General features: G+C 58.2%; 53 protein-coding genes, 1 other RNA gene and 1 riboswitch (1 of these 55 running past the window's edge). Of the genes, 19 read left to right on the forward strand and 35 right to left on the reverse strand.

Going from position 1 to position 57,671, the window contains the following annotated elements:
- Positions 1-158 precede the first annotated feature (158 nt).
- The 5 genes from carA to grpE form a co-directional block, all read right to left on the reverse strand.
- Entirely contained in the window at positions 159-1,289 is a 1,131-nt protein-coding gene (gene carA, locus QZ534_RS14170; protein WP_296935194.1) for a glutamine-hydrolyzing carbamoyl-phosphate synthase small subunit, read from the reverse strand.
- 194 nt (positions 1,290-1,483) lie between these two features.
- Positions 1,484-2,284, reverse strand: a complete 801-nt coding sequence (gene dapB, locus QZ534_RS14175) for a 4-hydroxy-tetrahydrodipicolinate reductase (RefSeq protein WP_296935196.1) — start codon at positions 2,282-2,284, stop codon at positions 1,484-1,486.
- A 24-nt stretch (positions 2,285-2,308) separates the two neighbouring features.
- The gene (gene dnaJ, locus QZ534_RS14180; protein WP_296935197.1) at positions 2,309-3,436 is read right to left on the reverse strand and encodes a molecular chaperone DnaJ; all 1,128 of its coding nucleotides are present in this window, start codon (positions 3,434-3,436) and stop codon (positions 2,309-2,311) included.
- A 78-nt stretch (positions 3,437-3,514) separates the two neighbouring features.
- A complete protein-coding gene (gene dnaK, locus QZ534_RS14185; protein ID WP_296935198.1) occupies positions 3,515-5,440 on the reverse strand; it encodes a molecular chaperone DnaK in 1,926 nt (641 codons plus the stop codon).
- Between the two features lie 92 nt (positions 5,441-5,532).
- Positions 5,533-6,132 carry a nucleotide exchange factor GrpE gene (gene grpE, locus QZ534_RS14190; protein WP_296935199.1) on the reverse strand — a complete coding sequence of 200 codons (600 nt, stop codon included), beginning with the start codon at positions 6,130-6,132 and terminating at the stop codon, positions 5,533-5,535.
- 255 nt (positions 6,133-6,387) lie between these two features.
- Here grpE and recN point away from each other — a divergent pair, with 255 nt between their 5' ends.
- The gene (gene recN, locus QZ534_RS14195; RefSeq protein ID WP_296935200.1) at positions 6,388-8,067 is read left to right on the forward strand and encodes a DNA repair protein RecN; all 1,680 of its coding nucleotides are present in this window, start codon (positions 6,388-6,390) and stop codon (positions 8,065-8,067) included.
- A 94-nt stretch (positions 8,068-8,161) separates the two neighbouring features.
- Here recN and fur read toward each other — a convergent pair whose 3' ends face one another.
- Positions 8,162-8,572 (reverse strand): ferric iron uptake transcriptional regulator, encoded by a 411-nt coding sequence (gene fur, locus QZ534_RS14200; RefSeq protein ID WP_296935201.1) that lies wholly within the window; start codon positions 8,570-8,572, stop codon positions 8,162-8,164.
- A gap of 122 nt (positions 8,573-8,694) precedes the next feature.
- Between fur and QZ534_RS14205 the strand changes: the two genes are divergently transcribed.
- Positions 8,695-9,021, forward strand: coding sequence for an outer membrane protein assembly factor BamE (locus tag QZ534_RS14205; protein ID WP_053113044.1), 327 nt, complete (start codon positions 8,695-8,697; stop codon positions 9,019-9,021).
- Here QZ534_RS14205 and QZ534_RS14210 read toward each other — a convergent pair.
- The 3 genes from QZ534_RS14210 to QZ534_RS14220 form a co-directional block, all read right to left on the reverse strand.
- Entirely contained in the window at positions 9,015-9,302 is a 288-nt protein-coding gene (locus tag QZ534_RS14210) for an RnfH family protein (protein WP_296935251.1), read from the reverse strand. The genes QZ534_RS14205 and QZ534_RS14210 overlap by 7 nt on opposite strands.
- Positions 9,302-9,748: a type II toxin-antitoxin system RatA family toxin gene (locus tag QZ534_RS14215; RefSeq protein ID WP_296935203.1), complete on the reverse strand. Its 447-nt coding sequence runs from the start codon at positions 9,746-9,748 to the stop codon at positions 9,302-9,304. The genes QZ534_RS14210 and QZ534_RS14215 overlap by 1 nt, the downstream gene beginning before the upstream one ends.
- Positions 9,749-9,821: 73 nt before the next feature.
- A complete protein-coding gene (locus QZ534_RS14220) occupies positions 9,822-11,447 on the reverse strand; it encodes a sodium-dependent transporter (RefSeq protein WP_296935204.1) in 1,626 nt (541 codons plus the stop codon).
- A 200-nt stretch (positions 11,448-11,647) separates the two neighbouring features.
- Between QZ534_RS14220 and smpB the strand changes: the two genes are divergently transcribed.
- The 4 genes from smpB to QZ534_RS14240 all read left to right on the forward strand — a co-directional run bounded on the left by smpB (position 11,648) and on the right by QZ534_RS14240 (position 15,254).
- Positions 11,648-12,127, forward strand: coding sequence for an SsrA-binding protein SmpB (gene smpB, locus QZ534_RS14225; protein ID WP_064229984.1), 480 nt, complete (start codon positions 11,648-11,650; stop codon positions 12,125-12,127).
- 140 nt (positions 12,128-12,267) lie between these two features.
- On the forward strand, positions 12,268-13,686 hold the full coding sequence (locus tag QZ534_RS14230; RefSeq protein ID WP_296935205.1) for a wax ester/triacylglycerol synthase family O-acyltransferase: 1,419 nt from the start codon (positions 12,268-12,270) through the stop codon (positions 13,684-13,686).
- Between the two features lie 90 nt (positions 13,687-13,776).
- Positions 13,777-14,141: a transfer-messenger RNA gene (gene ssrA, locus QZ534_RS14235) on the forward strand.
- Between the two features lie 78 nt (positions 14,142-14,219).
- Positions 14,220-15,254, forward strand: a complete 1,035-nt coding sequence (locus QZ534_RS14240) for a hypothetical protein (protein WP_296935206.1) — start codon at positions 14,220-14,222, stop codon at positions 15,252-15,254.
- Here QZ534_RS14240 and QZ534_RS14245 read toward each other — a convergent pair.
- From QZ534_RS14245 to QZ534_RS14265, 5 genes are all read right to left on the reverse strand, one after another.
- A complete protein-coding gene (locus QZ534_RS14245) occupies positions 15,235-15,768 on the reverse strand; it encodes a tyrosine-type recombinase/integrase (RefSeq protein ID WP_296935207.1) in 534 nt (177 codons plus the stop codon). The two genes, QZ534_RS14240 and QZ534_RS14245, sit on opposite strands and share 20 nt — an antisense overlap.
- A 140-nt stretch (positions 15,769-15,908) precedes the next feature.
- Entirely contained in the window at positions 15,909-16,358 is a 450-nt protein-coding gene (locus tag QZ534_RS14250; protein WP_296935208.1) for a hypothetical protein, read from the reverse strand.
- Entirely contained in the window at positions 16,315-16,809 is a 495-nt protein-coding gene (locus QZ534_RS14255) for a hypothetical protein (RefSeq protein WP_296935209.1), read from the reverse strand. The genes QZ534_RS14250 and QZ534_RS14255 overlap by 44 nt, the downstream gene beginning before the upstream one ends.
- The gene (locus QZ534_RS14260) at positions 16,809-17,558 is read right to left on the reverse strand and encodes a TIGR04255 family protein (protein ID WP_296935210.1); all 750 of its coding nucleotides are present in this window, start codon (positions 17,556-17,558) and stop codon (positions 16,809-16,811) included. The genes QZ534_RS14255 and QZ534_RS14260 overlap by 1 nt, the downstream gene beginning before the upstream one ends.
- A gap of 408 nt (positions 17,559-17,966) precedes the next feature.
- A complete protein-coding gene (locus tag QZ534_RS14265; RefSeq protein ID WP_296935211.1) occupies positions 17,967-18,485 on the reverse strand; it encodes a hypothetical protein in 519 nt (172 codons plus the stop codon).
- Positions 18,486-18,590: 105 nt separating this feature from the next.
- On the opposite strand from QZ534_RS14265, the gene QZ534_RS14270 reads away from it, so the two are divergent.
- The 4 genes from QZ534_RS14270 to QZ534_RS14285 all read left to right on the forward strand — a co-directional run bounded on the left by QZ534_RS14270 (position 18,591) and on the right by QZ534_RS14285 (position 22,856).
- A complete protein-coding gene (locus QZ534_RS14270; protein ID WP_296935212.1) occupies positions 18,591-18,716 on the forward strand; it encodes a hypothetical protein in 126 nt (41 codons plus the stop codon).
- A gap of 1,189 nt (positions 18,717-19,905) precedes the next feature.
- A complete protein-coding gene (locus QZ534_RS14275; protein ID WP_296935213.1) occupies positions 19,906-20,880 on the forward strand; it encodes an MBL fold metallo-hydrolase in 975 nt (324 codons plus the stop codon).
- A 300-nt stretch (positions 20,881-21,180) separates the two neighbouring features.
- Entirely contained in the window at positions 21,181-21,777 is a 597-nt protein-coding gene (locus QZ534_RS14280) for an exopolysaccharide biosynthesis protein (RefSeq protein ID WP_296935214.1), read from the forward strand.
- Positions 21,778-21,968: 191 nt separating this feature from the next.
- The gene (locus QZ534_RS14285; RefSeq protein ID WP_296935215.1) at positions 21,969-22,856 is read left to right on the forward strand and encodes a chemotaxis protein; all 888 of its coding nucleotides are present in this window, start codon (positions 21,969-21,971) and stop codon (positions 22,854-22,856) included.
- Here QZ534_RS14285 and QZ534_RS14290 read toward each other — a convergent pair.
- From QZ534_RS14290 to mqo, 5 genes are all read right to left on the reverse strand, one after another.
- Entirely contained in the window at positions 22,853-23,716 is an 864-nt protein-coding gene (locus QZ534_RS14290; RefSeq protein ID WP_296935216.1) for a hypothetical protein, read from the reverse strand. The two genes, QZ534_RS14285 and QZ534_RS14290, sit on opposite strands and share 4 nt — an antisense overlap.
- A gap of 47 nt (positions 23,717-23,763) precedes the next feature.
- Complete coding sequence (locus tag QZ534_RS14295; RefSeq protein WP_296935217.1) at positions 23,764-25,434, reverse strand: acetolactate synthase large subunit; 1,671 nt, start codon at positions 25,432-25,434, stop codon at positions 23,764-23,766.
- Positions 25,435-25,482: 48 nt separating this feature from the next.
- Positions 25,483-27,507: a hypothetical protein gene (locus QZ534_RS14300; RefSeq protein WP_296935218.1), complete on the reverse strand. Its 2,025-nt coding sequence runs from the start codon at positions 27,505-27,507 to the stop codon at positions 25,483-25,485.
- 55 nt (positions 27,508-27,562) lie between these two features.
- Positions 27,563-28,795 (reverse strand): carboxylate--amine ligase, encoded by a 1,233-nt coding sequence (locus QZ534_RS14305; RefSeq protein WP_296935219.1) that lies wholly within the window; start codon positions 28,793-28,795, stop codon positions 27,563-27,565.
- 156 nt (positions 28,796-28,951) lie between these two features.
- Positions 28,952-30,433 carry a malate dehydrogenase (quinone) gene (gene mqo, locus QZ534_RS14310; protein ID WP_296935220.1) on the reverse strand — a complete coding sequence of 494 codons (1,482 nt, stop codon included), beginning with the start codon at positions 30,431-30,433 and terminating at the stop codon, positions 28,952-28,954.
- Between the two features lie 323 nt (positions 30,434-30,756).
- On the opposite strand from mqo, the gene nhaD reads away from it, so the two are divergent.
- A complete protein-coding gene (gene nhaD / locus QZ534_RS14315; RefSeq protein WP_296935221.1) occupies positions 30,757-32,007 on the forward strand; it encodes a sodium:proton antiporter NhaD in 1,251 nt (416 codons plus the stop codon).
- A 9-nt stretch (positions 32,008-32,016) separates the two neighbouring features.
- The gene (locus QZ534_RS14320; RefSeq protein ID WP_296935222.1) at positions 32,017-33,000 is read left to right on the forward strand and encodes a calcium/sodium antiporter; all 984 of its coding nucleotides are present in this window, start codon (positions 32,017-32,019) and stop codon (positions 32,998-33,000) included.
- 26 nt (positions 33,001-33,026) lie between these two features.
- Here QZ534_RS14320 and QZ534_RS14325 read toward each other — a convergent pair whose 3' ends face one another.
- Positions 33,027-33,791 (reverse strand): 1-acyl-sn-glycerol-3-phosphate acyltransferase, encoded by a 765-nt coding sequence (locus QZ534_RS14325; RefSeq protein WP_296935223.1) that lies wholly within the window; start codon positions 33,789-33,791, stop codon positions 33,027-33,029.
- Between the two features lie 210 nt (positions 33,792-34,001).
- On the opposite strand from QZ534_RS14325, the gene QZ534_RS14330 reads away from it, so the two are divergent.
- Positions 34,002-35,228 (forward strand): sulfite oxidase, encoded by a 1,227-nt coding sequence (locus QZ534_RS14330; RefSeq protein WP_296935224.1) that lies wholly within the window; start codon positions 34,002-34,004, stop codon positions 35,226-35,228.
- 58 nt (positions 35,229-35,286) lie between these two features.
- Positions 35,287-35,607: a cytochrome c gene (locus QZ534_RS14335; protein WP_296935225.1), complete on the forward strand. Its 321-nt coding sequence runs from the start codon at positions 35,287-35,289 to the stop codon at positions 35,605-35,607.
- A 29-nt stretch (positions 35,608-35,636) separates the two neighbouring features.
- On the opposite strand, the gene msrB is transcribed toward QZ534_RS14335, so the two are convergent.
- From msrB to chrA, 3 genes are all read right to left on the reverse strand, one after another.
- Positions 35,637-36,062 (reverse strand): peptide-methionine (R)-S-oxide reductase MsrB, encoded by a 426-nt coding sequence (msrB, locus tag QZ534_RS14340; protein ID WP_296935226.1) that lies wholly within the window; start codon positions 36,060-36,062, stop codon positions 35,637-35,639.
- A gap of 11 nt (positions 36,063-36,073) precedes the next feature.
- The gene (msrA, locus tag QZ534_RS14345; protein WP_296935227.1) at positions 36,074-36,727 is read right to left on the reverse strand and encodes a peptide-methionine (S)-S-oxide reductase MsrA; all 654 of its coding nucleotides are present in this window, start codon (positions 36,725-36,727) and stop codon (positions 36,074-36,076) included.
- A gap of 112 nt (positions 36,728-36,839) precedes the next feature.
- Positions 36,840-38,021 (reverse strand): chromate efflux transporter, encoded by a 1,182-nt coding sequence (chrA, locus tag QZ534_RS14350; RefSeq protein WP_296935228.1) that lies wholly within the window; start codon positions 38,019-38,021, stop codon positions 36,840-36,842.
- A 165-nt stretch (positions 38,022-38,186) separates the two neighbouring features.
- Between chrA and QZ534_RS14355 the strand changes: the two genes are divergently transcribed.
- Entirely contained in the window at positions 38,187-39,161 is a 975-nt protein-coding gene (locus QZ534_RS14355) for a metallophosphoesterase (protein ID WP_296935229.1), read from the forward strand.
- On the opposite strand, the gene QZ534_RS14360 is transcribed toward QZ534_RS14355, so the two are convergent.
- The 12 genes from QZ534_RS14360 to QZ534_RS14415 form a co-directional block, all read right to left on the reverse strand.
- A complete protein-coding gene (locus QZ534_RS14360; protein WP_296935231.1) occupies positions 39,158-39,640 on the reverse strand; it encodes a CDP-archaeol synthase in 483 nt (160 codons plus the stop codon). The two genes, QZ534_RS14355 and QZ534_RS14360, sit on opposite strands and share 4 nt — an antisense overlap.
- Before the next feature lie 27 nt (positions 39,641-39,667).
- Complete coding sequence (locus QZ534_RS14365; protein WP_296935232.1) at positions 39,668-41,044, reverse strand: lyase family protein; 1,377 nt, start codon at positions 41,042-41,044, stop codon at positions 39,668-39,670.
- Between the two features lie 67 nt (positions 41,045-41,111).
- A complete protein-coding gene (locus QZ534_RS14370) occupies positions 41,112-41,396 on the reverse strand; it encodes a hypothetical protein (RefSeq protein WP_296935233.1) in 285 nt (94 codons plus the stop codon).
- Between the two features lie 83 nt (positions 41,397-41,479).
- A complete protein-coding gene (locus QZ534_RS14375; RefSeq protein WP_296935235.1) occupies positions 41,480-43,246 on the reverse strand; it encodes a NahK/ErcS family hybrid sensor histidine kinase/response regulator in 1,767 nt (588 codons plus the stop codon).
- Complete coding sequence (ercA, locus tag QZ534_RS14380) at positions 43,230-44,393, reverse strand: alcohol dehydrogenase-like regulatory protein ErcA (RefSeq protein WP_296935236.1); 1,164 nt, start codon at positions 44,391-44,393, stop codon at positions 43,230-43,232. Before ercA ends, QZ534_RS14375 begins: the two co-directional genes overlap by 17 nt.
- A gap of 44 nt (positions 44,394-44,437) precedes the next feature.
- Positions 44,438-46,249 (reverse strand): prolyl oligopeptidase family serine peptidase, encoded by a 1,812-nt coding sequence (locus QZ534_RS14385; RefSeq protein ID WP_296935237.1) that lies wholly within the window; start codon positions 46,247-46,249, stop codon positions 44,438-44,440.
- 97 nt (positions 46,250-46,346) lie between these two features.
- Positions 46,347-47,504: a pyrroloquinoline quinone biosynthesis protein PqqE gene (gene pqqE, locus QZ534_RS14390; protein WP_296935238.1), complete on the reverse strand. Its 1,158-nt coding sequence runs from the start codon at positions 47,502-47,504 to the stop codon at positions 46,347-46,349.
- A complete protein-coding gene (pqqD, locus tag QZ534_RS14395) occupies positions 47,501-47,779 on the reverse strand; it encodes a pyrroloquinoline quinone biosynthesis peptide chaperone PqqD (protein ID WP_296935239.1) in 279 nt (92 codons plus the stop codon). The genes pqqE and pqqD overlap by 4 nt, the downstream gene beginning before the upstream one ends.
- A complete protein-coding gene (gene pqqC / locus QZ534_RS14400) occupies positions 47,776-48,531 on the reverse strand; it encodes a pyrroloquinoline-quinone synthase PqqC (protein WP_296935240.1) in 756 nt (251 codons plus the stop codon). Before pqqC ends, pqqD begins: the two co-directional genes overlap by 4 nt.
- The gene (pqqB, locus tag QZ534_RS14405) at positions 48,528-49,457 is read right to left on the reverse strand and encodes a pyrroloquinoline quinone biosynthesis protein PqqB (protein WP_296935241.1); all 930 of its coding nucleotides are present in this window, start codon (positions 49,455-49,457) and stop codon (positions 48,528-48,530) included. Before pqqB ends, pqqC begins: the two co-directional genes overlap by 4 nt.
- A 53-nt stretch (positions 49,458-49,510) precedes the next feature.
- Positions 49,511-49,582, reverse strand: coding sequence for a pyrroloquinoline quinone precursor peptide PqqA (gene pqqA, locus QZ534_RS14410; protein ID WP_007153157.1), 72 nt, complete (start codon positions 49,580-49,582; stop codon positions 49,511-49,513).
- A 335-nt stretch (positions 49,583-49,917) separates the two neighbouring features.
- On the reverse strand, positions 49,918-51,438 hold the full coding sequence (locus QZ534_RS14415) for an aldehyde dehydrogenase family protein (RefSeq protein ID WP_296935242.1): 1,521 nt from the start codon (positions 51,436-51,438) through the stop codon (positions 49,918-49,920).
- 375 nt (positions 51,439-51,813) lie between these two features.
- Positions 51,814-51,920, forward strand: a riboswitch (guanidine-I (ykkC/yxkD leader).
- Between the two features lie 58 nt (positions 51,921-51,978).
- Here QZ534_RS14415 and QZ534_RS14420 point away from each other — a divergent pair.
- The 4 genes from QZ534_RS14420 to QZ534_RS14435 all read left to right on the forward strand — a co-directional run.
- On the forward strand, positions 51,979-52,704 hold the full coding sequence (locus tag QZ534_RS14420) for an urea amidolyase associated protein UAAP1 (RefSeq protein WP_273093961.1): 726 nt from the start codon (positions 51,979-51,981) through the stop codon (positions 52,702-52,704).
- Positions 52,705-52,716: 12 nt separating this feature from the next.
- Positions 52,717-53,355, forward strand: coding sequence for an urea amidolyase associated protein UAAP2 (locus QZ534_RS14425; RefSeq protein ID WP_296935246.1), 639 nt, complete (start codon positions 52,717-52,719; stop codon positions 53,353-53,355).
- Entirely contained in the window at positions 53,346-56,981 is a 3,636-nt protein-coding gene (gene uca, locus QZ534_RS14430) for an urea carboxylase (RefSeq protein WP_296935248.1), read from the forward strand. Before QZ534_RS14425 ends, uca begins: the two co-directional genes overlap by 10 nt.
- Positions 56,982-57,120: 139 nt before the next feature.
- Positions 57,121-57,671: the 5' portion of a putative urea ABC transporter substrate-binding protein gene (locus QZ534_RS14435; RefSeq protein ID WP_296935254.1), read on the forward strand. It continues 457 nt past the right edge of the window; only the first 551 of its 1,008 coding nucleotides appear in the window; the start codon lies at positions 57,121-57,123; its stop codon lies beyond the right edge, outside the window.

Below are 57,671 nucleotides of genomic sequence, written 5' to 3' on the forward strand. Positions count from 1 at the left end.
AAACTCGCACGCCTGCCCGATCACGATGGGGCCGGCGCCCAGGATCAGGATGCTTTGGATGTCGGTACGTTTTGGCATGTCTTGGTAAACCTGTCAGCAACTTTTGAATTCTGGCAGCGCAGCATGCGGCGCCCGTGAGTTTTCCGTGGCGATCGGCTTCAGGCCGATCGCGTCTCCATCAGGCGGATAAACTCGTCAAACAGCGGGGCCACGTCATGGGGACCGGGGCTGGCTTCCGGGTGGCCCTGGAAGCTGTAGGCCGGCTTGTCGGTCCGGCGAATGCCCTGCAGGGTCCCGTCAAAAAGGGACTTGTGAGTCGCCTCGACATTGGCCGGCAGTGTTGCCTCATCAACGGCAAACCCGTGGTTCTGGCTGGTGATCATCACGGTACCCTTGGCGATATCCTGCACCGGATGGTTGGCGCCGTGGTGGCCGTGCCCCATCTTCATGGTTTTGGCGCCGCTGGCCAGGGCCAGCAACTGGTGACCGAGACAGATACCAAACACCGGGATCTCGGTTTCCAGCACTTCCTTGATCGCGGTGATGGCGTAATCACAGGGCTCGGGGTCCCCGGGGCCGTTGGACAGGAAAACGCCGTCCGGATTCATCGCCAGCACTTCGGAGGCCGGGGTCTGGGCCGGCACTACGGTGATGTCGCAGCCGCGGGAGGCGAGCATGCGCAGGATGTTCAGCTTTACACCGTAATCCCAGGCAACCACCTTGAATTTGCTCTCGCCCTGCTCGCCGTAGCCGTTATCCAGGCTCCACTCGGTCTGATTCCAGGACCAGACTTTCTCGCAGGTCACTTCCTTCGCCAGATCCATGCCCTTGAGGCCAGGGAAAGCTTTGGCCAGTTCCAGTGCCCGCTCGGCGGTGGCGTTCTCGCCCGCCACGACGGCACCGTTCTGGGAGCCTTTGTCCCGGAGGATGCGGGTCAGGCGGCGGGTATCAATGTCGGCGATCCCAACAATGTTGTTGCTTCGCAGGTAATCGTCCAGGCTTCCCTTGCTGCGCCAGTTACTGGCCAGCAGAGGCAGATCGCGAATAATCAGGCCGGCGGCCTGGATGCGGTCTGACTCGATGTCTTCTTCGTTCACACCGGTGTTACCGATATGCGGGTAAGTCAGGGTAACAATCTGGCGGGAGTAGGACGGGTCGGTCAGGATTTCCTGGTAGCCGGTCATGGCGGTGTTGAACACCACTTCACCGCTGGTTTCTCCGTCGGCGCCGATGGCGCTTCCGTAGAACAGGCTTCCGTCTGCGAGTGCAAGGATTGCTGGTGTGCTCAAGGCTTGTATCCTCATCGAGTGGCGTATCGGTTCGTCACGAACAGGAACGCAAGCGCAAATTCAGGTTGCAAAAAAGCGAGACGGAGTCTTAACTCGGTCCCGCTTTTTCAGAAACTTTGTGCAAAGGTACGCTTGGTGCAGTCAAACCGCCTTATTGTAAAAAATATGGCGCTTTGTGTCCACGAGAAATGGCCTCACTTAAGGTCCAGCACATCCTGCATATCATAAAGCCCCGCCGACTTGTCCTTGAGCCACAATGCCGCCCGCATAGCACCCTTGGCAAAGGTCATCCGGCTGCTGGCCTTGTGGGTCACTTCGATGCGTTCACCCTCGGTGGCGAACAGCACGGTGTGGTCACCCACCACGTCACCGGCCCGAATGGTCTCGAAACCGATTTCCTTCCGAGTACGCTCCCCGGTAAAACCTTCGCGACCGTAGACGGCGCATTCTTTCAGGTCGCGCCCGAGAGCATCGGCGACAACCTCGCCCATGCGAAGGGCCGTTCCGGAGGGCGCGTCTTTCTTGTGGCGGTGATGTGCCTCGATGATTTCCACGTCGTAGTCGTCACCCAGGGTTGCGGCGGCGGTGCGCAGCAGGTTGAGGACGACGTTAACGCCCACGCTCATGTTAGGCGCGAACACCACCGGAATGGCCTCGGCCGACAGTGCCAGCTGCTGCTTTTCAGCGTCGGACATGCCGGTGGTGCCGATCACGAGCATTTTACTGTTGGCCTTGCAGAATTCGGCATTCTCAAGGGTCAGGTCCGGGAAGGTGAAATCGACAAGAACGTCGAAATCGTCCTTCACATCGGCCAGGCTGCCCGCCATTTTGACGCCGGTTTTGCCGATACCGGTCATCTCGCCGGCATCAGCGCCGATCAGGCTGCTGCCCGGCTCGACGACTGCGGCGCCCAGCTCAAGGCCTTCGGTGCCGTCAACGGCTTCGATCAGGACTTTTCCCATGCGCCCGGCGGCGCCGATGATTGCTACCCTCATGCTCGCGTTCCTTTTTCAGGCCGATCAGAATTTCATTTCGTCGAAGAAGCTTTTGACACCCTCAAACCAGGAGCTCTTCTTCGGGCCATGCTCGGTGCCGTTGCTGCCATCCAGGGTTTTCTGAAACTCTTCCAGCAGCTCTTTCTGGCGCTTGGTCAGGTTCACCGGTGTTTCCACGATCACGCGACACAGGAGATCACCAGCCGGGCCACCACGAACGGGGCTGACGCCCTTGTTGCGGAGCCGGAACAGCTTGCCGGTCTGGGTTTCGGCCGGAATCTTCAGCTTCACCCGGCCATCCAGTGTCGGCACTTCGAGCTCCCCGCCCAGGGAAGCATCAACGATACTGATGGGTACTTCGCAATACAGGTTGCGACCATCGCGGGTGAAGATGGAATGCTCGCGAACGGCGATCTGTACGTACAGGTCTCCGGGAGGACCGCCATCGATGCCCATTTCGCCTTCGCCGGAGAGCCGGATGCGGTCGCCGGTGTCGACGCCGGGTGGAACCTTGACCGACAGCGTTTTCTCTTCCTGAACCCGACCCTGGCCATGACAGGCCTTACAGGGGTTCTTGATGATCTGGCCCGAGCCGCGACAGGTCGGACACGCCTGCTGTACGGTAAAGAAACCCTGCTGCATGCGCACCTGCCCCATACCCTTACAGGTACCGCAGGTTTCAGGGCGGGAGCCTTTCTCGGCACCGCTGCCTTCGCACACTTCACATTCACGATGTCCTGGAATCTTGATCTGGACCGTTTTGCCTTTTACGGCCTCCTCCAGATCCAGCTCCAGGGTGTAGCGCAGATCGGCGCCACGGGTGTTGCGGCCACGACCGCCACCACCGAAGATATCACCGAATACGTCGCCGAAGATATCGGAGAAGCTGGCACCGCCGCCTCCGAACCCGCCACCGCCGGCCTGGCCGTCAACACCGGCGTGGCCGAACTGGTCATAGGCAGCCCGCTTGGACGGCTCTGCCAGTACTTCGTAGGCTTCGCTGGCCTCCTTGAACTTGTTCTCGGCTTCGGTGTCGTCCGGGTTACGGTCGGGGTGATACTTCATGGCGAGCTTTCGGTAGGCTCGCTTGATTTCCTTCTCGTCCGCATCCCGGGAAATCCCGAGAATCTCGTAATAATCGCGCTTGGCCATGCTTTTAAAACCCTGTTTTTAAACGCGGAAAACGCGGGGAGCTCCCCGCGTTTTCCAACTGCCTGATGTACGTCAGATTTATCGCTTGTCGTCGTCTTTGACTTCTTCGAACTCGGCGTCGACGGCGTCGTCAGACTGCTGGCCCTGGGCTTCTTCCTGCCCACCGGCCTGCTGCGCCTGATCAGCCTGATCTGCATACATCTTCTGGGCCAGCTCGGAAGAGACTTCCGTCAGCTTCTGAGTCTTGGCTTCGATGTCTTCCTTGTCAGAACCTTCAAGAGCTTCTTCCAGCTCTTTAATGGAAGCCTCGATAGACTCTTTCTCGCTGTCGCTGACCTTGTCTCCAGCATCCTTCAGGGTCTTGCGAACGGCGTGAACCATTGCATCACCCTGGTTGCGCACCTGGACCAGCTCTTCGAACTTGCGATCTTCCTCAGCATTCGCTTCGGCATCGCGAACCATCTTCTCGATCTCGTCATCGTTCAGACCGGAAGAGGCCTTGATCACGATGGACTGCTCTTTGCCAGTCGCCTTGTCCTTCGCGGACACGTTCAGAATACCGTTGGCGTCGATATCGAAGGTAACTTCGATCTGCGGCACACCACGCGGCGCCGGCGGAATATCGGCCAGGTCGAAACGGCCCAGAGACTTGTTCTGGTTCGCCTGCTTGCGTTCACCCTGAACCACGTGAATGGTCACGGCAGTCTGGTTGTCGTCCGCAGTGGAGAAGGTCTGCGACTTCTTGGTCGGGATCGTGGTGTTCTTCTCGATCAGCGGCGTTGCCACGCCACCCATGGTTTCGATACCCAGGGTCAGCGGGGTTACGTCCAGCAGCAGTACGTCTTTCACGTCGCCAGACAGCACGGCCGCCTGGATCGCAGCACCCATGGCCACGGCTTCGTCCGGGTTAACGTCCTTGCGGGCTTCTTTGCCGAAGAACTCTTTAACCTTTTCCTGAACCAGCGGCATACGGGTCTGGCCACCAACCAGGATAACCTCGTCGATTTCGCCAGCCTTCATGCCTGCGTCTTCCAGAGCCACTTTACAGGGCTCAAGGCTGCGCTGGACCAGATCTTCCACCAGGGACTCCAGCTTGGCGCGGGTCAGCTTCACGTTCATGTGCTTGGGACCGGACGCATCTGCAGTGATGTACGGCAGGTTAACGTCGGTCTGCTGGCTGCTGGAAAGCTCGATCTTCGCCTTCTCGCCAGCTTCTTTCAGACGCTGCATCGCCAGGGAGTCGCCGCGCAGGTCGATACCGCTGTCTTTCTTGAACTGGTCTGCCAGGTACTCGATGATCTTCAGGTCGAAGTCTTCACCACCAAGGAAGGTGTCACCGTTGGTGGCCAGAACCTCGAACTGGTGCTCACCGTCCACATCCGCAATTTCGATGATGGACAGGTCAAAGGTACCACCACCCAGGTCATATACAGCCACGGTGCGGTCGCCGCTCTTCTTGTCCAGGCCATAAGCCAGGGCAGCCGCGGTCGGCTCGTTGATGATCCGCTTCACCTCCAGACCGGCGATCTTGCCTGCATCTTTGGTCGCCTGGCGCTGGCTATCATTGAAGTAGGCCGGCACGGTGATAACCGCTTCGGTGACTTTCTCGCCCAGGTAGTCTTCTGCAGTCTTCTTCATCTTCTTGAGAACTTCTGCAGACACCTGCGGCGGCGCCATTTTGTCGCCCTTCACTTCTACCCAGGCATCACCGTTATCCGCCTTGGTAATCTTGTAGGGCACCATCTTGATGTCCTTCTGAACGACATCGTCTTCGAAACGACGACCGATCAGACGCTTGATCGCGTACAGGGTGTTGTTCGGGTTGGTTACCGCCTGGCGCTTGGCTGACTGGCCAACCAGGGTCTCGCCATCGTCGGTGTAGGCGATGATGGACGGGGTGGTGCGATCACCCTCGGCGTTCTCGATAACCTTTACCTTGTCGCCATCCATGATGGCCACACAGGAGTTGGTCGTTCCCAGATCGATACCGATAATCTTGCTCATTGAGTCACTCCGATTCTTCTGAATGCTTTCCCGGAGGGCATTTGCCTCCGCTGTCGCTATTTACTGGCTATATTGGCGCTTTAATCGGCTTTTCAAGCCTGCTCATCAATTTTTGGTGCATCTTCCGCTTTGGCGACCATCACCATGGCCGGACGTACCACACGGCCATTCAGCAGATAGCCTTTCTGCACCACGGCAACCACACTGTTGGGCTCTGCATCCGGCGCAGGCACCATGGACATGGCTTCGTGCTGCTGGGGATCGAACGGTTCGCCCACGGGGTTGATCTGCTCAACGTTGAACTTCTTCAGGCTGGACATGAACAGGCTCAGGGTCATCTCCACGCCTTCGCGGATGGAGGCAACCAGCTCGCCTGATTCCTCGTGCCCTTCGGTGCTTTCAACCGCCTTTTCAAGACTGTCTGCAACCGGCAGCAGCTCTTTCACAAACTTTTCCAGGGCAAACTTGTGGGCCTTCTCCACATCAATCTCGGCACGGCGCCGAACGTTCTGCATCTCCGCCTGGGAGCGCAGCATCTGCTCCTGAAACTCCTGAACCTGGGCCTTGAGCGCTTCCACTTCGGAGACTTCGCCCTCACCAGATTCTGTTTCAGCAGACTGGGCTTCTTCTTTGGCAGCCTCGAGGGCTTCGCTCAGATCCTCGTGCTCATTCCGGTTCTCGTCAGTGCTCATGGCTACTCCTGCTTGTTCCAAAGCGGCCCGCTGTCAGTGGCCGGTTAAACATGGGCTCCGGCCGCGGCGAGCCGGAAAATGTCGTTGCGAACGGATATGGGGCTCGCTCTTCAGGTTTCAACCACCAATGCCTGCATTCCTGAAGAAAATCCCCTACTCAGGTTTGCAAACACCAAAAACCCTGTATATATTCACAGTCACTGTATACATCCACAGTGTTTTGCCGGTCTCAGGAAGAACGCGGAGGTTATCTGCATGCTGACTCAACTTACGGTTTCCAATTACGCCATTGCGGAACGGGTGGAACTCCAGTTCAACAAGGGCATGACAGCACTCACGGGCGAGACCGGCGCCGGCAAATCCATTGTGCTGGACGCCCTGGGCCTGGCCATGGGCGGGCGCGCAGATGCCGGTGCGGTGCGTCATGGCGCCAAGCGCGCCGATATCACCGCCACATTCGATGTATCCAGCATTCCCGAGGCGGGAGACTGGCTGGCCCAGCATGAGCTTGATGACGAAAACGACTGCATTCTGCGCCGGGTAATCAGCAAAGATGGCCGCTCCCGCGCCTACATCAATGGCCAGCCCTGCCCGCTGAATCATCTGAAGGAACTCGGCGGGCTGTTGATGGACATTCACAGCCAGCATCAACATCAGTCCCTGTTACGCAAGGATACCCACCGCAAGCTGGTGGACGAGTTTGCCGGCGTTGAAGCTCTTGCCGCCGATACCCGCGAAGCCTGGAAAACCTGGAACCAGGTCCGCCAGCGGCTGACCGAGCGCCAGCAGAATGCCGATGAAGCGGAGGCCAAGCTGCAACTGCTGCGTTACCAGGTGGAAGAACTGGATCGCCTGGCTCTGGAAGACGGCGAGCAGGAGCAGCTGGAACAGGAGCAGGCCCAACTGAGCCAGGCCGACACGGTTCTGCACAACAGCCACCAGGCGGCCCTGCTTTGCACGGAAGATGAAACCAGCGCGGCTGACCTGGTTCGCCAGGCGCTGCAGCAACTGGAACAGCTTCCCGTAGATGTGCCTGCATTGGCCGACACCATCCAGATGCTGAATGAAGCCCAGATCCAGATCAGTGAGGCCGGCGACAACCTGCGCCACTTTGTCGAAGACTATGAGGCCGATCCGGCTCGCCTGACGGAAGTTGAAGAACGGCTGAGCGCCATTTACCAGATGGCCCGAAAGCACCGGATCACTCCGGAGGAATTACCGGAACTGCATCAGCGCCTCAGCGCCGAACTGTCGGAACTGGACGGCGGTGAAGGCAGCCTGGAACAACTGGAAGCAGAACTGGAAAGCCAGCGCGGACGTTTCGACGAACTGGCAGGCAAGCTGTCAGAGGCCCGCGCCAAAGCCGCTGCCGAGCTGGACCAACGGGTCGCAGCCGAGCTTGCCCAGCTGAGCATGCCCAACATGCAGTTCATTACCCATCTGAATCGCAGCAACGGCGAGGAACCGGCACCCCACGGCCTGGAAGAGATTGAATTCCTGGTCAGCGCCAACCCCGGGCAGCCGGCGCGGCCACTGGCCAAAGTGGCCTCCGGCGGCGAGCTGTCGCGGATCAGCCTTGCCATCCAGGTGGTGGTAGCGCAGACCTCCACTACGCCTACGCTGGTCTTCGATGAGGTGGATGTCGGCATTGGCGGCGGTACGGCCGAAGTGGTTGGCCGGCTACTCCGGACGCTTGGCAGCAACGGCCAGGTACTTTGCGTGACCCATCTGCCGCAAGTAGCGGCCCAGTGTCACCAGCACCTGTTTGTCAGCAAGTTTACCGAGCGCGATGCCACCTTCTCGAAAATCGAGACACTGGATGACCAGGGCAGAATCAGTGAAGTGGCGAGAATGCTGGGAGGCGTGGATATGACAGAGCACACGATTGCCCATGCCAGGGAGATGTTTTCAAAGGGGCAGGCAACCCATCACTGAGCCGCGAGCTACTTTCCACTACCCCTCTCGATCCTGAGAGCTGTTGGGGCGGGCAAAACCCGCCCCTTTTTTCGTCAGGCCGACCGGATCAGATTCAGGACTTGATGGGCTTTACGTAAAGAATCAGGCTGTGATCGACGATTTCATAGCCGTGCTCTTCGGCAATTTTTTTCTGGCGTTCTTCAATGATCTCGTCGACGAACTCGACAACCTCGCCAGTCTGGGTGCAGACCATATGGTCGTGGTGATCGTCGCCAGCCATCTCGAACACGGCGTGGCCGCCTTCGAAGTTGTGGCGGAGAACCAGACCCGCCGCCTCAAACTGGGTCAGAACCCGGTAGACTGTTGCCAGCCCCACGTCATCGCCTTGCTCCAGAAGCTTCTTGTACACATCTTCGGCACTGAGATGATGCTCCTCTGCTGTCTCCAGAATATTGAAGATCTTCACGCGTGGCAGCGTCACTTTCAGACCGACTTTTCGTAATTCGGCGTTTTCAGATGACATGTTACTATTCACTCTTTGGTGTGCCTCACGGCTTCCGGTATGATGGAGCCGCCATTGAACGGTCAACCCGTGTCACACCTGCCTCTGGCAGGCGATTTCAAGATAGAGGATTTCCCCCGGCGATGCAAAAGCTCACAGCTCTCATTCTCACTTTCGTTCTATCCGGTTGCGTATTCCCGGGCGTCTACAAAATCAACGTCCAGCAGGGAAACATCGTTACCGATGAGGAGCTGACGCAGCTGACCGAAGGCATGCCCCGCAGCCAGGTGCACGCCGTAATGGGAACGCCCCTCATGCTGAACCCGGTTGACCCCTCCCGCGAATACTATGTCTATACCTTCCAGAGAGAGGGCGGGGACATCCAGGAACAAAGAATCATCGTTTACTACGAAAACGACCAGTACGCCTATTACGAGGCCCAGCTGCTCGAGGAAACCCCGGCCTACTGAGCCTGGTCTTTCTTTTTCGCCCGGTTCAGTCGCGCCTGCTTCGGATCGATCTTGAGCGGGCGATACAGCTCCACCCGGTCGCCTTCGCGAAGCACGTGGGCAGCCGGGTCTTTAATAACCTTTCCGAACACACCCATATCGATGGTATCGGGATCAATCTCCGGAAAAATATCGGTGATTCCAGAGAGCTTGGCCGCCTCAAGAGCCGTGGTTCCCTCCGGCACGTTCACCGGCACAATTTCCTGGCGGTCAGGCCGGGCATAGGCCACTTCCACCTGCATCATGCTCCCTCCTTCCGGTAAAGCTCATCAGCACGGCGACAGAACGCATCCACCATGGTATTGGCCGCCTGGCTGAAAACGGGCCCGAACGTCATCCTTGAAAGCGATCCGGAGAACTCGAACTCCAGGGTCAGGATCACCTTGCATGCGTTCTCGTCCAGGGATTTGAAATGCCAGCGGCCGGTCAGGTTACGAAAAGGGCCGTCCACCAGGTTCATCTCGATCGCCTCTGGCATCAGCAACTGATTGCAGGTAGTCAGCTTGTGGCGCACTCCACCCTTGGCAATCTCCAGAGACGCAGTAACCTGCTCCGGCTGCCGCTCGTGAATCTCCGCGCCCGCGCACCATGGCAAAAACTCCGGATAACGGGCAATGTCATTGACCAGGTGAAACATGCGCTCGGCGGAGTGCATAACCAAAGCTGTTTTATCAATCTGATGGGGCATTGGAACCGGTTGTCCTGCTTGCAAACACGCTGTGATAAAGATTGCGGACTTCTGGGAAGGAAGACAGCCTTAATCACACGCTATGATAAAGGATATCGTCCTGTTTTGGGGCTTTTTCGCCTGACTTACCATCATCGCTCTCTTCGCCCGGCAATTTCTGCTCCGCTGCAGGCGCCGTCTTGTCGCCCTCAGCCGTATTCTGATCAGATTTCGCGCCTGTCGGGGCAAATGGGCGATCTTTCGGTGGCGCCGCACCGTCCTCAGAAATCATGGCGGCAGGCTGCTCGCACCAGGCCGCCGCATTACCGTTACTGCACAGGTTAACCAGGGAAAAGGCCGTGTATTGCACGCCGATCCAGGCTACTACCAATGGCAGCACCAAGCGCATCACCCAGAACCAGATGCCTGCGAACAGCCTCGGTGCAGCGCCCAGCATGGTACCGGAAAGATGCCGGGTCAGGCACCAACCAGTAAACAGGGCGATCAGGATTGCCACCATAGGAATCAGCAAGCCACCGGTGACCAGTTCAAGCCAACGGAACAGCGTAGCGCCGCCAACCCGCTGTTCGGCCCATGCGTTAAACGACAGCAGGGATGCGAGCCCCGCCAGCCAAACCGCCAGGCCGATAAGCAGCACCGACAGACTTCTCGGCGCGCCCGTCCACTCCCGGAACCAGCCAACAATCGGCTCAAGCAGGTTCAGCGACGTGGTCCATACGATCAGCACCACCAACAGGAATACGGCCGCAATGACGAACTGGCTTGCCGGCAACTGGGCCAGTGTTACCGGCATAGAGACAAACAGCAGGCTGAAGCCCCGCTCACCGTCAAAGCTGTTGCCGTCGGTTGCAATCGCGAAAATCATCAGGCCCGCGACGATGGCCACTAGGGTATCCATCAGCACCACTGCCAGAATGGAGCGTTTCAGGCGGGTATGGGGCGTGGTGTAGGAACCCAGTATCGCCCAGACACCCATCCCGAGGCCGAGCGTGAAAAAGGCATGGAACAGGGCCGCCTTCAGACTCTCCCAGGAAAGATTCTCCGGATGCATTGCCAGGATGTGATCGATGGCACCATCGATCCGCCCGTGCCAGGCGGCCAGGGCAAAGAGCACAAGCATCAGCACGAGGGCGCCGGGCACCACCACCCGCAGCGCCCGCTCCAACCCTTTCACGACACCCTGCGCCGAGACCCAGAGCACTAGCAGCAGAAAAAAGACATGCCACCCCATGAATATCCGGTATTCCCTCGGATCTGACACCAGGCCCGCCAGAATGCCGGTTGCCTCTGACTCACCGGCACCGGAAAACCGGCCAAGCGCCCCGAAGAACACGTAAGCCAGTGCAATGGCGCCGAATACTGCAGTGAACGAGAGCACCAGAAAGGCTGCCAGTATGCTGAGCCGGCCAACCGCCATCCACGCCCGGGACTGCTTGGCACTCCGGATCAGCCCATCCATAGCCAGGACAATTCCGTGACGGGCATACCGACCAATGGCCGCTTCGGTGACCATCAGCGGCAGGGTAACCAGCAACAGGCAGGCAAGATAAAGCAGGATGAACAGGCCACCACCATGCAGGCTGGCCAGATAAGGGAACTGCCAAAGGTTGGCAAGGCCCACGGTAGCGCCCACGGCGGCCCAGAAGAAGGTTGATTTTCGGGTAAAGGACCCGATATGTGTCTGATACGGCGTAGGCATTCGCGTCCCTGAGGCCTCTGAGCAGGTCGGGGAGAAGGTCTGGGCCAGTATTGTAGCTGAAGGATCCCCCGGCGCACGAACCAGAAGCCGCCACAACGCTGATTTCGTGACCGGTCTGGCACTGTTGGGCTACAATGCGCCTTTTTCCGGCTGCAGCAAGGCCGGCCCGTTCATTCGTCCGACCCCGGATTCATTGATTCATGAGCAAGAAAAAACCCGGAACGCCGAGCAACACCATTGCGCTGAACAAAAAGGCGAAACACGAGTATCACATCGAGGAACGCTTTGAAGCGGGCCTCGCCCTGCTGGGCTGGGAAGTGAAATCCCTCCGTGCCGGCAAGGCCCAGCTGGTGGACGCCTATGTGCTGCTCAAGGACGGCGAAGCCTGGTTGCTCGGTTCTCACATTACCCCGTTGATTGCGGCGTCCACCCACGTGATCGCAGACCCCACGCGCACCCGCAAGCTTCTGCTCCACGCCAAGGAGATTGCCAAGATTGTCGGCAAGGTGAACCAGGCCGGTTACACCTGCATTCCGCTGGCACTGTACTGGAAGAACAACAAGGTGAAGTGCGAAATTGCCCTGGTGAAAGGCAAGAAACTGTTCGACAAGCGCGCCACGGAGAAAGAGCGCGACTGGAACCGCCAGAAGCAGCGAATCCTGCGCGAAGCCAACGTTTGATTCCACTCCCCAAGAATTAACAAATACCTGACGCCGGTCATGGCCGGCGCGCACAGGTATGTCGCATACTCACTCTCTTTGTTCAGAATTCCAACAGGCCTATACTCGGGAATTCCGGTGCAGGGCAAAGGGAGCCGCTTATGTCACCCAAACAGATACCAATGTCTGCCGTGGATCGCGCGTGGCTGCGCATGGATTCGCCCCAGAACCCCATGATGATCTGTGGCGTGTGGACGCTGGAAAAGCCGCTTTCGATGAGCCGCCTCAGGCACACCCTCGAAGAACGGTTTCTCTGTTTCAACCGGTTCAAGCAACGGGTCATCGACACCGGAGACCGGGCCTACTGGCAGGACGACCCCCTGTTCGACCTGGACAACCACCTGCACCGCATCGCCCTGCCGGGCAAAGCCGACAAGGCCGAGCTCCAGAAGCTGGTCAGTGACATGAACAGCACGTCCCTGGATTTCCGGCAACCGCTCTGGCAAATGCACTACATCGACAATTACGGCGACGGCGGCGCGCTGCTGATCCGCATTCACCACTGCATTGCCGATGGCATTTCACTAGTGCGGGTGATGCTGTCACTCACCGACAAAACGCCGGAACCCAGGCTCGGCAAAGTGGCTCGCAAACGCCGCTCCAAACCCCGCCAGAGATCGGCAATCCAGAGCTTCCTGCACCGTGCCGTAGACAGTGCGCAAACGGCGACCAATCAGGCGAAACTGTTCATTCAATCCGTGCGTGATGAGCCCAACTACCCCCTGAAACTGGCCACTACCGCCAGCGGCGTCGCCTTCGACCTGCTCAAGCTTGGCCTGGCCCCGGTAGAGCCCAAAACCGGATTGAAGGAACCACTATCCGGGCGCAAGCAGGTGGCCTGGGCCGATCCTCTCGATCTTGCCGAAGTAAAAGCCTGCGCCAAGGCCCTCGGCGGCACCATTAACGATGCCCTGCTCTGCACAGTCACAGGGGCCTTGCAGCGGCATTTTGCAGCCCATAAGGAGACGATTCCCGAGTGCGGAATTCGCGTGGCGGTGCCGTTCAACCTTCGGCCTCTGGATCAGCCCATAGAAACCCTTGGCAACAAGTTCGGCCTGGTACTGGTTACCCTGCCGGTGGAAGTGATGGACCCGCTCATGTGCTTCCGGCAGGTGCAGGAGAACATGAACCGCCTCAAGCAGTCCTATCAGGCCCAGGTTACCTACAGCCTGCTTGATATCTTCGGCCGGGGCCCCGATGTTATTGAACGAAGGGCGCTGGACCTGCTCAGCAACAAGGCCTCTGCCGTGCTGACCAACGTACCCGGCCCGAAAGAGCCCCTGTACCTGGCGGGCAGCAAGCTGACCCAGCCCATGTTCTGGGTACCTCAGAGCGGCAGCATCGGAATCGGCATGAGCATCCTCAGTTACGCCGGCACCGTGCAATTCGGCATCACCGTGGACAAAGCCATTCACGCCGACCCGGATGCCGTGATGAATTACTTCCGGGAAAGCTTCGAGGCCCTGAGCCACGCGGCTCTGGCCGGCCGGCAGGATGCCATCGAACGCAAGGCCAGCTAGGGCTGTAGGTACATATACAGCCCTCCAGGGACAAAACTGCAACAAACAAACCTTGAAGTCCGGCAAACCGGACACATATACTGATCATAAGGGGACGACATGGCTTCGACGCCGGTGGCGAACCCTTGAGTGCATGTCGAGATGGCAGCCAATCTCGTTAATCCAAAGCTGCAACGCAATAGTCGCAAACGACGAAAACTACGCACTAGCAGCGTAAGCTGCTAGTCGTCCTGACCGGGTCGCCCGTAGCCCGGAAGCAACATCTCAGGACGTCATCGCTTACGGGATGCTCCGTTACCCAGAGTTCACTGGTTAACGGCTAAGATTTAAAGAACTCGGTTCTTGCACCCTGGCTCTCGGGTCGCTTGAACTTAAATCAATCGAGAGACGCTAAACATGTAGACCTCAAGGCTGAGTACTGGCGGACGCGGGTTCAATTCCCGCCGTCTCCACCAAACAACCAAGAGAAAGCCCCTGATTTCAGGGGCTTTTTTCGTTTCAGACCCTTCAGAATACAACGGAATGTCCACGATATGGCCACAACTAGAGAGGGAATACGCCGAATATGGGAAAAGATCGGCGAACCCATGGAAGCGACAAACCATTTGCACGACACCCGAATGTTTCGAACAGCGATCTACGGACCGGCAATCGCTGCTTTAATAGTGGGTCTGATCGGATACTTTTTCTCTCCTGTCGAGGCTGATTGGACGTTAAACGGCTTCAACAACTTTATTGCACTATTCAAGCTACCTATTGGGATGGCGAGTTTGGCGATACCTTTTGGAGCGTTAATTGCCTCTCACCACAGATCCATTCAGTCTGCGAGACAAATAGAATCACAACAGCAACAACACACCTTTTCAAACTACATCAAACACAAAGAATACTTCGGCAAATTTTTGGATGATGAGGGAATATTGGACGGTTCCTACTCTTTTGCAGCGAAAGAAAAAAAGGTGTACCAAGCTCTATTCCCCAACGCCAGAAAAGGTTATCTCGATTTCGAGTTCGAATGGATTGAAAAGCAATATTTAACAACGTTGATCGCCAACCTCAAAGCTGAAGTGGGCAAGGTTACTTGGGACAACCGCGAACACATCGGGTCGGTACTAAATGATGTCGCTGAACTGAAACAGGCCATTGCAGACGAATTCGAACTCGAGATTGTGGACCTGATTATCAATAAAGACATTGAGACTCTGTCCAGTCAGGTCCAAAACCTCGGCATCACCATGTCCCATTTGTACTCCGCTTCGACGTTCTTCAGCGAAAATGAAAGCACACAGGAAATATACGACTGGAGCATTAAGATCAAAGTGCTCCGTCACAGCCTAGATGTTGTAAAGAACTTTGATTACGCCCAACAACGGATCAAAGAAATTGCCCTTAACGCAATGTCCAGCAACATGGCGCCCTTGAACCAAGATCAGAGGTCAGATCTGCTAAGACTGCTAGGCAAGGAGTCAGGAGAAAAGCTGAAATCGATACGACAAAACCTATCTGAGCTCCCAACAGCAGACGAAATCGTCAAACAGCTCGAAGAATTTAAATATCTTCAAACCTAGGTCCATGCACACAAGCGCTTTCAAGGTGTGTGGGAGAAAGGTGCGCATACCTCATAGTAATAATGATGCTTGAGTGGCCGAGGATTCTCTGCAGAATGAGAATATCGCCTCCATTCATCACGAAGTGACTTGCGAAAGTGTGCCTCATTACATGGGCAGCTTGACCCGCAGGAAGCTGAATACCCGATTTAACGAGAGCACGACGAAATGCAGATAACGAAAAGCTGAAACCTCCCTGCTCTTTCAGATGCTTTCGTATTTCCTCAAACAGCTCTTCGCTGACTGGAACCGACCTCGACTTTCCGCTCTTGGTGTTCACGAACGTAAGCTTCCCTTCCTGGACGTGACGCAGTTGCAGAATCTCAGCCTCTCTCCACCTTGAACCGGTTGCCAAGCAAATTCTGGTCAGAAGGTGAACGTGTGGATTCTGACTAAAGTCCTCGATGGTTTTGAGAAGATGCCTTATCTGCTGGACCGTGAGCCAAGATAGCTCCCTTTCATCCAGGCGGATCATATCGACGTTCTTGATCGGGTTGTCGAATTCAATTTCGTTCAGCCGGTTCAGCTGAAACGGGGATGTTTACAGTTGCAGGTGGTTAGTACGTTTTCAGAAAATGCGCCAAAAGCTACCCATTAGGTACATGTTGCATAAACTCACTGTTCTAGAACCGACTTTGCAGCAAGTTCCTGGGCAATCCGCATACGCTCGTGTTTTTCCTCTGGCCAACTTTCGATATCAGCATGCCACTTGTGCTCAGTTTCTTCCGGGGTAACCTTTACTCCTGCCGCAATGACATCTGTTGCTACCACCAGAGCCGTGGCCTTAATTTTCCGACCTCCCCTAGCCTGAGACACTTTATTCATCACAACGCTGTAATAGCTTTCATCCATATAGTCTTTTCTGAAGACGGATGTACGCATATCCGTAGGATTTGGAAGGAAGGCAGCGGGCTTTATCGCCAAAGATGGTGACTTTCTAATGTGCTGCTTATCGAAAACAAATCTGGCGAGAACCTCACCATCAGAAATTGGGTGGGGAGCCCCACTCGTTTTCTTTTGACTAACTTTGGAAAATGCGCCGAACCATCCTTTCAACAAGCTCAAAATCGAGCGAATCCATACTCTCACAGCCATGAACTACAGATCCTTTGTCAAATCGTCCTGCGTAGTTAATCCTTCCATCACCAAAACTAATAGAGAAGACTGATTCGCTGTCACCATACCAGTCAAATGCAATTTCACCATCTGGATGAGGTGTGACCTCTGGCAAAGGTAACGTAATAACGTAATCAACGAATCTTTTTGCTAACGTCAAAGCATTGCGCGAAATAGGGGCAGCCCCATACCCATCCCAATCCGCTTTAAAGCAGCGACTAGTAGTCAAAGCAATATCTTCCAGCAACACTTCCTCGCGAGATTTGTTCGTAAAGCTCGCGCGGAAATGATTGATGGCGTCATTACCAACTGATCGAAGGTATGAATCGAGCTCACTGGCAGCGTGAGTAGAGGAACCTTCTGTCGCCCCCCTCAAAACACTTGCTGTAATCGCAGTCATCAGTTAAATCGCTCCTTCATTTGATCAGTTATGCTACCGACAAAAGCGTCGTTTTTTACGACACGAAGCTTTTCAATAAACTCCCAAGCTTCGTTTTCTGTAAACTGCTCGGCTGCCAACCTGAATACATCGATATCTAGAACGACTGGCAGCACATCTCCCTTGCGCTCTTGCGGCGCTTGAGTAACAACTGCCACGCTCTTCAACTCAGCTATATTCACATCGACTTTAGAAAAGAATCCGCTGAAATCATTTGGCAAACCTATTGGAGTTTTAGGATCATTCACCAAATAGTTAGAAACCTCAACTTTGCCACTGTCCTCGAATGGTAGCTCGAGAATGTTGATGTAGCGAACCGCGATGCGCCTAAACTTAAAATCTTGGATTAACCCGGCGTACACAGACCATAGCTGTTTTGCGCGATTTCTGAATGTCTCCCAGCCACAATATGGGCCCACTTTACTAAAAGTAAAGCCTGACTTCCTGAACTGTGCAACGAAACCATCCTCCTCACAGTCAAAACGGTACCCGATCAGAGCCTTTTTCGGGTCTCCATCCTGAATGAAACCGTTGCCATCTGACTTTAGGATAAATTCGTTTGAAAATAATGGCTTGCACTCTGAAAAGCCAAACTCTACAAGCTGATCTTTCGCATATAGCTTAGAGACATCAAATTCAGGAGTACTGATCTGGATGTCGATAATAGCCTCTTTTATAGGAGGGTTTCGAAATTCTGGATGTTCTCCCATTACTTCTTCCTTAGTCCACACCATGATGAGTGGTTGCGGAGTGTTCCAAATCAAAACCGCGGACAGCCATGAACGAGAAAATCGCCCGAAGCAACTTTAGACCATGATGAACAGCTGCTGGCTAGCACAAAATACGAACAAGCTATAAAAACGGACGCCGCAACCTCGCTACAAGAATGCATGTTAAGCATGCGACCAGAGTGCTGCACATCTTACATAAGCGCGGTACATCCGACCACCAAACTTCCGTAAGGAAAAAGACTCAGAAAAAAGCCTGACCTTTTTCGAAAGCTTTGCCGAGAAATTCTACGCCAAACAGTCACACCACTCTGCAGGTGTCGAGCTTCTCAGGAATCCTTTGCAAAGGTGAACTCAATAAGCCCAATTCTGATAGCTCAGCCGACCATCTCAGGGGCCTACTCGAACACACTTCTGATCAGGCAAATCATCAAAAGTTCGCATAACGAAAATGTCGTCGTTCAAGTCAATTATCTTACCAGCCGCACTCATGCCCTTTGGAAAAAAGTCATCAAGCCTGAACTGATCCTCAATGTCCGGATGGCCAACCACTCTTAGACGAGTCTCCTCAGCAACAGAAACTAGATCTCCGTCGATTATTTCCCAGGTGCCCACATCCGTAAGCGAAAGGACGAGTTCTTCTCCTAACTGCGAAAAACTAACAGTCAAAGAACCAATCGATGTATAGCGTCCATTCGCGACATAAGCGTCTGTAGACTCAATAAGGATCTCCGCTTCTGGAGAAGACAGATCAAGTACACAGTCCCATTTCCCAACCAACTGTTTTTCCAGATAATCGTCTTCAGATAGAGAAACTGGGGGGTGAGATGCGCAGGCGGCGAAAAAAAGCGGCGTGAACAGCAAGAACCTGGAAAACATCAACTGAGTCCTATCTTTATTAAAGTCCACCTGTCGTCCAGACAAGTTCGTTTACAAGACTAGCACGCGCTAATTATTCACTGGAAATTTTACTTTTTAGCGCTGAGGCTTTCTGTGCGCTGTACTGAGACAACTATGCAGACAACGGAGCAGATCAATTATCTGGAGCTAGTGCCAGACCTCTCCCTGACCAGTCACACCACTATGCAGGTGTCGCACTTGCCAGGCATCCTTGCCGGCGGTGAGCTCTGGTCGTCCTAATCGGATGACTCGGCCACTAGTCTGTCAGGCTCCGCGAATAAGAACAGAATAAAAGTCCCTGATCGTCGTGAGAGATAGCTTACAACCTTACTGACCTAAGAGGCACTTTCGGGAATACTCAAGGCTAACCTCCCTTCTCTCCCTTCTCCAACGGGCTACGTAGTAGCCACTGCCACCTCGCCTCAGCAGTGAATCGTAATGATCTATCTCCTCCCTCAACCCTTGGCAGTATTCCCCATGCTCGGCTTTCTCTTCAGCCTTGCGTTGTTCTTCAAGCTTGCGTTTCCTTCGTTCCTGTCGCTCCTGATAACTTGGATTCGAAGATACCGATGAAGATGAAGCAAGGTTTACTACGTTGCTGCTGTCTCGCCCTGAAAAGCGCTCATAGCGAGTGCATGCAGCATCCCGGAATTGCTTGCTCTGAGAGCTCCCATCTTTTCGATACTCAGCATTCCAGAAACGGCACATTTCCAGGCTAGACCGAATAGCAGATAAATTTCGCTTCCTCTCTTGGGAAGGCTGAAGGGACTTGTTCGAGGAAGATGCCTGGGAAGTTGAAGTCGTGGAACGTGGCGTAACCGTCATAGGCTTCATATCTGACAGTCTTTTCTGTGTATAACTGTCCTGAAAAACCTGATCTTGGACGTTGCTTACAGGAGATCCGAGCACAGGGATGAATAGGGAATGAAGCCCCATTTCATAGAGCATCATCTGTCCTTGATCGGACTGGAGGTAGTAGTACGCACCAGACAAGAGCGCGATGGTCAGCAAGTTAGCAACGAGTACAGCGAAAACCGTCCCTGTAAATCTCACAATCAGCTCCTTTGATCCTGTAAATACACATCAAGTTCATAAGCATACTAGCGATTTCAAGGAAAAGATGGGAGGAAGTTTCGGTAACGAAAGGTGTCAACAAAGTGTCCACGCTGGTGTGATTTGTTGTGGTGTTGAGTGGTCTCCCGTTTTTCCAAGCGCCTGTTTTAACGGTGATAGTGGATTACTGTGTTCCTGCGAAAGCCTGCGGCATCGGGCTCAATTCCCATCGTCTCCACCAAACAACCAAAAGGCCTCGTCCCACGACGAGGCCTTTTTTGTGCCCGGCCGGAGTGGTCTAAACTGGTTCCCTCAACGAAGATTACTCCCACACCCAAACATTCATTCTGTTTACATGACGGAAGAGGGATTACGTATGCCTACCATGCTGACTCGCATTACCGGCCTGACCGCCGGTGTTCTGTTTGCGGCCGCCACGCAGGCAGAGGCTCCGATGGTAAAAGAGCAGGCTCCGGGCTATTACCGCACCATGCTCGGCAACTTCGAAATCACCGCCCTGTCTGATGGCACCGTCAAGCTGCCGGTGGATAAACTGTTGCTGAACACCACCGAAGAACACGTGCATAACACCCTGGCGGACAACTTCCTCTCTGCCCCGCTCGACACGTCCGTTAACGGCTATCTGATCAACACCGGCAACCATCTGGTGCTGGTGGATACCGGTGCCGGCAGTCTGTTCGGGCCGACACTCGGAAAACTCGTTGAGCACCTGAAGGCGTCCGGTTACGAGCCGGCAGATGTCGATGAAATCTACATCACGCACATGCACCCGGACCATGTTGGCGGTTTGGTGTCAGACGGTGAGATTGTGTTCCCCAATGCCATTGTTCGCGCCAGCGTGGAAGACCAGAATTTCTGGCTGAACGAAGACAACCTGAAGGCCGCTGATGAAGGTTCGAAGGGCTTTTTCAAAGGCGCGATGGCCTCTTTGAACCCGTATGTCGAATCCGGCCAGTTCAAGCCTTTCAACAAAGACCAGGAGTTGGTGCCGGGTATTTCTGCAGTGTCCGCCAGCGGGCACACCCCGGGCCACAGCCTTTACAAGGTTGAAAGCGGGGACAACACGCTGATGCTTTGGGGCGACCTGATTCACGTGGCAGCGGTTCAGTTCTCGCAGCCGGACATTGCCATCCAGTTCGATGTGAACAGTGAACAGGCAGTGGAGTCTCGCGCACAGGCCTTTGCCGACGCTCAGGAAGCCGGGTACTGGGTAGGCTCCGCTCATCTCTCGTTTCCCGGCCTCGGGCACCTGAAAAGCGCTGACCAGGGCTTCGAATTTATTCCTGCCAACTATCAGGGTGGTGTCGGCGCTACTGAAACTGGCGAATGATGACCCAATCCTGAAGACAAAGACGCCGGAGCAACCCTCCGGCTTTTTTCATTCGCCTATGCCAGATTTGCTAATGCCTACAGGCCTGCCAGAGAACAAGCCTTTGGGTCATCTTCAGTTTCTGACAACCCAGCGCAGGCAGCCACGCAGACATACCGATTCGCGATTGATGCAAAGGTGCCATCATCCAGCATCGACTACAGCGCCGGTGCTAACTCTTCCGTCATCCTCTGGTCATGCAATCGCTGCTGAATCAGGGTAGTGTCTGAAACACATCGGAAAGGAGGCTCGACCAACATTATGAACCAGCCAGACGACCCAGCCAGCCTGACAGAGCTTCTGGAGCGCCTCCGAGTGAACACCGCAGGAAAGGCTCAGGTGTCGGTGGGCGATGTACTGGAAGCCGTCGGTGAGCGCTCATTCGGCCCCCTGGTTCTGGTTGCCGGCGTGATCACCCTGGCGCCGCTGATTGGTGACATTCCCGGGGTGCCCACCCTGCTGGGATTGATGGTGCTGCTGACACTGGGGCAACTGTTGTTCAGGCGCCACTCGATCTGGATTCCGTCCAAGCTGGCGCGCCGGAACATTGAGAGAGAAAAGCTTGCCAAGGGCCTGGACTGGATGGCCAGGCCCGCCCGCTTTATGGATCGATGGACGAAACAGCGGCTACTCTGGCTGGTTCGAGGGCCGGGCCAGTACGTTATCGCCATCATTTGCATGGCCGTGGCCGCTGCCATGCCACTGATGGAGATCATTCCATTCAGCGCCAACGGTGCCGGCATTGCCCTGATGGCCTTTGGCCTGGCCATTGTAGCTCGGGATGGTCTGCTGGCACTGGTGGCGATCCTGGCCACCGTGGGCACTTCCTGGTTTGTACTGAACAACCTTCCCTGGTAATTCACCGCTGCTAAACAATTTTGTCACCATTTGAAACAATCCTTCTGAATCCCGATTCACGGTAAAGCTGCTACTATTGCTACATACCCTTGGCTTGCCGGCTGAACAGCGCCAGGCAAACAGCCTCTTGAACCAACTTCTTGAAAAAGCTCCTGCGACAGGGGCTTTTGCAGTTGAAAGGACCCGGTTTTATGTCCAGCAAAGCGAAGCAGACCCAGAAACTCTTGCTGTTCCGGCTTTCCGGCGAGCGTCTGTTCGGAATTGGAACCCTGAAGATCCGGGAAATCCTGCCTTTCATGCGGCTGACAAAGCTGCCCCACAGCCATCATGCCGTTATTGGTACGGCTACCTTCCGGGGTTCCGCCGTTCCGGTCATTGATATGGCTGCGGCCGTGGGCTACCCACCGCTGACCCGGGAAGAGCAGGAAAAAGCCTCGATTATTGTCACGGACATTCAGCGCCAGGAAATCGGTTTTCTGGTGCGCAGCGTTCAGCAGATTATCGAAACCGACTGGAAGGAAGTGATGCCGCCGCCCAAGGCGCTGGGCAACAAGGCCTTTATCACCGGCCTGCTGGACGTGGAGGGGGATATCATCCAGTTGCTGGATGTGGAGTTGCTGCTGGCCAAGGTGTACCCGGAATCCCTGGATACCCAGGAGGTGGTTCTCACGGATGTGCAGAGTGAGACGCTCAAGTCCCTGAACATTCTCATGGTGGACGATTCCCAGGTTGCCCGGAAGCAGCTCTCGGATGTGCTGGACAGCAAGGACATCCCCTACCAGGTGACATCCAATGGCGACGATGCCCTGCAAATCCTGCTGAGGGACCACGAACTGGGCCGGCCCACGGACATTCTGGTCAGCGATATCGAGATGCCGGGACTGGATGGGTACGAGTTGGCGTTCAATGTGCGGGACAATTCAGCGCTGAAGCAACCCTACATCATTCTGCACACATCCCTGAACAGTGAGATGAGCCTGAGCTATGCCAATCAGGTTGGCGCCAACGAGGCGCTGACCAAGTTCGATGCCGAGGAGTTGCTTCAGGCCATGCTCAGAGGCGCAGAGCAGGCCCGTTAAGGCCTGAGTTGCTCGATGAATTCGTCCGCGTCGGCGCGCATCTCAGCCAGCTTCTGCTGCCATTCATCCCGATAACGGTTCAGGGTGTCCTCGCTCAGGCGGGTGAAGCGTTCGCCGGTTTCCGCCACGGTGCGGCTGGCGTTAGCGAGGGATTCCATGGTCGGCTCGCTCAGCTCATCGGCCTGGCGATCCAGATCCCGGGCAGCCTGCTCCAGAATCACCCGGTCGTCCTCGGGCGTCGGCTCGTTATCTTCCAGGGCTTCTTCCACCGAGCGCTCAAGCTCCCGCATGGCTTCCTGCAGCTTTTTACCGAACTCGTCCATGGCGCTCTCTGCCTGCCGGCCCATTTCCTCGGAGTAGGCTTCCAGGTCCCGTGCCAGCTGCTCCATCTCCTGCTCAAACTCGTCCGACGATGAAGAAAAGCGGGCGCTGAGCTCCTCGCCAAGCCGGCTGAGCTCGCCCATGATGCTGTTGAATGGTGAGGGATTGAGGATGGCCTCGCCGGTGCGGTCGTAATCCACCAGCCATTGTTCCTGGAGGCGCACGAGGTAAGTCACCAACTCCAGCCGCTCGCCTTCGGTACCCGCCTCGGCCGGCAGGCGGGTTACGATGGTGGCTTCACGGTCTTCAATGATCACCCGCCCGAACGATGGCACGGCATCGGTCCAGCTCCGCTGGTAACCATCGAACGCGGCGGTGTCCGCCAGGGTGGAATACTCCATGACGTCGTCGGCATCATTCTCGGCCATGGCCTGCCAGAAGGCAGCCGCCACTTCCTGGGGTGTCTCGGGGTTGCTGCAACCGGCGAGCATGGTCAGGGTCAGGGCGGCAATCAGGCCACGGGTCAGGAAACGGATCATTTCTGTAGCTACCTCGGGTTCAATATCCGCAGAGCATGATACACCCGTTACAGCCTGCAGGTCAGTTCCGCCAGCTCCTCATCAAATACCCGACGATTCTCGCTGTAATCCACTGGTACCTCGACCAGATGGACGCCGCCTTCTGCCAGGGCGTTTTCCAGTGTTGGCCGAAGGTCTTCCGTGCGGTTCACCCGATGCCCTTTGGCACCGTAGGATTCGGCATAGGTGACAAAGTCCGGGTTGCGATAGTCCAGCCCGAAATCGCTGTAGCCTTCCTGGCCCTGCTTCCACTTGATCATGCCGTAGGCGCTGTCGTTGATAATCAACACCACGAGGTTGAGGTTCAGGCGCACCGCGGTTTCCAGTTCCTGGCTGTTCATCATGAAGCCGCCGTCGCCACAGACCGCCATTACCTTGAGATCCGGATACAGCATGGAGGCCATCATCCCGCTGGGCAGGCCCGCGCCCATGGAAGCCAGTGCGTTGTCGAGCAGCACGGTGTTGTTGTCGTAGGCCGGGTAATTGCGGGCAAACCAGAGTTTGTACATGCCGTTGTCGAGCGTGATGATGCCGTCTTCGGGCATCACCTGGCGCACATCGTGAACGATGCGCTGGGGAATCACCGGGAAGCGGTTGTCCTCGGCCCGCTCCTGCAGGTGGGCGTCCACTGCCTCCTTCACCTCCATCAGGCGGGTGAAATCGTGGTTGGCACATTGGCCACAGTTCTCGGCCATGTATTCCACGCTGTTGGCGATATCTCCCACCACCTCGTGCTGGGGGAAGTACACCGGGTCGACATCGGCAGCACTGAAGTTCACATGAATGACCTTCTTGCCGCCCGGGGTCATGAAGAAGGGGGGCTTTTCCACCACATCATGGCCCACGTTGATCACCAGATCGGCACGGTCGATTGCACAGTGCACGAAGTCCCCGGCCGAGAGCGCAGCATTGCCCAGATAACGGGGGTGCCGTTCATCTACCACGCCCTTGCCCATCTGGGTGGTAAAGAACGGAATGCCGGTCACATTCACCAGATGCAGCAGCGCCTGGGAGACCCGTTTCCGGTTGGCGCCGGCGCCGATCATGATCAGCGGGTGTCGGGCCTCGCGCAGCATTTCGCAGGCCATCTCCAGACTTTTCGGGCTGGCTGAGGGGCGGCGGGCATCACTGGGCTTGAAGATATGGGTGTCGGACTCAGGAACTTCGTCGGCGATGTCCTCCGGCAATTCCAGATGCACCGCACCCGGACGCTCCTCGGAGGCCAGGCGGAACGCTTCCCGCACCTTGGCGGGAATGGTGTTGGCATTGGTGATCTGCCGGGTGTACTTGGTGAGCGGACGCATCAGGTCCACCACATCCAGAATCTGGAACAGCCCCTGCTTGGAGGATTTGATGGGCTTCTGGCCCGAGATCATCATCATGGGCATACCGCCAAGCTCGGCATAGGCGGCTGCGGTGACGAAGTTGGTGGCACCAGGCCCGAGTGTGGACAAGCAGACACCTACCCGGCCCGTCAGGCGTCCATAGGTGGCGGCCATGAAGCCGGCGGCCTGTTCATGACGATTGAGCACCAGCTTGATGCTGGAGGTCCTCAGGGCCTCAAGGAAGGCGAGATTTTCCTCGCCGGGCACCGCGAATATGTATTCAACGCCTTCGTTTTCCAGCGCGCGGATAAACAACTCGGCCCCGTTACGGGCCGGGGAGTGTTCGTTGGCCATGGCCTTCCTCTTGATCGGTGGGTTCCGGGTAATCGGCAGGCTCCGGGATCAATCGGTTATGGGCGGCTCCGCCTGAAGGGCATCTGCCGGCACGCGATCCTGACCCCAGCTGCGATACACACCCTCTGTTACGCGTCGGAGGGCATCTTCGTTCACTTCCGCAGGCTCTCCCCGCTCCAGGGGATCATAGTGGAAGATGTATAGCCGCGATGTGAACTGTTCGAAAGGCAGCGACGACTCGCCAAAGCGCTCGCCGTTGCCGGAGGTACTGACCTTGACCCCGTCGCCCCAGTTCTGGCCGCTGTCGTTGTTGGGATTGAAGAAGTAAATCCGCATCTCACCATCCGGGTCCAGTGCCGCCCGGAGAATGGTGATGGCGTGCCAGCCGATAAAGCGGGCGGCACTGTCGGTAACGGCAATGCCCGCAGGCTGCGGGTGAATCAGCGGCTGATTGCCGTTGTAGTAAGGGTGATAGCTGGCGTAGAAATGGCGGATAAAACCTTCAAGATCGTGCAACTTGCCAGTGCTTACGTCCACGTTAATGGCAAACCCCCGGCCGGCGGACCAGCCATGAAATTCCGGGTTCACCCATTTGTGGGGGTCGCCCTCGCGGCCGACACACAGCCGGCCCATTTCCACGTAAATCCGGTCCAGATGTGGCACCACCACCAGGGAAACCGGGTCCAGGTCGAGGGTCACCTCAGACGCGACGCCGCCGACACTGCGGGCCGATGACACCGGCTGGCCTTCGAAGTGCATGACGATCTCGTTATCACGGGCGGCCCAGGCCACCATCTGCAACAGGTAGTCCGGATCGTTGTACGCCCACATGGACAGGGCACGGGCCGACTGGCAGGTGGGGTTATTGCCCTGCCCCACACCCAGCGGCTGCCCCAGCATGTTCAGCACGCCCTGAATCAGCCAGGCACCGGGCTGGGGCTGGTAGCCATAGGCCAGTTCGAGACGTTCGCGGGCGTAGGAGCAGAGGGACAGACGCGCCTGGCGCCAGAGCGCCGGAGCAACGGGCGGTTGATAGAGAATGCCCCGCTCCAGCAGCAGCGCCAGACCATAAATACCCTGGGCCGTTTCCGGATAGATGCCTTCCTCAATCAACGTGTGCACCAGCTCCCGGTAACACAACAGGCAATCCCGCCCGGTGCTGGACAGGCCCAGGGCCTCGCTGAGCAGGGTGTCCTGGTCTGCCAGAATGAACCGTATGAACGAAGCGTGGTAGGGCGACACCAGTCCGGTGTCGTGCATGGAACGCGCAAAACCGGTGGCCTCGTTCTGCAGTGCCTGGGCATCCATGGTTTCCAGTCGCTGCTGGTACACCACGGTTCCGGGATCTTCGCTGCAGGCCCGGGTGGGCCCATAGAGGCTGGAAATCAGTCGGTCGGCACCCCGGCCGGCACCACCAAGATCGGCCTGTGGATCCGCCCGACACAAAGCAATCTGGGTGATCATGCGGCGCACGTCCGTCACCTGGATCGGACGTTGCTCAAGAATCCGCCAGATTTCTTCGATCAGGCTGTCGATCACATGCTCGTAGCCAATGTGATCGGCAACGTACTGGACCACAGCCTGACTGATCAACGCGAGCTTGCCCTGCTCCCGCTCGGCTTCACCGGTCATACCGAACAACAGGCCCAGGTTGATGGCCAGGACCTGCGTCAGGTAGTAGTGCGCCTGTTCGGCCGATACCGAGGGATGCAGATAGTGGCCTCGCGCCACGGCAAGCAACCGCAGTTCACTGAAAGCCTCAATGACCACGGTGTCGGCACTCTGGCTTTGCAGCGAATGGGTTGTCAGCGTGGGGAGAAGAATACCGGGTTCAGCCCAGTCCGTGCCGGCGAACACGCCCGCCAGTTCAAGGCGCTCGGCGCGCTCTTCGATAACCTCGCAGCCACCAGGCTGCAGCAGGACCCGGCGGGCGGTATCCAGTACGCGCGGAAGCTTGCCGGCCCTGGCAAAGGACCGGCTCTCTTCCATGGCCTGGATGGCATCATCCAGCCGTTGAACCAGCTTGTCGAAATTGACAGCTGGCGCTGCGCTGCCCGGTTGGTGATCGCTCAAACGATAATCCTCAGGGCCTGGCACCAAACCCGTTCGTTGTTAATTCTTCTCCTGATTATACATAGAAATCGAGGTCTTCCTGATGTTTCAGGAGGTCTCGCATGACGTAAGGATCTTCACCGAAGAAATACACCAGCCCCCAGTGGGTACCGAAAGCGGTCCGCTTGGTAACGGTTTCCTCCAGCGGCGGTGTCAGCTCGTGAGACTCGAAATACTCGTGATTTTCGGTCTCCTCCGGGATTTCCAGCTTGCTGACAACCCGGCGGCGCGGATACACACCAAAGCAGCCGGCGTAGCCCTTCGCATCCACCACTTCCTTCGGGAAAAAGGCTTTGATTTCCTCTTCCGTGGTTTTCGGATCGAAGGCCAGAATCAGCCCCTGATAGGCGTTAAAGCCATAGGCTTTCTCCAGCAGTTCGAACACCTTGAACCCCGGTGGACGATAGGCCACCTCGCCAAAGTACATGGTCCGGTCGCTGGTCACGAAGTATTCCGGGTGAATAAACCCGAACTCGATATCGAAGGTCTTGATCAGCTTCTCGATTTCGCCCCGAATCTGGTCCCGATACTTCTCCAGGTCTGGAGTCGCAGGGACAAACACGGAGTAGCCCAGGGTCACATATTCGGAAATATTCAGGAAGGCGATCTTGCCGTTATGGATCCAGGCTTCGACCGCAAACTCCCAGCCATCCAGGTGCGATTCCATCAACACCGGAAACTCTTCTTCCGGGATGGTGTCCACTTCGTCCGGGGTACGGATAACCCGGTGCCCCAGGCACCCGGCCTTGTCGAACGCCTTGAGGTGAATCGGGTCGTTGGGGTCGCCGTCCAGCTTCAGCAGGGTCTGGTTTACCCGCTTCAGGAACCGGATAACGTCGCCCTTGTCGTGGGCTTCCTCAAAAATACCCACGCGGATGCCACCCAGCTGGGCACGGCGTTTCATCAGCGCCTTGTCGCGCAGCAACATCGCCTGACCGAACAAACGCGGCTTGTCCATCAGCACCGAGTTGATGGCACCGGCCCACTCGACAGTCTCCTCAAACAACGGGATGGCAACATCAACGCCCATCTCCTTGAGGGTCTGCGCAATCTCTACGGAACGGTCGTTCAGGCGCTCGAAATTCCAGGGTACATAGGGAATGTCATGCTCTTCGCAGTAGGCTTCCGCCCAGTCCGGTGCCACGACTACATACCGACGATCAAACTTGTCGGCTGCTTCCACCGCATTCAGGCTCCAGCCCAACAGTGCGATATACCCTTTCTCAGGATTGTACTTTTGCTCACTCACAGGCTCTCTCCTTTCCTAAGGGTTGCCTTATAACCCTACGCGGTAGCTGTGAAATCGCAAATTTCGTCTTCTTCTGAAACACAAAAAGCACTGCGCTCACCGGAATTAAATCCAGCAGCGGCAGTGCCTTTCGCATTTTTAGACCGATTAGGAATATCAGCCCAATTTGAGCGTCGACAGGGTCCTCTCGCGGACTTTGGTGAGCAGTGCTTCGTCTTCAACCAGGGACTGGCCGTAGGACGGTACCAGCTCTTTCATGCGCTCCTGCCACTCCGGCGTCCTGATCTTTTCCGGGAAGCAGCGCTCGATTACGTTGATCATGGCGTTGGCTGCCGTGGAGGCTCCGGGCGAGGCGCCAAGCAGTGCCGCCAGGGTTCCGTCCTTGGCCGCGACGATCTCGGTGCCGAACTCGAGCTTGCCACCGCCGCCATCAACCTGCTTGATGATCTGCACGCGCTGGCCCGCCATGCGCAGCTGCCAGTCCTCTTCCATGGCGTCCGGGAAGAAGTTGCGCAGCGATGCCACCCGGTCGCTGTGGGACTGGAACACTTCCCCGATCAGGTAGCGGGTCAGGTCCATGTTGCTTTTGCTCACCGAGAGCATCGGCTTAAGGTTGGTGGATTTCACCGAGCCGATCAGGTCGAAGATGGAGCCCTGCTTGAGGAAGCGGGTGGTAAAACCGGCAAAGGGGCCAAACAACAGGGCCGGCTCGCCGTTGATAATCCGTGTGTCCAGGTGTGGAACCGACATGGGCGGCGCGCCGATCGGCGCTTTGCCGTACACCTTGGAGTTATGCTGCTGAACGATGTCGGGTTTGCCACACACCAGCCACTGGCCGCTGACCGGAAAGCCACCATAGCCCCGGGCTTCCTCGATACCGGACTTCTGCAGTAGTGGCAGGGCACCACCACCGGCGCCCAGGAACACGAAGCCGGTCTCCAGCTTGGTCAACTCGCCGGTCTTCTGGTTCTTGACCCGGAGCTTCCAACGGCCATTGTCCCGCTGATCAATGTAGTGCACCGGTGAGCTGAGCATCAGCTCGAAATTGGGCTGGGTTTCCAGCCACTCCACCATGCTGCGGGTCAGGGACCCGAAATCCACATCCGAGCCATGCTTGATCCGGGTTGCGGCAACGCGCTGCATCGGGTCCCGGTTATTGACGATCAGGGGCATCCATTCTTCGAGATCCTTTGGGGACTCGGTGTATTCCATGTCACGGAACAGATGGTGGGCGCTCAGGCGCTCGTACCGGCGCTTGAGAAAGGCCACGTCTTTCTCGCCCCAGACAAAGCTCTGGTGCGGCGTGCGGTTAATAAAGGTGGACGGCTCCGGCAGGATCCCCTGCTCCACCAGGTAGGACCAGAGCTGCAGGGACACCTCGAACTGGGCGTTGATCTGCAGGGCCCGATCGATGGTCACATCGCCATCGTCGATTTCGGGAGTGTAGTTAAGCTCACAGTACCCGGCGTGCCCGGTACCTGCGTTATTCCACCCGTCTGTGCTCTCATGGGCAACGTGGTCGAGACGCTCCACCATGACGATGTCCAGGGACGGATCAAGCTGCCTGAGCATCATGCCGAGAGTGGCGCTCATGACGCCACCGCCGACCAGCACTACGTCTGCCTGTCTAACGGCCATTGGTTTTCACCCTAGCTAGTGTTGAGCCTTTTTGCCTCCTCACGATCAGCAAGGGGGCCTGTCGAAAGCCGGTCGGGAGCGAGGTAAACGGCGCCGCCGTCTGCTTCCGGTCTGAATTTGCGCGCAATTATCCCGATTTTTGACGGGATAATAAATTGCGATTGTCAATCGTTGCGTCTTTATCGGTCTTTCGCTGCTTTCACTTGCCGATACGTGCACTTACGAACAGTGGTTTGCTGCGTTTCAAAGGTCTAAAATCCGCCCGCATATTCTGACCGGCCGGCTTCGGCCTCTACTGTCATAACCAGGACGGGATTTCCCCAATGTCTGCCCTTGATGCGTTTCTGATTGTTCTCGCGGTTCTGGCGCTACTCGGCGTCATATTTGAAGAGCTCATCCACATCAACAAGGCCAAGGTAACGCTGTTCTTTGGCACCATGAGCTGGATGCTGCTCTTCCTGTTCAGCGGTAGCGCTGGTGAAACGTCTGCCATTTCCGCCGGCCTGTCCGAGAGCATTGCCGAAATCGCGGGGCTGTGGCTGTTTCTGGTCGCAGCCATGACATTCGTCGCCTACCTGAACAAGAAGGGTATGATCGAAAACGTGATTTACCTGATCATGCCGAAACAGGTGAGCGAGCGGCGGCTATTGTTCCTGACAGGACTTTTCTGTTTCATTTTCTCGTCTTTGGCAGACAATATCACCGCCACTTTAGTCTCATGCTCGCTGATTCTGTCGCTGGATCTGGAGCTGAAAAAGCGCATCCAGTTCGTCACTCTGGTTGTCTTTGCCGTCAACTCAGGCGGCGTTTCCCTGATCACCGGCGACGTCACCACCTTGATGATATTCCTCGCGGACAAGGTGGAAATACTGACTCTGCTGACCCTCGCGATCCCGGCCTCGGTTACCGTTTTCATCCTTGCCGTCTTCCTCTCACGGGGACTGACAGGTACCGTGACACTTCGTTCCAACACCACCCCGGTGCGACGGGTTGACGCGGTCATCAGCGGACTGTTTTTGTTAACAATCCTGAGCACCATCGCCGGCAACGCCCTGTTCGGAATTCCACCGGTTCTGACCTTTCTGTTCGGGCTTTCCATCATGTTCCTGGTATCGCGATTCATGAGCGATGACTCTGATCTGGACCCGATTCTCGAATACATCCGTATCATCGAGTTTGAGACTCTGCTGTTCTTCCTGGGCATCCTGCTGCTGGTAGGCATGCTCAAGGAGATTCATGCACTGGACTCGCTGGTGGCCATTTACGATATCCTTCCACCGCTCTACGCCAATTACCTGATGGGTATCTTCTCGGCCGTGATCGACAACGTGCCACTGACGGCAGCACTGCTGAAGGCCGGCATCGATATGAGCCCCGGTGAATGGATGGGACTGACCTACGCCGTGGGTGTGGGCGGTTCCCTGCTGGTGATCGGTTCAGCCGCCGGCATCGTGGCAATGAGCAAGGTCCCGGGGCTGACCTTTGCGGCCTATATGCGGTATCTTGCACACCTTCTGGCGGCCTACACCCTTGGCTATGCCGGGGTTTTCATGCTCGGACGTTTCATTAACTGAGGTCTTTCTATGCTAATGGCATTTGGCGCAATCATCGCCGGCCTGGTACTGCTGGTGTGGAGTGCCGACAAATTTGTGGAGGGCGCTGCAGCGACCGCCAAACATCTGGGTATGCCCACCCTCCTGATCGGCATGGTAATTATCGGTTTCGGCACTTCAGCACCGGAACTAGCGGTCTCTGCCATGGCTGCCTCCGACGGCAACCCCGGCCTGGCACTGGGTAACGGCTATGGCTCCAACATCACTAACATTGCCCTTATTGTCGGCCTCACAGCCGTTATCGCGCCGATCGCCGTTCACTCACAGGTGATCCGTAAAGAGCTTCCGCTGCTAATCGTGCTCACCCTCATTGCCGGCGCCCAACTGCTCGATGGGGAACTTTCGCGACTGGATGGCTGGGTCCTGCTGGCGGTCTTCGCCGCGGTTATGGGTTGGTCCATTTACCAGGGCCTGAGAGGCAAGGCCGACCCCTTGGCCGGTGATGCCGATGCTGAAATCATCGCCCACCCCATGCCCCTCAAAACCGCGGTTATCTGGCTGGTAATCGGCCTGGTACTGCTGATTGTCAGTTCCCGCATGCTGGTATGGGGCGCAGTCACCATTGCCCAGAGCCTTGGCGTCAGCGATCTGGTCATCGGCCTGACCATCGTCGCCATCGGCACCTCCCTGCCGGAACTTGCCTCAGCCCTCGCGGCGGTTAAAAAGAACGAGCACGACCTCATCCTTGGCAATATTCTGGGATCGGGCATCTTCAATACCCTGGCGGTGGTGGGCCTGGCCGCCGCCATTGAACCTCTGGCGGTGGATCCGGAAGTGCTTTACCGGGACTGGACGCTGATGCTGGCGCTCACGGTGGGCCTGTTCCTGATGGGCTTCGGGCTCACCGGATGGCGCAAGCTGGTAAGCCGGGTGGATGGCGGCATCCTCGTACTGGTGTACGTAGCCTATACCGGCTATCTGCTGTCTACCGTGGTGGCCGCCGGTACCGCCTGATCGACCGTAATCGTGTGGAGCCGGCGCTAACCGGCTTCACCGTCTCCTAACAGCTCAGTCAGCCTTGCGCGTACCTCGGTCATCACCTCATCCAGGTCGGCTTTGGTCTTGCCAGCCGTTTCCAGCGGCTCACCCACCCGAACGTCCACCGGTTGGCCAAGGTTGATTTGCCAGGTCCGGGCCGGTAATACCCGATGAATGCCCCGTACGGCCACAGGCACAATCACTGCCTCGGTATCCAGCGCCAGATGAAAACAGCCTTTCTTGAAGGGCAGAAGCTTACCGTCCGGTGAACGGGTCCCTTCGGGCGCGGCCCAGAGTACGATCCCGCTCTCCATCATCGCCCGGGCTTTTTCCAGATCCCTGACCGCACGTTGGCGATTGGAGCGGTCTACCGAGGGAAATTCCGCTGCTCGCATGGCCTGCCCCAACAGCGGAATACTGAACAATTCCTTTTTCGCCAGCATGCGGATGGAGCCCGGCAACGAAACAAAGGTAACCGGGATGTCATAGTGGCTGGCATGGGTGCACATGATGATGTAGCGCCGGCCATCACCAAAATCCGGCACCTGCCCTCGCACCGTCAGACTGGCACGAACCAGGCGCAACAGCGACGCCGACCACTCCCGACAGTATTTATCAACGATGGGCCGGTTCAACCTTCCGAACAGCGCCCGGAGCAACACCAGCAGTGAGAAGAGTGCTGTCAGTCCGACACTGCCAAGAACCACACCCGCCCGCCGAAGAAGCGTTGCCGACTCCGTTAGCGGATTCATCTTCAATCGAATCATCACAGCTACCCTTCTCTTTTTTCCGGGTTAGCTCCCGGCCCTGCCGGGAGTTTCAATAGCGGCGAATTATAGCGACTGAAAAAGTCGTTGGATAACGCACAAAAGCATTGATTAATTTTTAAGCATTATCTATAAGGTATAAGGATATAACCATGAAGAATTGATAGAACACCCCACCGTCCGACGACAACCCTAAAAAGGAGACGGATCATGAAACAGGAAACAGCTCTGATGCGTGGCCCGAATGACCCGGGCCTTCAGAACCCTGCCCGGCGCACCCTGCTGCTTGGCAGCGCCGGCGCCATGGCGGCGGTAAGCGTGCTGGGGTTTACACCCCTGGCCAAAGCCGATGAACCGAAGTCGCTGCCGGACTACGCGGCCTGGAAAGAACGCAACGCCCTGATTGTTCACAGCACCAACACCATGGAAACCCAACGGGGGGCCATCGGCAATGGCGTCATTACCGCCAGTGACCGCTTGTTTGTGCGCAACAACCTGCCTGCGCCGCCGGCCTCGGTGACCGACAATCCGGATGTCTGGGAAGTACGGATCGAGGGCGTCAAAAACCCGCAAACCCTGACTGTCGGTGACCTGAAGCAGATGGGCGTGACCACCGTTGCGTCTGTATTGCAATGTTCCGGGAACGGCCGGGCATTTTTCCCACACGGCGCAGGTGGCACCCAATGGTCCGTTGGCGCCGCCGGCTGCATCATGTGGACCGGTGTACCGCTGAAAGATGTTGTGGAGGCCCTTGGCGGCCCTGTTGACGGCGCCCGTTACATCACCAGTACCGGCGGCGAGACACTGCCCGAGGGCCTGGACCCGAAAACCGTGATCGTTGAGCGCTCCGTTCCCACCCGAGCCATGGAAAGCGCCCTGCTGGCCTGGGAAATGAACGACGAGCCTTTGACCCACACCCACGGTGGCCCGCTGCGCATGGTGGTGCCCGGTTACTACGGCGTGAACAACGTGAAGTACGTCAAGAACGTCGCCTTCACCGAAAACCAGACTGACGCCAAGATCCAGGCCTCCGGTTACCGGATTCGTGATGTTGGTGTGAAAGGCGCCCCGGATCAGCCATCCATGTGGGAAATGAACGTTAAATCCTGGGTAACCGCTCCACTGGAAAGTGGTCGGGCCGGCCGCAACATGATCTACGGCGTGGCTTTCGGTGGCACCGTTGCGCTGGAAAAAGTCGACGTTTCCGTGGATGGCGGCAAAACCTGGAAGCAGGCTCGTTTCCTGGGACCGGACCTCGGCCCCTATGCCTGGCGACCTTTTGTCCTCGCAGCAGATTTATCGGCTGGTGAGCACCGGATTGTAAGCCGGGCGACCGACGTGGAGGGCAACACCCAGCCTGAGGGCCGGATCGAGAATGAGCGTGGCTACGGCCACAATGGCTGGAGCGACCACGGAGTTACGGTTGCCATCAGTTGATCATTGGTGGAGCCGACCCGGGAACACGGCGACTCCTACCTTTGCGGAAAGCAATAATATGAGAAAAACTGCAATACTGGGGGCGCTGACCCTGATCGGTCTGTCGTCCCTGACAATGGCCAGCGACCTCGAGAAAGGAAAACAGGTATTCACTCAGGACGCACAACCTTCCTGCACAATCTGCCATACGCTGGCTGATGCCGGTTCCGCTGGCGCCGTTGGCCCGGACCTGGATGAACTCAAACCCAGCGAGGAACAGGTGGTTAATGCCGTAACCAGCGGGGTCGGTATCATGCCGGCGTTCAATGAGTCATTGTCCGAGGAACAGATCCAGGCGGTGGCGCACTATGTAGCCACTGTGACAGGCGGCAAGAAATAGAATGGGGGCCACGCGGCCCCCTTCACTTATCAGGCGTTTTCCTCAAACACCATGGCAACCGAGTTCAGGCAGTAACGCTGCCCGGTCGGCGGCGGGCCGTCGGGAAAGACATGGCCCAAATGGCTGTCGCAACGTGGGCAGCGTATCTCGGTGCGGGTCATGCCCAGACTGGTGTCTTCGATATACCGGATATGTTCCGGATCGAAGGGTTGGAAAAAGCTTGGCCAGCCGGTTCCCGAGTCGAACTTCGAGTCCGAACTGAACAGGGGCAGATCGCAAAGCCGGCAGTGGTAAACTCCGGCTTTTTTGTTATCCAGTAGCGTTCCGCAGAACGGATGCTCCGTGCCATGGTCGAGCAGCACCCGCCGCTCCTCCGATGTCAGATCCGCAGCTTTCTCTTCAACCTGCGCTTCGGTCAATGGCGTCAGGTCATAGCCTGCATTGGACACTCCCATGGTCTGCCTCCTCAGGCGGTACTGCCTGTGTCGTTGTCTGTAAATTCCGGCTTCAGGCGGTCACCATAACTGTCTACGAGCTTTTCCATTTTCGGTGCGGCCACGGCCATGATGTATGGCTGATAGGGATTCCGGGCCGCAAAATTCTGGTGATACTCCTCCGCCGGGTAAAATGCTTCCAGCGGCTCCAGCGTGGTCACGATCGGATCCGGGTATACCTCCGCCTGATTGAGCTGGTGGATGTAGGCTTCAGCCACTCGCCGCTGTTCGGCCGTCTCGTAAAACACCGCCGAGCGGTACTGGGTGCCCCGGTCATTGCCCTGGCGATTCAGCTGGGTGGGATCGTGTGCAACCGAGAAAAACACCTTGAGCAACTCGCCAAAGCTTACCTTGGCCGGATCATAGTGCACGTCCACCACTTCGGCGTGGCCGGTAGTACCCGAGCATACGGCCTCGTAATTGGCGGAACTGGCGTGGCCGCCGGCGTAACCGGACTCGACGCTTGTTACTCCATCAATGGCCAGAAAAACGGCTTCTACGCACCAGAAGCAGCCTCCGGCCAGCACGACACGCTGTTCGCCCTCGGCCGCGGGCAGATCCTGTTCGGGATCGGGAAAACGGCTACGCGGTACGTTGAGCCCCGGGATACTGCAGGATGTCGTCATGGTAACCTCTGCGTTCGATTTATCTGCCTTCAACGGCTCGATTGTGGCTGGAAACCCCTGGATTTGCCAACCCGTCTGCCGACTCCGGAACACGGGCCTATATTTACGCTAATCAGGACAGCAGGATCACTCCTGTCAGCGCACTCAGCGGCGCCAGGAGCCAGACCGGAACCCGCCATACCGCGAGGCACAGCCAAAAAATCAAAACCAGCCCCAGATCCACTGCACTATGAACCGCCGACGTCCAGACCGGGTCATACAGCGCTGCCAGCAGCAACCCCACCACACCTGCATTTACCCCGGCCAATGCTGAGCGGGCACGACGATGCTCCCGAAGCCAGCTCCATAAAGGAAGACCGGCGAAGACCAGCAGGGTTCCGGGCAGGAAAACTGCGATGACGGCGACAACACCTCCGACGACGCCACCCTGGGCACCGCCAAGAAACCCAGAGAAAGTGAACAGCGGACCTGGAACCGCCTGAGCCACCCCGTAACCAGCCAGGAAAGTGTCCGCGTCCATGGCACCGGAGGCCACGAAGCCTTCCTGCAACCAGGGCAGCACGACGTGCCCGCCGCCGAAGACCAGGGCACCAGCCCGGTACATTTCAGCACCGATCCAGCCAAGGCTGCCTGTCGCCAGTGGCAGGAACGAAACCAGCAACAGAATCAGAAAGGCCCCGGCAAAAAGAGCGGGTTTCCGGGATTGCAGCGGCACATGCAGCGGTTCAGACGCCGCACTGCTCCCTAACTCCAGAAAAGAACCAACGACCCCGGCAATGGCCAGGGCCAGTATCTGCATCCAGGTTTCGCCCATCATCAGCAGGCTGACGGCAACCAGCAAAGCCAAAGCGATTCTGGGCTGGTCCGGGCACAGGGTTCGCCCCATCTGCCAGACAGCCTGCGCCACCACCGCCACAACAAACAGCTTGAGGCCGTGTATCCAGCCACCACTGCTGGCCTCGGGCCAGGCGCTCAACCCCAGCGCAAAGCTGATCATGATCAGTGCTGATGGCAGGGTAAACCCCAGCCATGCCGCAAATGCGCCAGTGTAATGGCCACGCAGGAAGCCGATGGTCAGGCCCACCTGGCTGGAAGCAGGCCCGGGCAACAGCTGGCACAGGGCCACGACTTCTCCGTAGGCACTGTCTGAGAGCCATCGCCTACGTTTCACAAACTCATCGTGAAAGAATCCAAGGTGCGCCGCCGGGCCGCCGAAGGAGGTCAGCCCGAGCCGGAGGAACAACAGGAAAATCTGCCAGGAAGACAGCTCTTCATCGCCTGGTGGTGCAGTCATAAATCCCCTGAGCCTGATTGTCGGACGGCTTGCATGCCAGTGTGTCATCAAACATGAACATTATGTCGTTTTGGTTGCATACCTTCGAGGGCCATCCATAATGTGAGACAGGGTTTGCCATTTTGCACATCGGCCATGCCCCGCTCGGCATACAAGGGAAGAAAAATGACGGCAAGGGCTCGCACACCGGAAAACCAGGATGAACTCCTGGAGTACCGCCTGAGCCTCCGGCTCGGCCCTGTTCACGCCCGCCAAAGGCTCGGCATTGAACGGGAAGCTGAAGCGAAGGTATTCGGGCAGGATCACAGTTCCTTCCACCTGGAGAACTTGACCACGGCGCCCGGCTTTATCCGTACCTGCCTGCGCATGGTTGGCCTCTGGGGCCGGGGCCAGAGCAACAGTCGGCGTCTGAACACCGTGCATAATCGCTTCCACCTCCCCGGTCTGCCCGAGGCCTTTGAGGGCTTTCGCATCCTCCACCTGACCGATCTGCACGTGGACATGGATGAAGCCAACCTCCAGGCGGTGCTGCGCCAGATCGAACCATTAGACTATGATCTGTGCGTGTTGACCGGCGATTACCGGAAACTGACCTGGGGCCCGATCGAAGGCGCCCTGGACGGCATGGCAAGGCTGCGGGACGGAATAAAAGGCAGGCCTTACGCCGTGCTAGGTAACCACGACAGCGTTCGCATGGTGCCAGCGCTCGAAGACATGGGTTACCAACTGCTGATGAATGAAATGGCGCCCATTGAGCGCGAAGGCCAGGTCCTTTACTTGGCAGGCGTCGACGATGCCCACTTCTTCAAGGTCCACAACCTGCATCAGGCCGGAGACAAGATCCCTGCCGGAGGCACCAGCATCCTGCTCAGCCATACGCCGGAGATCTGGCGCGAGGCCGCCCATGCGGGTTATGACGTCTTTCTCTGTGGCCACACACACGGTGGCCAGATCTGCCTGCCTGGTGGCATACCGGTAACTCTGGATTCTGACTGCCCGCGGACCCTCGGGCGAGGCTACTGGCGGATGAACGGCATGCAGGGCTACACCTCACCCGGCGCGGGCACGTCTGTTGTCAACGTCCGGCTGAACTGCCCGCCGGAGGTGACCCTTCATACCCTGACCCGGGGGCCGGATTAATGGGGCTGCCGGCGAATCCCGAGACGATAGAGCAGCGGTGAGCCAAAAATGTTGGAAAGGGTAAAAAGCACCACCACAATCAGCACCACCCAGGCACTGACCGGGAGCCACCACATGGCCAGCAGCATCGGCAGAAGCGCTTCCGGAATCTGATCCAGCCCGACGGCCCGGGCACTTGAGGCCAGCCCCAGCCGACGCTTGATAAAACTGCTCAGCAAGTCCCCGGCCAGTCCCAGCAGACCGAACACGAGCCCGAACACGAATCCCAGACCGGTAAACAGGGCAAACAGCGCGCAGGCGATCGCGCCGGATACCAGGCCCCGCCAGGTTTTACTCTTACCAAAAACAGGGCGACCGTCAGGCCACAGACGCCCGCCATCCACCGGCGCCGACCAACGTTTTTTCAATAACCCGGCAGCAACCACCGGCGCTCCGTTGGCCAACACCAGCATCACAAACAGCTCCAGTGATATCAGCAAGCGTTTGCGCCCCTCTGTAAAAGCCGATCAGGCGATACCGCCCCGCGTCAGCTTGAGCGGATCCATCAACTCCTCGAGCCGTTCACGGCTGAGCCCGCTACGCTCCTCTGCCACATCGATGACCGGACGTCCCGTCTTGTAGGCCTCCTTGGCGATGTCTGCCGCCAGGCTGTAGCCAATCTCCGGATTCAGCGCCGTTACCAGTACCGGGTTCCGGCCCACGCCGGCGTTCAGGTTGTCGGCGTTTACGGTAAAGTCCTTGATTGCCTTGTCCGCCAGCATGATGGCCGCGTTAGATAGCAGGTCGGTCATATCCAGCAGGTTACCACCCACCAGGGGCAGCATGACGTTGAGCTGGAAATTACCGGACTGCCCGGCGATGGCCACCGCGCTGTCCAGCCCCATCACCTGTGCCCCCACCATGGCAACAGATTCCGGGATCACCGGATTAACCTTGCCCGGCATGATACTGCTGCCTGGCTGCAATGCCGGAAGGCTGATTTCAGCCAGACCATGAATCGGACCACTGTTCATCCAGCGAAGGTCGTTGGCGATCTTGGTAAGCACAATGGCCGCGCCGCGCAATTGCGCCGATAGCGCCACCGGGGCATCCACTGCACTCTGGCCGGTAAACTTGTGGTCAAGCGAAGTAAACGGATAACCGGTGTTGGAGCGCAGGAACTTGACGAACTGGCCGGAAAATTCCGGTAGCGCATTGATTCCGGTACCCACCGCCGTACCGCCCTGGGGCACCGCCAGCAATTCATCAGCTGCCGCTTCCACCCGCTTCTCAACGGCCAGCAGCTGCTCGCGCCAGGTTTTCAACTCCTGGCCGAGCGTCACCGGCATGGCATCCATCAGATGGGTACGACCGGTCTTCACCTGGCTGGAGAATGCCGCCTCCTGCTCGTAGATCACACCGCACAGATGCGACAGCGCTGGCAGCAATTTCTCCTTCGCGGCAATCACAGCGCTCACATGGATGGCGGTGGGGATCACGTCGTTGGAGCTCTGGCTCATGTTCACGTGATCGTTCGGATGCACCTCGAGCCCCGCGTTACGGGCGATGCCGGCAATCACCTCGTTCACATTCATGTTGGTGCTGGTACCGGAGCCGGTCTGGTAGCGGTCCACGGGAAACTGATCCGCGTAATCGCCCTTCACAATGTCCTCGCAGGCCTGGGCAATCGCATCCCGCAGATCGTTATCCAGCAGACCCAGGCTGGTATTGGCTTCCGCCGCGGCCCGCTTGATCTGGGCAACTGCTGCAATGAACAGCTGGGGCATGGGCTGGCCACTGACCGGAAAATTCTCAACGGCACGTTGGGTTTGCGCCCCCCAGAGTGCATCAGCAGGTACCTGGACGTCTCCGAGGCTGTCGGTTTCCGTTCTGAATTCGCTCATATTCCCTCCTGTCCGCGCGTGTGCACTATGGGCTTGTTGGCGTGTACGCCAGGGAACCGGCCATGGCTCAGCCGCCGCCCTGGGATCTCAGCCGGACATGGTCGCAGATGCCCGTAACCTGTTCAAAATTGAGGATCAGGGTGTGAACAGTGTTGGTGTAGGTGTCGTGCAGGTGAAATTTGTAGCGCTGCTGCTTTTCACCCTTCAAAAAGGCATCGTATTCCCGCACCAGTTCCCGCACATCGCCCCCGGAATCCTTGCTCCAGGTGGCATTGAACGGGCCCAGAACGGCACCGCCAACCAGGCAGATAGTTACTTCGTGGTTCGTCAGACCATTTTCAGGAACTGTCATGGTTATCTCCCTTTCGATAAGCCTGTAATCAGTGTAGTACCCGGGAGCAATTCCTGTATCAGGGTGGGCGTAGAGGGGGGGCCTCAGGCGGGCGCAGACGTCAGCAGGCTGGTCATCAGGGCCCTGAGCCGGTTGGGTTTCACAGGCTTGTTCAGGATCGGCAGGTACTGGGCCCGCAATATTTTGCGGGTATCGTCGCTGCGATCTGCGGTAATTATCGCGGCGGGAATATCCCTGCCAAGGTGTCGGCGAACACCGTTTACGGCGTCGTAGCCGGTTTTCTCATTGTTCAGGTGGTAGTCCGCGAGGATGAGGGCAGGAATCCGGCCGGTTCGCTCCAGGGCCTCCACGGCTTCGGTCTTGCTGGCGGCCGTCAGCACCTCGCAGCCCCATCGCTCAAGCAGCAACTGCATGCTTTCGAGCACCGCCGGCTCATTGTCGATTACCAGCACCGGTACACCCTCAAAACCCTCGGCGAAATTCTGGAGCGAATCTGAGCGAGCCACATCCGGTCTGGCCTGGGCGGGTTCGAGCGGCAGTGTCAGCACAAAGCGGGAGCCACGCCCGGGCCGTGACGATACGTCGATTTCATATCCCAGCACCCGCACCATACGTTCCACGATGGCCAGTCCCAGGCCCACGCCCTGCCGGCCGCCGGTACCCTGCGGTAACAGCTGGTGAAACTCGGTAAAAATGTCCCGGAGCTTGTCTTCCTCAATGCCGACACCGGTGTCCCAGACTTCAATCCGCAGCCGGTCGCCCCTGGTTCTGAGAGCCATCACCACACCGCCTTTGCGAGTGTAGCGGAAGGCATTGCTCAGCAGATTGCGAAGGATCCGGGTCAGCATGCGCTGATCCGTCCGGACCATGGCGGGTATCGTGCGGACCCGGAAGCCCAGGTCGGCATTCGCCGCAACCGCCTCGAACTCTTCGCCGAGGGATCTGGCCAGGGCGGCCACATCGGTATAAACCAGATCAGGCTTCATTGCCTGCTGATCAAGCTTGGAGATATCCAGCAGGTCCGCCAGCAGGTCCTCGGCGCCCTCCAGAGCCCGATGCACCTGGTGGACCATGCGGGTTTCCTGTTCGGGAAGCGTGCTGTCCTGCAGCGCGGAAATCATCAACCGGGCGGCGTTCAGGGGCTGGAGCAGATCATGGCTGGCTGCCGCAAGGTATTTGTCCTTGCTGCGATTGGCCTCCTTGGCGGCCTCCATGGCAATGACCAGCTCACGTTCAACTTTCTCCCGCTCCTCGATCTGGTAGCGCAGGCCTACATTGGCATTCTGCAGTGCCTCGGTGCGCTCTTCCACACGCCGCTCCAGAGTGGCGTTCAACTGCTCCAGCTTTTGCCGGGCCAGAACCCTTTCCGTGATGTCCGCGACGAAGGCTTCCACTACTTCCGGCCCAAGGTCCGGGCGCCTCAACAGGGTGACGGCAACGTGTACCGGCGTCCGGTCCGCGCGCTGGAAACGGGTCTCTCGGGCACTCAGACTGCCTTCATCAAGCAGTTCCTGGCGTATGGCGTCGAATTCGCTGGAACTGCAGAACAGCTGTTCCCGGAGCCGGATGACCTTTTCCGTGAGCGCCTCAGGACTGTCGTAACCGCAGATTCTGGCCATGGCCGGATTGCAGGCCAGAAAACCGCCGCGCAGGTTGGCCTGGAAGATACCGTGAAGGGCGTTCTCGAACAGCCACTTGTAGCGATTGCGCTCCTGTTCGAGTTCGTCAATCCGATCCTGCAGGGCCGGATAATAGTTCTTGCGGACGGACTGGCTGCCCAGCCCGAGAAGATCGCCAATTCCGTAGCTGTTGTCCTGTTCGCCGTCCTTGCTGTCAGAGGGCTTCTTCATAGACAACCTGGACATCCCGCAACGACGACTTTCTGGGATTGGTGAGAATGCACGGGTCCTGCAGCGCAAATCCGGACAGGTGGGGAATATCGGACACCGAAACACCAAGCTCCGCCAGGCGAGCTTCCAGTCCGACCCTGCGTTTGAGCTCCACAATTCGGTTCATCAAGCGCTTCTTGATTTCCGGTTTGGCCATGCCGCGGGTATCAATATCCATGGCCTCGGCAACCCGGCGGAAACGGTCCTCGGCAGACTGGAAGTTGTAAGCCACCACGTGCTCGAGCAGCAACGCATTACACAGGCCATGGGGCAAATCCAGGAATCCGCCAAGGCTGTGCGACATGGCGTGCACCGCACCCAGGATAGCGTTGGAGAACGCCAGCCCCGCCTGCATGGAGGCCAGCATGATCTGTTCCCGAAGGTAGGGATCTGCGGTGTTCTCCACCAACAGCTCCAGATTCCGGTTGATCAGCCGGATGGCCTCCAGGGCATGGGTATCCGTCAGCGGGCCACTGCCCGTGGAGACGTAGGCCTCAATGGCATGCACCAGAGCATCAACGCCGGTGCAGGCGGTAAGGTAGGCGTCCATGGTTTCGGTCACTTCCGGATCAATCAGGGACACGTCCGGCACCACGGCCTTGCTGATGATCGAGAATTTGAAACGGCGGTTGGGGTCGGAAATGATCGCGAACTGGGACACATCCGCCGAGGTGCCCGCCGTTGTCGGAATCAGGATCAGAGGCGGAGAAGGATTGGTGATGGTGTCGACGCCCTCGAACTCCAGGATGCTGCGACCATGTGTGGCGACGATACCGATGCCCTTGGCGCAGTCCATGGGGCTGCCGCCTCCGATGGCCACGATGACATCGCACTCACTGGATTTATAAAGCTCGGCACCGGTCATCACCTCCTCCACTTTGGGGTTGGGTGAAACACCGGTATAAACGGTCGAGCGGATACCCGCATCGGTCAGCAGCGCCACGATCTCGTTAACCCAGCCGGCCGCAGCCACACCGGGATCGGACACCAGGAATACGTGCCGGGCACCGAAATTACTGGCGAAGTTGGCCACGGATTTCCGAGAGCCGGCACCAAACACAATTTCCGGTGACACAAACTTTCGCAAGCTGGATATATCGTGACTCATCAGACTTCACTCGACCGCTTTTTGTTATAGGAATAGCCGAGAGTTTAACTCAAGTTCTCCGCCCGATCATTGGCCTTTTGGCTATGCTTTCGGTAGAAGCTGAACATCCATTCGAGCATGCCGGCCTGGTTGGCCTGGCGTCGAAAACCATGCCCCTCGTCTTCAAACCAGTGCAGCTCCGGCGCCCTGCCAGCGGCTTTCATGGCTTCTATCATGGCCCGGGTCTGCTCCGGCACCACAACTTTGTCCTGCCCGCCCTGGAAAAAGATCATGGGCGCGCTGATCCGATCGGCGTGAAATAGCGGCGTTCTTTCATGCCACCGCCCCGGGTGTTCGTCCGGAGAGCCGAGCAGCCAATCCAGATAACCGGATTCAAAGCGATGGGTCATGGCCCGTAGCCGCATCGGATCCGTCACGCCAAACATGCTCGCTCCGGCAGTGAAGCGCCGGCTTCGGATCATTGCCATCAGCGCTGTGTAACCGCCGGAGCTGCGGCCCTGGATAAACACTCTCCGGCCGTCTGCCAAACCGAACGAAGCAAGGTGATCCGCGGCCCGTTCCATGTCTTCCACATCCACCTCGCCCCAGCGGCCCTCAAGTGCCAGCCGGAACGCACGACCGAAGCCGCTGCTGCCACGGTAGTTAATTTCAGCAACCGCAAAACCCCGCTGGCACCAGTACTGAACCTGTGGATTGAACACCGGATAGGCCGCCGAGGTCGGGCCGCCATGGGCCACCAGAATCAACGGCGGCAAATCGGCAGAGGCAAGCTTCGGGGTGTAGAAGAAACCATGGATAGAGGATTCACCAGGCTTTAGCGCCGGAACCTCTATATCGAGAGGCAGCGCTGCACGGGCGCCAGGCATGGCCTCTTCGCCCCCGGCGATGGTCTGCACCTGCCCGGTGGCGATATCAATCACGAGAACGGCGTCCAGACGGCTGGCGGCGCGGCCAATGCAATAGAGGTGGCCGCCAAAAGCCTGCAGGCATCGAAAGTCACCATAGTCCCGGGCAACCCGGATTTCTTCGCCGTTTTCGCCGGAGCCAAGCCAGAGCTCACCGGTGCCATTACAGTAGCGGACTCTCGCCCAGCCACCATCGCCTGTCGGGCAATGATGGGATTCGCCCAGTTGCCAGAGCGCGTTGGCATGGTCCCGGGCCGGCACATCAATGGTGCGCCAGCCGCCCTCGCCCGAGGTATCGATACGCCAGGGTTGCCACCAGCCCTCGTGATCTGACAGAACCCAGAGCTGGTCGCCCTCGAACACCGGTTGCTGGACCGAAGCTTCCGAAGGTGTTGGCCACTCCCGGCATTGATCGAGACCACCGTCACTGAGAATGTTGGCGGTCCACAGCCGGGTGCGCACCCAGGGCATATCCGGAAGCTGCCAGCACACCCAGGCCAGCTGTTGGCCATCGGCGGAGACAGCCGGCGCGCTGTAGAAGTCCTGGCCAGAGTGAAGCACCGTTATGTCGCCCTGCTTGGACACAGCCACCAACTGTTGCTGACCATCAGCTTCGCGAACAGCGAGCACACGCTCTCGGGTCTCGTCGGCAACCAACCCGCCATAGGCCGCGTCCGGATCATCGGTCAGGCGGGTGCATTGGTCTCCGGCAGGGTTAATGAACCGTATCTGCTGGTCCTCACCCACCACGAAAACACCGTTGCCTGCCGCTGCGACAGCGCCCCCACCATAGCCATTGACCCGGCTGCGTATTCCGAGATCATCGGGACCGAGACGGACCGGACCGTGATCAGACAAATGCCAGAGGGTATTGCAGCCCCTCGCAGGGTCGGCCTGAAGCCAGAATAAACCGGCCGACGATACCGCCAACTCACCGCGCTGAATATGCATTGCGCAAGCCTCATAAGCACTCATCACTGCTTTGTCGTGAGAGAAGCCTGCAAAAGTAGAGGCTGAAATAGTGCTTTCAAGCCCAGCCAGGGAGCCTTCAGCCCCGGAAGAATAACCGTGAATTGTCCGCATTTCGGTAAACCAGTCCAGTCAGGCCGGCCGTGGCGTGATCGGCAGCTCTCCTGGCTGCCAGTATTCGTTCATGATACGACGATTTGCTGCATACTGGATCTGCGTTATCGGCATTACCGGTTAATAAATAGGCCTGGCAGCGACAGCCGCCAAAGTCTTTTTCCTTCTCATCGCAGGAACGACAGGGCTCCGGCATCCAGCTGTCGCCCCGGTAGTGGTTGAACCCCGGGCTGTCGTACCAGATGCTCTGAAGCTCCATCTCCCGCACATTGGGGAAGTCGATCGGTAGTAACCGGGCACTGTGGCACGGCAGTGCGGTGCCATCCGGCGCCACGGTAAGGAACAGATTGCCCCAGCCGTTCATGCAGGCTTTCGGGCGCTCCTCGTAATAGTCCGGTGTGACAAAAATCAGCTTCATGGCCGAGCCGGATTGCTGAAGCCGCTGCCGGTACTGGTTCACTTCCTGCTCCGCCTGCACCAGCTGGGCTTTGGAGGGCATCAGGCCTTCCCGGTTTTCAAACGCCCAGCCGTAGTACTGGCAGGTGGCCAGCTCGACATAGTCCGCCCCCAGGCGCTCACAGAGGGACATGATGTCGTTCATCTGGTGGATGTTGTGGCGGTGGATCACGAAGTTGAGCACCATCGGGTAGCCCGCTTCCTTGACCGCCCGGGCCATGGCCAGCTTCTGGTCAAAAGCCTTGCGGGAGCCGGCCACGGCGTTGTTCAGTTCCGGATCGGAAGCCTGGAAGCTCACCTGGATGTGGTCCAGCCCCGCCTCGGCAAACGCATCCACCTTGGCCTCCGTCAGGCCCAGCCCTGAGGTGATCAGGTTGGTGTAGTACCCCAGATGCCGCGCCTCGGCAATCAGCTCCGCCAGATCCTGGCGCACCAGGGGTTCGCCCCCGGAGAAGCCCAACTGGGCCGCGCCCATCTTTCGGCCCTGCCTGAGCACACTCACCCACTCCTCGGTGGTCAGTTCCCGTTCGGTCTGGGCAAAGTCCAGCGGGTTGGAGCAGTAGGGACACTGCAGCGGGCAGCGATACGTGAGCTCTGCCAGCAGCCAGAGGGGCGGCCCCGCATCGTGGGGGTTCGTGGGCAGTTGGTGACCGTGGGAGCAGCTCATGACAGTTCAATCCAGTGTTGTTGCCGGGCGTCCTGCAGGAACTCACTCACGTCCTGGCCAAGGGGGCCGGCATCCGGGAACTGCTGTTCCAGGCTGGCGACGATGTCGGCCACGGTGCGCTGGCCATCCACCTCGTTGAGAATCGCCCCGGCACTGCCGTTGAGCTTCACCATGCCCTCCGGATAAAGCAGCACATAGCTTTCCTGGGCCGGCTCCCACTGGAACCGGAATCCTCGCCGAAAACGCGGTATCTCATGCATACCCACCTCCATCACAGCCCCCGGTGCCAGACCTGTTCGTCGGTCACGGTGTGGTATGGCGGGGTGCGGTGGCCGTACGCCATGGTCATGGCATCCAGCATGGTCCAGAGGATGTCCAGCTTGAACTGAAGAATCTCCAGGGCCCGGGCCTGCTGCGCCTCGGTGGTGGAGTGGTCGAGGGTAATGGTCAGGCCATGCTCCACGTCTCGTCTGGCTTCGGACAGACGCTTGCGGAAGTAGCTGTAGCCACGCTCCTCAATCCAGGGATAGTGGGCAGGCCAGCTGTCCAGTCGGGACTGGTGGATTTCCGGGGCAAACAGTTCGGTCAGGGACGAACAGGCCGCCTCCTGCCAGGTCGCCCGGTGGGCGAAGTTCAGGTAGGCGTCCACGGCAAAGCGGACCCCCGGCAGAACGTGGCGCTGGTCGATCACTTCCTCCCGGCTCAGGCCCACGGCTTCGGCCAGGGACAGCCAGGCTTCGATGCCGCCGACATCGCCGTCGTGGCCATCGTGGTCCAGAATCCGCTGCAGCCAGAGCCGGCGCACACTGGCGTCCGGGCAGTTGGCCATGATGGCGGCGTCTTTCTGGGGGATCTTGATCTGGTAGTAGTACCGGTTGGCCACCCAGCCGCGGATCTGCTCGGGCGTGCACTGCCCGCCGTACATGGCTTTATGGTACGGGTGGTGGATGTGGTAGTACTGGCCCTTGGCCCGCAGGGCCTGCTCGAAATCCGTCCGGTTCATGGCGGTGTTGGCTTTGGCGTTCATGGCTGCCCCGACAGGTCGATGTGCATTCCGTCCCAGGACACCTCGATGCCGTGGCGGGTCAGCTCCGCCCGCTCCGGGGAGTCCTCGTTCAGGATCGGGTTGGTGTTATTGATGTGTATCAGGATCTTGCGCTGGGCCGGCATGGTATCGAGCACCTCGATCATGCCGCCCGGTCCGTTCTGGGCCAGATGACCCATGGCCTGGCCGGTCTTGGTGCCCACTTCCTGGCGGATCATCTCGTCGTCGTGCCAGACGGTCCCGTCCACCATCAGCACGTCGGCCTGACGCATCCAGCCGAGAATACGGTCGTCCGGCTCGCCCAGTCCGGGAGCGTAGAGCACAGTCTGGCCGGTACGGGTGTCTTTCAGGAACAGACCGATGTTATCGCCCGGGTGCGGGTTGTCCCGGCGCGGTGAATACGGGGGTGCGTTGCTCAGCAGCGGAATGGCGGTCAGCTCGATGGACGGTGCGCAGGGAATGGTAAAGGGCGTCTGCTCGGACGCTTCGATGCGTTGCCAGTTCAGGCCACCGTTCCAGTGCTTGAGCATGGTGAACAGCGGAAATCCACCGCTGAGGTCTTCATACACCTGTTCGGTACACCAGACATCCATCGGCAGTCCCTCGCGCAGGGACAACAAGCCGGTGGTGTGGTCCACCTGGCTGTCCATCAGCACAATGGCATCAATACCGGTGTCCCGCAGAGCACGGGCCGGCTGCATCGCTTTGAAAGACGCCAGCTGGGCACGAATGTCGGGGGACGCGTTAAACAGGATCCAGTGCTCGCCATCTTCACTGATGGCGATCGAAGACTGGGTACGCGCCCGGGCGTTCAGGGTGCCCTTTCGGAAGCCGTCGCAGTTGGCGCAGTTACAGTTCCACTGGGGAAAGCCACCGCCGGCGGCGGAGCCCAGAACGTGAATCAACATGGTGGGTCACTCCACAAGCAAAACGGCCAGCTCGAGGCTGGCCGCTTCAGCACTCAGCGATTGGCGAAGTACATGGTGACTTCGAAACCGATGCGGAGATCTTCGTAGGCTGGTTTGGTCCACATAATGCTCACCTCTATTGTCATGATTGTTAGCGCATTGCGGGTGAATCAACGACATTGCCGATAACCCAGTTCCCATCCTATCGGCGGGGGCAAGGGGCCAATATGGTACTTTGGAACTGTTTTGGTGCCTCCCTAGGTCGCACATGGCTGGCGGCATGAAAACACGCCGGCCTCAAACGAAAAAAGGCCCTGGGAAGGGCCAAAAGAGAGTGACAGAAAAACCCGAACTCTCGTCAGAGAGTCGCCCCGGCCAGACACCGGGGAATGAAGGTGCACATCCAATGTGCTGACTCACAGGCGGGCCCGTGTGGGAGGCCCGCCTACCGCTCACAGATTCAGAAGAAACCCAGCGGATTGGTGTCGTAGCTCACCAGCATGTTCTTGGTCTGCTGGTAGTGCTCGAGCGCCATCTTGTGGGTTTCACGGCCAACACCGGACTTCTTGTAGCCACCGAAGGCGGCGTGGGCCGGGTAGGCGTGGTAGCAGTTCATCCATACACGACCGGCCTGAATGGCACGACCCATGCGGTAGGCACGGTTGGTGTCGCGGGTCCAGACGCCGGCACCCAGACCAAACTCGGTGTCGTTGGCAATGGCCAGGGCTTCTGCTTCGTCCTTGAAGGTGGTAACACCCACCACCGGTCCGAAGATTTCTTCCTGGAACACGCGCATCTTGTTGTCGCCCTTGAACAACGTGGGCTGGATGTAGAAGCCGTTGTTGAACTCTTCATCCAGGTGCTCGCGGTCGCCACCGGTCAGTACCACGGCACCCTCTTCCTTACCAATGGCCAGGTAGGACATGATCTTGTCGAACTGTTCCTTGGATGCCTGGGCGCCGACCTGAACGTCGGTATCCAGCGGGTTGCCGCGTTTGATCGACTTGGTGCGCTGCACCACTTTCTGCATGAACTCTTCGAACATGTCTTCCTGGACCAGCGCCCGTGACGGACAGGTGCACACTTCGCCCTGGTTGAAGAACGCCAGAACCAGACCTTCCACGCACTTGTCGATGAACTCAGGCTCGGCCTTCATGACATCGGAGAAGTAGATGTTCGGCGATTTGCCACCCAGCTCAACCGTGGACGGGATGATGTTCTCCGCCGCGCACTTGAGGATGTGGGAGCCAACCGGGGTGGAGCCGGTGAAGGCAATTTTGGCAATACGCTTGCTGGTGGCCAGGGCCTGACCGGCCTCGATGCCGTAGCCGTTGACGATGTTCAGTACACCCGGCGGAAGCAGGTCGCCAATGATTTCCATCAGAACCAGGATGCTGGCAGGAGTCTGCTCGGCAGGCTTCAGCACGGTGCAGTTACCGGCAGCGAGGCAAGGGCCCAGTTTCCAGGCGGCCATCAGCAGCGGGAAGTTCCAGGGAATGATCTGACCAACAACGCCCAGGGGCTCGTGGAAATGGTACGCCACGGTGTTGTGGTCGATCTCGCCCATATGACCTTCCTGGGCACGGATACAACCGGCGAAATACCGGAAATGGTCGGCCGCCAGCGGAATGTCGGCGTTCAGAGTTTCACGAACGGCCTTGCCGTTATCCCAGGTTTCAGCCACAGCGAGCTTCTCGAGGTTGGCTTCAATCCGGTCGGCGATTTTCAGCAGGATGTTGGAACGCTCGGTCGGTGAGGTCTTGCCCCATGCCGGCGCTGCTTTGTGCGCGGCGTCGAGTGCGAGTTCAATATCTTCGGCACTGGAACGCGGAATTTCACAGATAACATCGCCGGTTACCGGGGTGATGTTCTCGAAATACTGGCCTTTTACCGGGGCAACCCACTCGCCACCGATGTAGTTCTCGTAACGGGATTTGAAAGAAACGACGGAGCCATCCTTTCCTGGTTGTGCGTAGATCATGATCTCGACCTCTTGTTGTGTTTGTCGCAGGGCAACGCGGCCTTTCGCGTTTACCCATTCAATGTAGACCTCAATCCCGGATGTTTGAATGATGCGATGGAGGCGAAAAACTCCTCCCTTGGTAGTAGATGTCTGGAAGGCCACACAATCCGTGGTCTGGCTGGAAAATTAAACTCTGAAAATAAATGCACAGGAAAAGCCCGCAACGATGCACAAAAACAGTGCGCTCGCCCAGACAAGAAGCAAGCCGGGCCTCCGCCTCAAGCTCCACAGCAATAAAATCAGTGAGTTAGCGATTGGCATGGAGTCTGCAGAAGGGACAATACGCAGCGAGAGGTCGGTTACTGAAACCACAATCAAAGCGCCACAATCTGACCAATGGTCAACTAGGGTTCCGGTCTGCATCCAATGAATGCAGACGACTGGTCCGAGAGTTGACGACCTTTTCCAAGGTTACACGGCGGGACAAAAGCCCGGGAGGATCGCTCAGTTACTGACGCCTCTCGCTTTTTTGAGTGCCCTAACCAGGAGGAAAAGGCCATGTTGCAAACCGCAGCCCCCCTCTACGACGATCTGATTCCCGGCGGATCCCACTGGTCCTTTATCGTGCGCCGCGGCCATGTGCTGCGTCTGATTGACGAAACCGGCGGTACCAACGTCGGCATGTTGATGTACAACCCCGAGAACCCGCTCGAGCGGTACAACATGCCGGACACCCTGAAGAACCAGCACACCTTCCTGCTCACTAAAGGCCACGTGCTGCTCTCGGACATGGGCCGGGTGTTTGCCTCCATCATCCGCGATGATCTTGGCTGGCACGATACCGTCGCTGGCACCTGCAACGCCGATCTGGTGGAAAAGCGCTGGGGCAAAAAGACGTATCAGGAAGCCCATAATCACTACCACCGGAACGGTTTCAACAGCTTTCTGAACGAACTGGCTAAATACGGCCTCGGCAAGAAAGACCTGACCGCCAACCTGAACTGGTTCAGCAAAGTAAAAACAGATGACGACGGCAACATGGCCTTCTCCGAGGGTCACTCCCACGCCGGCGCCACCGTCGACCTGCGCTTTGAAATGGACACCATCGTGGTGCTGCACACCTGCCCGCATCCGATGAACCCGGCCAGCGAGTACCCCAGCCACCCGTTGCGGTACCAGTTGTTCAAGGCGGCCCCGGTAACCGATGCCGATCCCTGCAAGACGTCGTCCCCCGAGGCCACCCGGGCCTTCGCCAATAACGCCCTGTACCACCTGTTCCAGTAACGGAGGCCGGAAATGATCAAGCAAAGCGTATTGAAGCCTGAAAACGCCGCCTTCCGTGAAACCGTGCCGGCGGGCGAGTATTTCCTGAAAGTGGTGAAAGCCGGCGAGACCGTCCGGATCCTGGATCTGGAAGGCAACCAGGCCGCCGACACCCTGTTTTACAACGCCCACAATCCGACCGAACGCTACAGCGCCGTCGACACCATCCGCGAGCAGGGCAATGTCTACCTGACGGCTGGTTCTAAACTGATGTCTTCTGAAAACAACGTGATGCTGGAAATCACCGCCGACACCTGCGGCCGTCACGACACCCTGGGCGGTGCCTGCGCGGCGGAGAGCAACACAACCCGTTATGCCCTCGAGAAAAAGTGCATGCACTCCTGCCGGGACAGCTGGCTGGTGGCCGTCACCGAACACGAAGAGCTGGGCATGACCAAGCGCGACATCACCCACAACATCAACTTCTTCATGAATGTCCCGGTCACGGCCGACGGCGGACTCACCTTCGCCGATGGCATTTCCGATGCCGGCAAGTACGTGGAGCTGGAAGCGAAGATGGACGTGCTGGTAATGATCTCCAACTGCCCGCAGCTGAACAACCCGTGCAACGGCTGGAACCCGACACCGATCGAGGTGCTGGTATGGAGCTGAGCGGCGCCCTCAATAACCCCAGCAAAGTCCTGATCGCCAACCGCGGCGCCATCGCCTGCCGGGTTATTCGCACGCTGCGTGACATGGGGCTGACCTCGGTTGCCGTCTACGCCGAAGCGGATTCCGATTCGCTTCACGTGCGCGAGGCGAACGAGGCGTATTCCCTGGGCGAGGGCCCGGCAGCGACCACCTATCTGGACCAGGACAAACTGTTCGAAATTATCCGCAAGAGCGGTGCCGGCGCCATCCACCCCGGCTACGGGTTCCTGAGCGAGAATGCCGATTTTGCCCGGCGCTGCGACGCCGAAGGCGTGGTTTTCCTGGGCCCGACACCCGAGCAGATGGAGCAATTCGGTCTCAAGCATACGGCACGGTCACTGGCTGAAAGCGCCGGCGTACCGCTGCTACCAGGCACCGGCTTGCTGACCAATCTGGAGGAAGCGCTAAAAGCCGCCGAGACCATCGGCTACCCGGTGATGCTGAAAAGCACCGCCGGCGGTGGCGGCATTGGCATGTCCCGCTGCTACGGCCCGGACGATCTGGGCAAGAGCTTTGAATCGGTCCAGCGCCTGAGCCAGAACAACTTCAGCAACAGCGGCGTGTTCCTGGAAAAATTCGTGGAACACGCCCGCCATGTCGAAGTACAGCTTTTCGGCGACGGCCAGGGCCAGGTGTTGGCCCTGGGCGAGCGTGACTGCTCGGCCCAGCGGCGCAACCAAAAAGTGATCGAGGAAGCTCCGGCGCCCGGGCTATCCGACGACGTCCGCTCCCGCATGCACGCGACAGCCCGTCAGCTGGGTGAAAGCATTGGCTACCGAAGCGCCGGCACCGTGGAATTTATCTACGACCCGGACACCACCGAGTTCTACTTCCTGGAAGTGAATACCCGCTTACAGGTGGAGCACGGTGTGACCGAGCAGGTTTATGGCGTGGATCTGGTCCGATGGATGGTGGAACTGGGCGCCGGCACCCTGCCCGACCTGGAAAAACTGGGCAGCAACCTCGCGCCTTCCGGCCACGCCATCCAGGCCCGGATCTATGCGGAAGACCCCAACAAGGATTTCCAGCCCGGCGCCGGCCTGCTCACCAACGTGGCCTGGCCCGAGGACGAGGCCCTGCGAATCGATACCTGGATTCAGCCGGGCACAGAGGTGTCGCCGCTTTATGATCCCATGCTCGCCAAGGTGATTGTGCATGAGGCCGATCGCGAATCGGCCCGCCAGCGGTTGATGCAGGCACTCGACGACAGCCAGCTCTATGGCATCGAGACCAACCTGAAATACGTGCGCCAGGTGCTGGACGACCCGCGCTTTGCCGAGGGCAGGCTGTTTACTCGAACCCTCAACGAATTCGATTACCAGCCGGCGACGGTGGATGTGCTCAGCGGGGGCACCCTGACTACCATTCAGGATTATCCCGGCCGCATCGGCTACTGGGAAATCGGCGTGCCACCGTCAGGCCCGTTTGACAGCTATTCCTTCCGCCTTGGTAATCGCCTGCTTGGGAATGCTGAAGGCGCTCCGGGCCTGGAAATCACCCTCAAGGGGCCGGGGCTGACATTCAACCGCGCTACCCAGATTACGCTGACGGGCGCCCAACTGGACGCAACGCTGGACGACGAACCGGTCGCCTTCTGGCAGGTGATAGACGTACCCGCCGGCGCCACCTTGAAACTGGGCGCCACCACCGCCGACGGCGCCCGGGCCTATGTACTGTTCCGCGGAGGGCTGGACTGCCCCGAATACCTGACCTCCTGCAGCACCTTTACGCTCGGCCAGTTCGGCGGCCATTGCGGCCGCGCCTTGCGGGCCGGCGATGTGCTGGCCCTGGCGGAGTCTGAGCCAACCAGCCTGACCACTCTCCCTGCCGACCTGAAACCGACCATCGGCAAGACCTGGAAACTGCACGTTACCTATGGGCCCCATGGCGCGCCGGATTACTTTACCGACGAAGACATCAACACCTTCTTCGCCAGCGATTGGGAGATTCACTACAACTCCAGCCGCACCGGCGTACGACTTATTGGCCCGAAACCGCAATGGGCGCGCAGTGACGGCGGAGAGGCCGGCATGCATCCGTCCAACATTCACGACAACGCTTACGCCGTGGGCTCCGTGGATTTCACCGGCGATATGCCGGTGATTCTCGGTCCTGATGGCCCCAGCCTGGGCGGCTTTGTCTGCCCGGTGACGGTCATCAGCGCTGATCTCTGGAAACTGGGGCAGCTGAAAGCCGGTGACAAGGTTCAATTTGTTCCGGTAAGTCAGGACCAGGCCGTGGCCCTGCGGGAAGCCCTCGACGAGTCCATCGCCACCCTGACCTCAGCGACCGCCCATATCAAACCGATCACACCAACCTCCCCGATTCTGGCGTCACTCAGTGACGATGAACACGAAACCGGCGTGATCTATCGGGCCGCCGGCGACAACTACGTGCTGGTGGAATACGGCCCGATGGAGCTGGATATCCGCCTGCGCTTCCGCGCTCACGCGCTGATGCTGTGGCTGCGCGAGCAGAATCACGATGCCATTCTGGAGCTGACCCCCGGCATCAGATCCCTGCAGGTGCATTACGACAGCCAGAAACTGAACCAGCGAACCCTGCTGGATCTGCTGATCGGTGCCGAAAAGGAACTGGAAAAACAGCCCGAGTGGGATGTGCCCGCGCGCATCGTGCATTTGCCCCTGTCCTGGGACGACGAGGCCTGCCAGACCGCCATCGCGAAATACATGCAGTCGGTGCGCAAGGACGCCCCCTGGTGCCCGAGCAATCTGGAATTCATTCGCCGCATTAACGGGCTGGACAGCATCGAAGACGTGAAGAAGACGCTTTTCGAGGCGAGTTATCTGGTGATGGGTCTGGGCGACGTCTATCTGGGCGCCCCGGTTGCTACCCCACTGGATCCCCGGCACCGGCTGGTGACCACCAAATACAACCCGGCCCGCACCTGGACCGCGGAAAATTCCGTAGGCATCGGCGGCGCCTACCTGTGCATCTACGGCATGGAAGGCCCGGGCGGTTACCAGTTTGTTGGTCGCACCCTGCAGATGTGGAACCGCTACCGCACCACTGACCTGTTCGAGGCCGGCAAGCCCTGGCTGCTTCGGTTCTTTGACCAGGTGCGCTTCTACGAAGTCAGTGCAGAAGAACTGCAGCAGATCCGCCGGGACTTTCCCAATGGCGACTACCCGATAAAGGTCGAGGAAACCCGCTTCAACCTGAAGGACTACGAGCAGTTTCTGGCGAACAACGACGATGAGATCCAGACCTTCACGGCCAAGCGGAAACAGGCCTTCGACGAGGAACTGCAGCGCTGGATCGAGTCTGGCCAGATTAACTTCAGTTCCGAAGCACCGATCGAGGACACCGGCGAAGACGACATTGCCAACCTTCCGGCAGGACAGCACGCGGTGGAAAGCCATGTGGCCGGCAACCTCTGGGAGTGTCTGGTTAAACCCGGCGACACCATCGATGCCCAGCGGCCGGTGGCGGTTATTGAATCCATGAAGATGGAAATCGAATTACTGAGCCCCGTGGCCGGGCGCATTGTGGATGTGCGCCGGGAAGCGGGACAGGCGGTCTCACCCGGAACGCCGGTCGTGATTGTCGAAGAGATTACCGAGTAATGCCAGCAACCCCAAAAAACTGAAGAAAGACCAAACCTGCAAACACGGGCAAGGCCCGAGGAGAGACACCATGACTACACGCGACATCACCAAACGCCTGGCGGCCGGTCTGTTCACGGCCTCCCTGGGACTAGGATCCATGGGAGCAATGGCCCAGGAAAGGGATTCCTTCAGCATTGCCTGGACCATCTATGCCGGCTGGGTGCCCTGGCAGTATGCCGAGGACTACGGAATCATGAAAAAGTGGGCGGACAAGTACGATATCGAGGTGGATATCGTGCAGGTGAATGACTACATCGAGTCCATCAACCAGTACACCGCCGGCCAGTTTGACGGTGTGGTAGCCACCAGCATGGATGGCCTGTCGATCCCGGCTGCCTCCGGCGTGGACACGACTGCGCTTATCGTGGGCGACTACTCCAATGGTAACGACGGCCTCGTATCCAAGGATGCCAAGACCATCGAAGAGCTGGAGGGTGAAACCGTTCACTTGGTTGAGCTCTCTGTATCGCACTACCTGCTGGCCCGGGCACTGGCAAGCGTCGGTCTCGAAGAGCGTGATCTGAGCGTGGTGAACATTTCCGATGCCGATCTGGTTTCCGCGTTCCAGACCGACGATGTCCGCCATGTGGCTACCTGGAATCCGCTGCTGGCGGAAGTGGAAGCCTACCCGGGTGCGACCAAACTGTT

Origin of the sequence: uncultured Marinobacter sp. (genome assembly GCF_913055835.1) — a bacterium.
In the GTDB taxonomy this organism is placed as follows: Bacteria; Pseudomonadota; Gammaproteobacteria; order Pseudomonadales; family Oleiphilaceae; genus Marinobacter.

Coding starts and splice junctions, on each gene's coding strand:
- dapB (WP_296935196.1), bottom strand. CDS start 2,284: ATGAGGGTAGCAATCATCGGCGCCGCCGGGCGCATGGGAAAAGTCCTG.
- dnaJ (WP_296935197.1), bottom strand. CDS start 3,436: ATGGCCAAGCGCGATTATTACGAGATTCTCGGGATTTCCCGGGATGCG.
- dnaK (WP_296935198.1), bottom strand. CDS start 5,440: ATGAGCAAGATTATCGGTATCGATCTGGGAACGACCAACTCCTGTGTG.
- grpE (WP_296935199.1), bottom strand. CDS start 6,132: ATGAGCACTGACGAGAACCGGAATGAGCACGAGGATCTGAGCGAAGCC.
- recN (WP_296935200.1), top strand. CDS start 6,388: ATGCTGACTCAACTTACGGTTTCCAATTACGCCATTGCGGAACGGGTG.
- fur (WP_296935201.1), bottom strand. CDS start 8,572: ATGTCATCTGAAAACGCCGAATTACGAAAAGTCGGTCTGAAAGTGACG.
- QZ534_RS14205 (WP_053113044.1), top strand. CDS start 8,695: ATGCAAAAGCTCACAGCTCTCATTCTCACTTTCGTTCTATCCGGTTGC.
- QZ534_RS14210 (WP_296935251.1), bottom strand. CDS start 9,302: ATGCAGGTGGAAGTGGCCTATGCCCGGCCTGACCGCCAGGAAATTGTG.
- QZ534_RS14215 (WP_296935203.1), bottom strand. CDS start 9,748: ATGCCCCATCAGATTGATAAAACAGCTTTGGTTATGCACTCCGCCGAG.
- QZ534_RS14220 (WP_296935204.1), bottom strand. CDS start 11,447: ATGCCTACGCCGTATCAGACACATATCGGGTCCTTTACCCGAAAATCA.
- smpB (WP_064229984.1), top strand. CDS start 11,648: ATGAGCAAGAAAAAACCCGGAACGCCGAGCAACACCATTGCGCTGAAC.
- QZ534_RS14230 (WP_296935205.1), top strand. CDS start 12,268: ATGTCACCCAAACAGATACCAATGTCTGCCGTGGATCGCGCGTGGCTG.
- QZ534_RS14240 (WP_296935206.1), top strand. CDS start 14,220: ATGGCCACAACTAGAGAGGGAATACGCCGAATATGGGAAAAGATCGGC.
- QZ534_RS14245 (WP_296935207.1), bottom strand. CDS start 15,768: ATGATCCGCCTGGATGAAAGGGAGCTATCTTGGCTCACGGTCCAGCAG.
- QZ534_RS14255 (WP_296935209.1), bottom strand. CDS start 16,809: ATGACTGCGATTACAGCAAGTGTTTTGAGGGGGGCGACAGAAGGTTCC.
- QZ534_RS14260 (WP_296935210.1), bottom strand. CDS start 17,558: ATGGGAGAACATCCAGAATTTCGAAACCCTCCTATAAAAGAGGCTATT.
- QZ534_RS14270 (WP_296935212.1), top strand. CDS start 18,591: ATGCAGACAACGGAGCAGATCAATTATCTGGAGCTAGTGCCAGACCTC.
- QZ534_RS14275 (WP_296935213.1), top strand. CDS start 19,906: ATGCCTACCATGCTGACTCGCATTACCGGCCTGACCGCCGGTGTTCTG.
- QZ534_RS14280 (WP_296935214.1), top strand. CDS start 21,181: ATGAACCAGCCAGACGACCCAGCCAGCCTGACAGAGCTTCTGGAGCGC.
- QZ534_RS14285 (WP_296935215.1), top strand. CDS start 21,969: ATGTCCAGCAAAGCGAAGCAGACCCAGAAACTCTTGCTGTTCCGGCTT.
- QZ534_RS14290 (WP_296935216.1), bottom strand. CDS start 23,716: ATGATCCGTTTCCTGACCCGTGGCCTGATTGCCGCCCTGACCCTGACC.
- QZ534_RS14295 (WP_296935217.1), bottom strand. CDS start 25,434: ATGGCCAACGAACACTCCCCGGCCCGTAACGGGGCCGAGTTGTTTATC.
- mqo (WP_296935220.1), bottom strand. CDS start 30,433: ATGGCCGTTAGACAGGCAGACGTAGTGCTGGTCGGCGGTGGCGTCATG.
- nhaD (WP_296935221.1), top strand. CDS start 30,757: ATGTCTGCCCTTGATGCGTTTCTGATTGTTCTCGCGGTTCTGGCGCTA.
- QZ534_RS14320 (WP_296935222.1), top strand. CDS start 32,017: ATGCTAATGGCATTTGGCGCAATCATCGCCGGCCTGGTACTGCTGGTG.
- QZ534_RS14325 (WP_296935223.1), bottom strand. CDS start 33,791: ATGATTCGATTGAAGATGAATCCGCTAACGGAGTCGGCAACGCTTCTT.
- QZ534_RS14330 (WP_296935224.1), top strand. CDS start 34,002: ATGAAACAGGAAACAGCTCTGATGCGTGGCCCGAATGACCCGGGCCTT.
- QZ534_RS14335 (WP_296935225.1), top strand. CDS start 35,287: ATGAGAAAAACTGCAATACTGGGGGCGCTGACCCTGATCGGTCTGTCG.
- msrB (WP_296935226.1), bottom strand. CDS start 36,062: ATGGGAGTGTCCAATGCAGGCTATGACCTGACGCCATTGACCGAAGCG.
- msrA (WP_296935227.1), bottom strand. CDS start 36,727: ATGACGACATCCTGCAGTATCCCGGGGCTCAACGTACCGCGTAGCCGT.
- chrA (WP_296935228.1), bottom strand. CDS start 38,021: ATGACTGCACCACCAGGCGATGAAGAGCTGTCTTCCTGGCAGATTTTC.
- QZ534_RS14355 (WP_296935229.1), top strand. CDS start 38,187: ATGACGGCAAGGGCTCGCACACCGGAAAACCAGGATGAACTCCTGGAG.
- QZ534_RS14365 (WP_296935232.1), bottom strand. CDS start 41,044: ATGAGCGAATTCAGAACGGAAACCGACAGCCTCGGAGACGTCCAGGTA.
- QZ534_RS14370 (WP_296935233.1), bottom strand. CDS start 41,396: ATGACAGTTCCTGAAAATGGTCTGACGAACCACGAAGTAACTATCTGC.
- QZ534_RS14375 (WP_296935235.1), bottom strand. CDS start 43,246: ATGAAGAAGCCCTCTGACAGCAAGGACGGCGAACAGGACAACAGCTAC.
- ercA (WP_296935236.1), bottom strand. CDS start 44,393: ATGAGTCACGATATATCCAGCTTGCGAAAGTTTGTGTCACCGGAAATT.
- QZ534_RS14385 (WP_296935237.1), bottom strand. CDS start 46,249: ATGCATATTCAGCGCGGTGAGTTGGCGGTATCGTCGGCCGGTTTATTC.
- pqqE (WP_296935238.1), bottom strand. CDS start 47,504: ATGAGCTGCTCCCACGGTCACCAACTGCCCACGAACCCCCACGATGCG.
- pqqC (WP_296935240.1), bottom strand. CDS start 48,531: ATGAACGCCAAAGCCAACACCGCCATGAACCGGACGGATTTCGAGCAG.
- pqqB (WP_296935241.1), bottom strand. CDS start 49,457: ATGTTGATTCACGTTCTGGGCTCCGCCGCCGGCGGTGGCTTTCCCCAG.
- QZ534_RS14415 (WP_296935242.1), bottom strand. CDS start 51,438: ATGATCTACGCACAACCAGGAAAGGATGGCTCCGTCGTTTCTTTCAAA.
- QZ534_RS14420 (WP_273093961.1), top strand. CDS start 51,979: ATGTTGCAAACCGCAGCCCCCCTCTACGACGATCTGATTCCCGGCGGA.
- QZ534_RS14425 (WP_296935246.1), top strand. CDS start 52,717: ATGATCAAGCAAAGCGTATTGAAGCCTGAAAACGCCGCCTTCCGTGAA.
- uca (WP_296935248.1), top strand. CDS start 53,346: ATGGAGCTGAGCGGCGCCCTCAATAACCCCAGCAAAGTCCTGATCGCC.